The sequence below is a fragment of the Devosia sp. LC5 genome (assembly GCF_000735585.1).
Classification (GTDB): Bacteria; Pseudomonadota; Alphaproteobacteria; order Rhizobiales; family Devosiaceae; genus Devosia.
The window spans coordinates 57,351-113,805 of sequence record NZ_JNNO01000003.1; the positions used below are offsets into that span (position 1 = coordinate 57,351).

A 56,455-nucleotide genomic window follows, 5' to 3' on the forward strand; every position below is an offset into this window, starting at 1 on the left:
CCGAAGCCGCCTGTGGCACCGACCGCACTATCGACATTGCCGAGATGACCTGGCCCTCTGCGGCCGCCTTGGCTCATATCCACGCAAAAATTCTGGAAACCGGTTTCGAGTGCGATGTCGCCATCGTCACCGGCGATACGGTTCCCACCACCAGTTCCATGGTGACGCGCGGTTCGCCCGCAATTGCGCCCGAGCTGTGGACCAGCACCGTGCAAGACCAATGGGATTCGGCCCTGGCCGAAGGCTCGGTGACCAAGCTGGGCGATGCCATCACCGATGGCACGATCGAGGGCTGGTTCATTCCCCGTTATACCCAGGAAGCTCACCCCGAGATCGTCAGTGCCGAGACCGCGATTGCCAATCCCGGCGTCTTCCCCGATCCCGAGGATTCCAGCAAGGGCCGCCTCTATTCCTGCCCGCCGGGCTGGGGCTGCGAATTGGCCACCTCGGCCCTGTTCGACGCTTATGACATGAGTGGGAATTGGAACCTGTTCTCGCCCGGCTCGGGCGGCGCACTCGATGCCTCCATTGCCCGTGCCTTCACCCGCGAAGAGCCGATCCTGTTCTACTATTGGGGTCCAACCGCCATTCTCGGCAAGTATGACGCCGTGGCGCTCGACATGGGCGAGACCAAGCCCGAGGTTTATGCCTGCAACACCGATCCCGATTGCGACGAGCCGGCCGGCATCACCGCCTATCCGTCTTCGCCCGCAATCGTCGGGGCCGCAGCCTGGATCAGTGAAGAAGCGCCCAATGTGGCTGACTATCTCTCCAAGGTCGGCCTGACCAATGCCGAGATCAGCGAATTGCTGGTCTATGGCGACGAAAACCAGGCCGACGCTGCCGCCACCGCCGAAAACTTCCTCAAGACCAAGGAAGATGTCTGGAGCGCCTGGGTGCCTGCCGATGTCGCCGAAAAGGTGAAGGCGAGCCTCTAAGAGGCGAGCCACCAGCATCGATATGAATTCTGCGGCCGGACGTCAGTCCGGCCGTTTTCCGCGTGATCCCCAAGCGTGCCTCTCCGGCGCCCTTCGGGATCGTGCTGAACAAGTTTGCCCCTTTCGGGCCAGAAGAAAGTGACAAAAATTGTTTCCGCAACTGATTGATACCAAGCCCTTGCGCCGGGCTATCGACGATGGCCTCAATTGGGTCGTGCGCTATTGGGGCGACGGCTTCGAGGCCGCTGCCTATCCGCTGCTCATGCTGCTCAAGGCCATCGAGGACCTGCTGATCGCCACGCCATGGTGGCTCATCGTGGCCATTCTCACCGGCATTGCCTGGCTCGCCTCGCGCAGCTGGAAATTGCCCGCTATCGTGCTGTTCTCGCTGCTGTTTCTGGGTGTTATGGAACTGTGGGAGGACGCCATGACTACCATGGCCCTGATGCTCGCCGCCACCATCACCGCCATTGTCGTGTCGATCCCGGTCGGCGTCTCCATGTCGCGCTCCGCGCGGGTGCGCCAGCTCATCACGCCAGTGCTCGACCTGATGCAGACGCTGCCCAGCTTCGTCTACCTCATCCCCACGGTGATGATTTTCGGCCCCGGCAAAATCCCGGCGCTGATCGCCACCATCGTCTATGCCGCCCCGCCGCTGGTGCGGCTGACCGATCTGGGCCTGCGCTCGGTCGATCCGGCGGTGATGGAGGCCAGCCGCGCCTTTGGCACCAACCCGACCCAGCGCCTGTTCGGGGTGCAAATTCCCTTGGCGCTACCGACCATCCTGGCCGGCATCAACCAGACCACGATGATGGCGCTCTCCATGGTCGTCATTGCCTCGATGATCGGCGCTGGAGGCCTGGGCTATCAGGTCCTGCAGGGCATCGGCCGGCTCGAAGTCAGCCGCGGCCTTTTCGCCGGGCTCGGCATCGTCGCGCTCGCCATCGTCTTCGATCGTATCACCCAGTCTTTCGGCAAACAGCTTCAGGGCCGCATCGGCCTGGCGGAGGCCAAATAAGTGAACGCCATGACATCCATGCAAACGCAAACCACAACCGATCTGGCGATCGCCATGCGCGGCGTCACCAAGATTTTCGGCAGCGACCCGCAGGCCGCGCTCGCGCTGCTGCAGTCAGGCAAGTCCAAGGCCGAGGTGCAGGCGCAAACCGATCACGTCGTCGGCCTCGACAATGTCTCGCTCGATATCGAGCGTGGACAGATTTTTGTGGTCATGGGGCTATCGGGGTCGGGCAAATCCACCCTCATTCGCCATGTGAACCGCCTGATCGAGCCGACAGCGGGTGAAATCGTCGTCGAGGGTAACAGTGTGTTGGCATTAAGCCTCGACGAGCTACGCAAATACCGCCGCACCAAGGTGGCGATGGTGTTCCAGAAATTCGGTCTGCTACCGCACCGTTCGGTCATCGACAATGTCGCTTATGGCCTTGAAGTGCGCGGCGTCGGCCGCGAGGAACGGCTCGAAAAAGCCGCCAAATGGATCGCCACTGTGGGCCTCTCCGGCTACGAAAACAGCCGCACCCGCCAGCTCTCCGGCGGCCAGCAACAACGCGTCGGCCTCGCCCGGGCACTGGCCATGGATACCGATATCATCTTGATGGATGAGGCTTTTTCGGCGCTGGACCCCCTGATCCGCTCGGGCATGCAGGACCAGTTGATCGAGCTGCAACAAAGCCTGAACAAGACCATCCTGTTCATCACGCACGACTTCGACGAAGCCCTCAAAATCGGCAATCGCATTGCCGTTCTGAAAGATGGCGCGGTGCAACAGGTTGGAAAACCTGAGGAAATCGTCCTCAAGCCGGCCAATGCCCATATCGAGGAATTCGTGCGCGAAGTGAACAAGGCCCGCGCCATCTACGTCCGCTCCATCATGGAACGCGGCGACGTCGAGCCCTGCGAATACTCCGTCCCGATGAACGCAAGGTGCGAAGATGTGCTGCCGCTGTTCGCCGAGCATGAATGGGTCGGCGTGCTGAACGATGAGGGCCACCAGATCGGCCGGGTGACGGCCAAGCAGGTGATCATGGCGCTGGCCCGGCATAGCCCCGCTTGACTCAAAGATGACAAAAATACTCGACTTTGTTGTCGAAAACGGGCAATGGGTAACCATGGCGGCAGCGCAAGATGCTGCCGCCGCACTCGAGAGGGTCCCATGCCACATGATTCCGAAAAGCCCGATGCCGCCTTCACCGCCATCCGCGCGGCGCTGATGGCATCCTATTCCGGCACACTGGCAACAACCCGTCTATCACCCCTCGACGCGCTCGAATACCTGGCGGCCGCCATCGGCTCGATCTACCGCGAAGTGGCCAACGCCCATCTCGATCCCGATGGCTGCCCTTGCGGCTGGGAGCCCTGCGACGTGCTCGACATAGTTGCGCTACAGCAGGCAATTGCGGCAAATGCTGCCATTGCCGATGAGGCGGACCCGTTCGACCTGCGCATGCTGGCGCCGGCCGGCCACGGCTGAACCGCCGGACTGAATTGACCTGATCCATGCTGGCTCGTTTTTTCTCTTACTATGCCCCCTATAAGGGGCTGTTTGCGCTCGATTTCGGCTGCGCCATCGTTGCAGGCCTGCTCGAACTGGCCTTCCCCATGGCGGTGGCCTATTTCATCGACCAATTGCTGCCCCGCTCCGAATTCGGCTTCATCCTGATTGCCGGGGCCGCGTTGCTGGCCATCTATATTTTCAATGCCGTGCTGATGGGCGTGGTCAATTATTTCGGCCATATGCTGGGCATCAGCATTGAAACCGACATGCGCCGCCAGGTGTTCGACCACCTGCAAAAGCTCAGCTTCCGCTTCTTCGACAATAACAAGACCGGCCATTTGATCACCCATGTGACCAAGGATCTGGAAGATGTGGGCGAAGTGGCGCATCACGGCCCCGAAGACGTCTTCATCGCCGTCATGACTTTCCTCGGCGCCTTCGCCCTGATGTTCACGGTCAATTGGCAGCTGGCGCTGATCACCACGCTGATCGTGCCGGTCATGACCTGGCTGGTCAGCCGGTACGGCGCCAAGATGACGCAGAACTGGCGAACCCTGTTCCGGCAGGTCGGCGAGTTCAATACCCGTATCGAGGACTCGATCGGCGGCATCCGGGTGGTCAAGGCCTTCGCCAACGAACCACATGAGGCCAATCTCTTCGCTGGCAATAACAGCAATTACCGCAAGACCAAATTGCAGGCCTATGCCTTTATGACGGCCAGCATCACCATCACCTATCTCAGTACGCGCCTGGTGCAGCTTGTCGTCATGCTGGTTGGTGCGTGGCTGGTGGTGCAGGGCGATCTGACCAATGGCGGCTTTGTCAGCTTCCTGCTGCTGGTCAATGTGTTCATGCGCCCGGTCGACAAGATCACCGGTGTTCTGGAAAGCTATCCCAAGGGCATTGCCGGCTTCCGCCGATTCACCACGCTGATCGATACGGAACCGGATATTGCCGACCGGCCCAATGCCAAGGCCGTGCGCAGTCTTAGGGGCGACATTGTCTTTGCCGATGCCGGATTTTCCTACGAGCACGGCCGCAAGGTGCTCGACGGGCTTAACCTGACGATCAAGGCTGGGGAAACCGTGGCCGTGGTCGGCCCATCGGGCGCGGGCAAGACCACGCTCTGCTCGCTGCTGCCGCGTTTTTACGAGCTTGATAGCGGCTCGATCAGCATCGACGGCATGGATATTCGCGACATGACGCAGGCTTCCCTGCGCAGCCAGATCGGCATCGTGCAGCAGGATGTATTTCTGTTCGGCGGCACGATCCGCGAGAACATCGCCTATGGCCAGCTTGGTGCCTCCGACGAGGCGATCTGGGAAGCGGCTACGCGCGCCCGCTTCGATACCGTCATCAAGCGGCTTTCCGATGGGCTGGATACGATGGTAGGCGAACGCGGCGTCAAGCTGTCAGGCGGGCAGAAGCAGCGCGTGGCGATCGCGCGGATTTTCCTCAAGAACCCGCCGATCCTGATCCTGGATGAGGCGACCTCGGCGCTCGATACGGCAACTGAAGTGGCCATCCAGCAATCGCTTGCCGAACTATCCAGGGGCCGCACGACGCTGGTGATCGCCCACCGGCTGGCGACGATCCAGCATGCGGATCGGATTGTGGTGCTCGATGAGACCGGCATTGTCGAGCAGGGGGCGCATGCCGATCTGCTGGCCCGCAAGGGAGCTTACGCGCGGCTGCACGATGCGCAATTCGGGTACTTGCCGGGAGCGTGAGGGAGCGGATCCAATTCCCGCCCCGCACCAGCGAGCCCGAATTCCCAACAAATCCCGATGCACGCAAACGCCCGGTCCGTGGGCCATGCCCATACCTATGCGCCTGGCGGCCATCGGCTACGCGGCGGACCTGCCCTAAACCTGCCCCAAACTTTACCGACATATCACGACAACGCGAGCAACCCTTGCCGTCAACGGATCGTTAAGGGTTCGTCGCGGCTCACCGGGAGCCATGCGGTACCTGCATGGCGCCCATGCGTCAACTTTTCCGGCTATCCGGCGTTCGAATTAAGCCGGAAACCATGCAATACAACACCGAACGGGTAGTGTTTTCTTGAAGCGTCACATCAACAGTCTGCCGAATCGCCGCGATGTCCTTTTCGGGATAGGCGCAGTCGCCCTCTTGTCGACCACAGCGCTCAGCACCAAAGCCTTCGCACAGGCCGAACTGCCCGACCAATTTGCTTTCGATTTCGACTCCTTCAGCGCTCGCATGAAGGATTTGGCGGCCAGCCCATTCCAGCCGGTGACGTTCCAATTGCCCGAGGGGCTGCAGGGCCTCGATTATGACGCCCATATGCGCATCCAGTTCCGGCCCGACCACGGTGTGTGGGCCAAGGAAAACCTGGGTTATCAGGTGCAGGCCTTCCATATGGGCTGGCTGTTCAAGGAGCCGGTCAAGCTCTACGAGCTTATGGATGGCCAAGCCAAGCTCGTGACCTTCACGGCCGCCGATTTTGACTATCATGACGCCGAAACCGCAGCGCGTGTCGCCACCGTGGGCGAATTCCCCGGTGTCGCCGGCATACGTCTCAATTATCCGCTCAATATTGCCGACAAGTATGACGAGCTTGCGACATTCCTGGGCGCCAGCTATTTCCGGGCGCTGGGCCGCAACAATGTCTATGGCCAGAGCGCCCGCGGCATTGTGCTGAATTCCTGGCTGGATGTGCCAGAAGAGTTCCCGGTCTTTTCCGAATTCTACGTCGAAAAGCCCGCCTCGGCCGATGTGCCGATGACGCTTTACGCTGCCATGGAAGGCCCCAGCGTGACGGGCGCCTATCGTTTCGTGATCTCCCCGCCGCATGGTGAGCAGCAGGAAACCATCATGGACGTGACGGCGCGGCTCAATTTCCGCAGCGATGTCAAGGAGCTGGGCGTCGCCCCGCTGACCTCGATGTTCCTGTTCGGCGATGCCAATCGCGGTAGCTTCGACGATTACCGCCCCCAGGTGCACGACACCAATGGCCTGCTGATCGAGCGAGAAAATGGGGAAGTGATGTGGCGGGCGCTCAACAACGCGACGACGCTGGGCAATTCCTATCTTTGGGAAGCCAATCCCAAGGCATATGGCCTCTACCAGCGCGGCCGTGACTTCGAGACCTATCAGGATGCCGGCGCCCATTATGAACGCCGCCCTTCGCTGCGCGTGGAGCCTACCAATAGCTGGGGGCAGGGGCATGTGCGGCTGATCGAAATTCCGGCGCGCTTCGAAGCGGACGACAATATCGGCGCCTTCTGGGTACCGGAAGCCCCTGTAAAAGCTGGGGATGAACGGGAATTTAGTTATCGTCTTGTGTGGGGTGACCTTAATCCCGACAAGAATTCGAGTTTGGCTTACGTGGCCGAGACGCGTGCAGGGCAGGGTGGTGTATCCGGGGTGGAGAACGCCGCCAACCTGCGCAAATTCGTGGTCGACTTTGTCGGCGGTGAATTGTCGGGCCTTTCAGCTGAAACGCCGCCAGATGTGGTGGCAACGGTCGCGGGTGGCGTAGCGCAACATACTGCGCTCTCGCGCATTGATGCCAACGGTGCATGGCGTCTGGTCTTCGATGTGGAGACTGACGGCACGACACCGCTGGAACTGAGGGCCTATCTGGTGGGGTTAGGCCGTCAACTTACTGAAACCTGGCTCTACCAGTGGAGACCCACGGCATGAAACACTCGAGCGAATTTCTCTACGCCATCGCCCTACCCGATGCACCCCTAGCTATGCCCAAGCAGCACCTGGAGCGGCAAAAGTCGTTGATGGACGTTGTCCGCAACGCCTTTCTGGTCTTGTCCTGGCGCTGATGCGCCAGCTTTTTTGTCTGCAATTTTTGACTGATTGAGACCAATGACCCGGCCGATCCTGATACGGTCCCTAACGCTGCTGGTAGCCGTCACGCTCAGTGCAGCGGGGGGATATCTCTTTCTCCGTTTTACCGGGGAAGGGGGGCTGACGGCGCTCGATATCGTGCGCGCCATCCTCGTCACCTTCACCAGCTTCTGGCTGGTATGGGGCGCGGCGGCGGCTGTGCTGGGTGTATTTGCGCCGGCGCGAAAGCCCGATTTCGATCCCAGGGAAAAGCCCGAGGGGCTGACCGCCATTCTGGTGCCGATCTATAACGAAGATCCGGTTGCGACCTTTTCGCGTATCGCGGCGATGAACCGGAGCCTGGTGGCGCTGGATATCGCCGACCGCTTCCACATTGCCGTGCTGTCGGACACTACCGTGCTGGAGACGGCGGCGCAGGAAGTCGTGTGGTTCGAGCATCTGCTGCGCGAGCCGATGAGCGCAGGCCGCATTTTCTATCGCCGCCGCGAAAAGAATACCGGCCGCAAGGCCGGCAATATCGAGGATTTCATCGCCCGCTCGGGCGGCGCCTATGACTATGCGCTGATCCTGGATGCCGATAGCCTGATGGAAGGCGCAACCATTGGCGAGATGGCGCGCCGCATGGATGCAGATGACCAATTGGGCCTGCTGCAGACCGTACCGCAGGTGATCAATGCCGCAACGGTATTCGGCCGGTCCATGCAGTTTTCCGCCTGCTACATGTCGCCGTCCTTCGCGCGGGGCGCCGCCCTAATGCAGGGCAGTGAGGGCCCCTATTGGGGGCACAATGCCATCGTGCGCGTCTCGGCCTTTGCCGCTTCGTGCGGGCTGCCGGTGCTGTCGGGCAAGCCGCCTTATGGCGGGCATATCCTGAGCCATGACTATGTCGAGGCGGCTTTGCTGTCGCGCGCTGGCTGGAAGGTCAAGGTCGATCCCGAACTGGGGGGCTCCTTCGAGGAAGGTCCGGAAAACCTGATCGAATATGCCAAGCGCGACCGCCGCTGGTGCCAGGGCAATCTGCAGCACCGCCGGCTGATCGCGGCGCCGGGCCTCAAATTCTGGAGCCGGTTCACATTCGTGCAGGGCATCATGGCCTATATGGCCTCGCCTCTGTGGCTGACGCTGCTGTTCACCAGCGTGCTGGCCGCTCTGTTCCCCGACCAGCGCTCGGCCTTTACCGGATTCGGCGTGGAACATCCCGTGCCGATCTGGGCGCTGGGCCTGGGTGTCGCTGCGGTATTGGTGATGCCAAAGCTGATGATTCTGGTGCGCGGGGCCATCGATGGCCGCAATCGGCGGTTTGGCGGCACCCATATCGTGCTGCTCTCGATCATTACCGAAATTGCGTTTTCCACGGTGCTGGCGCCGGTCATGCTGATGCTGCAGAGCCGCGCGGTAATGCAGGTGCTGCTCGGCCTCGATGGCGGCTGGCCGCCGACGCGGCGCGGTCAGAACTGGATCAGCATCAACGACGCCTTCCAGGCCAGTTGGTGGATCGTACTGACAGGCGTGCTGGCGCTCGGCTCGACAGCAATCTTCGCGCCATCGGTGGCCCTGTGGCTGGCCCCGGCCGCCCTGCCGGCAATCTTTGCGCCGCTATTGATCTCGATGAGTTCGCACCCCTCGCCCGCCAAGCGGCCGCTCTATTTCCGCACCGATAGCGAAATTGCGCCGACGCCGGTGATGGCCGAGCACCAGGCCATTATGGCCGGCTGGACCATCCAGGGTAATCCAAGCGACGTCGCGGTCGCCAGGTCGGCCGAACATGTCGCTGCCTGAAGCCGTTCCCTTCCGCGCCGCTGGGCTGCTGGGTCCGAGCTGGGTGCGCGCGATCTGGGCGCCCATTGCGGGCGACAAAGCCGCGCCGCAGTCTGGCCGCGATGAGCGGCTGGACATGTTCCGTGGGCTGGCGCTGCTGATGATCTTCATCAACCACGTGCCCGGCACCTTCTACGAGGGCCTGACCAGCCGCAATTTCGGCTTTTCCGATGCGGCCGAGGCCTTCGTGTTCTTGTCCGGCATGGCCTCGGGCCTGGCCTATTCCAGCCGCTTCCGCACCGGCTCGCTCTGGGCGGCCACCGCCAAGGTGTGGGCACGGGCGCGCCAGCTCTATTTCGTTCACATCACCATCACCATCCTGAGCCTTGCCATCTTTGCGGCGGCCGCCAAATGGCTCGGGCTGGGCGAATTGCTGGCCAAGAACAATATCGCCCCGCTGTTTCAACAGCCGCTGAGCACGATGGTGGGCATTCCTTTGCTGACCCATCAATTGGGTTATCTGAATATCCTGCCGCTCTACATGACGCTGCTGCTGGTAACGCCGCTGCTGATCATGGTCGGGTTGCGCTGGCCCGTGCCACTGGCGCTGGCGTCGGTGCTGCTCTGGGCCATCGCCGGCGAGTTCCGCCTCAACTTCCCGAACTTTCCCAATGAGGGCGGCTGGTTTTTCAACCCGTTCTCCTGGCAGCTGGTTTTTGTACTTGGGCTGCTTTCAGGCATGGCGATGAAGGTGGGCAAGCGGTTCATTCCCTATCAGCCGGTACTGTTTGGCCTGGCCGCGGCCATCCTGGTGTTTACCCTGGTCTGGATGAAGGTGCCGCCCATCGGCAAGGCACTGAACGGCACCATGGGCTGGTTCGGCAGCATGGGTGCGCCATTCTACCTGATCTGGTTCGACAAGACCTTCCTGACGCTGCCGCGACTGCTGCATGCGCTGGCGCTATTCTACGTGCTGGGGCACCTGCCAGTCATGCGGACCATCGCCCAGTCGCGGATAGCGGCGCCGTTCCGGCTGATGGGGCGGCAGGGACTGGCCGTGTTCGCGGCCGGCACCGTGCTGAGCATGGCGCTGCAGGTGGTCAAGGCGCCGATGGATGCGCATCCGCTGTGGGATGGGCTGCTGCTCGGCGGGGGTATAGCGCTGCTGGTGGCGCTGGCCTGGGTTTTGACCAAGACGGCGGAGCTGTCGCGGGCGAAGGCGGCTTAGCTATAACCCGTCCCGACCGCGAAATCGGCGCTGATAATCCGGGTCGTAGAGCGCGCTTTCGCGGAAATCGTCGGCGCCCAGTGTGCGGCCGACAAAGATGATGGCTGTGCGCTCGACCGGGTCGGCGGCGAATTTGGCTTGGATCGTGCCCAAAATACCGCGAATGATCTTCTCATTGGGCCAGCTCGCATGGGCGACAATGGCCACGGGGCAATCGGCGCCATAAAGCGGCGTCAACTCCGCCACCACCCGATCCAGCGCATGAATGGCCAGATGAATGGCGAGCGTCGCCCCAGTGGCGCCGAAGGCGGCGAGCGTTTCGCCCTCGGGCATGGGCGAAGCGCGGCCGGAGACGCGGGTGAGCACCAGGCTCTGAGCTTGGGCGGGAATGGTGAGTTCGCGGCCCAGAGTGGCAGCAGCAGCGGCAAAGGCGGGCACGCCAGGAGTCAGCGTATAGGGAATGCCGAGACGGTCCAGCCGGCGCATCTGTTCAGCGACGGCGCTCCACACGGAAAGATCGCCCGAATGCAGCCGCGCCACGTCCTGCCCGGCGGCATGAGCGGCCCGGTATTCGGCTTCGATTTCATCGAGCGAGAGCGGCGCGGTGTCCACCAGGCGCGCGCCGGGTGCGCACCAGGCCAGCATCTCAGGCGGCACGATGGAGCCGGCATAGAGGCAAACCGGACAGCGGGCGAGCAGATCGCGGCCACGCACGGTGATGAGATCGGCCGCGCCGGGGCCGGCGCCGATGAAGTGGATGGTCATGGGGACACCTGGGTCAGCGCAAGCGGAGAGAACCCCTCACCCTGATCATTCTGCTGAACGCAGAATGATCTGTCCCTCTCCCTCAAGGGGCGAGGGAGGGCCCGGTGCATGCAGTGGGCTCGGAGTCCCCCTTCTCCCCTTGAGGGAGAAGGTGCCCGAAGGGCGGATGAGGGGTATCGTCTCTTCAAAAGGGCCTTCATCCCTTCACCCAGGTCCATTGCGTGATCGGCATGGCGGGACGCCAGGCTGTCATGGAACCCACCGGACTGGGGCGGGCGATGTCGATGCGGGTGAGGTTGCCACCATGTTCGGCGTGGCGGGCGAGAAGCAGGGCCTCCATTTCAAGCGTCACCGCATTGGCAACGAGGCGACCGCCGGGGCGAAGGGTTGTGATAGCCGCATCGAGCACGCCGGGCTCGGAGCCGCCGCCGCCGATGAAGATGGCGTGGGGGGATTCGAGGCCGGCGAGCGCCGCAGGGGCCGTGCCCTCGACCAATTGCAGATCGGGGACACCGAAATTGGCGGCGTTGCGTCTGATGCGGGCGCAGCGCTCGGGATTGGCTTCTACCGCTATGGCTTTCATCAAGGGGTCGGCGAGGAGCCACTCGATGGCGATGGAGCCCGAACCGGCGCCGATATCCCACAGCAATTCGCCACGGCGCGGTGCGAGGGCGGAGAGGGTGAGGGCGCGGATTTCGCGCTTGGTGATCTGGCCATCATGCTCGAAGAGGGCGTCATCCAGCCCTGGCGTCAGCGGAAGGATGCGAGCGCCGGGCAGGGGGACGACGGTAACCGCGCAGATATTGAGCGGATCGATATCGCTCAGCGCAAAGTTCATGGCCACCTGCGAGCGGATGCGTTCGCGCGGGCCGCCCAGGGCTTCGAGCACGGTGACAATGGAAATGCCAAAACCGGCCTCGGTCAGCAATTTGGCGAGGGCCGCAGGGCCGTGCTCGTCGGAGGTCAGGGCGAGAATGCGGGCGGCGGGGTGCAGGTGCGGACGGATGAGGTCGAGCGGGCGACCGTGCAGCGACAGGCTCGTAATGTCCTGCAGCGCCCAGCCCAACCGTCCTGCTGCGAGACTGAAGGCGGACGGATGGGGATAGACGGCCATTTGCGAAGCGTCGAGGTGGCGCGCGAGGGTCGCGCCGACGCCGTAATGGAATGGATCGCCTGAGGCCAGCACGCAGACGGGGCGGCCGCGTTCGGCCAACACTGCTTCGACAGCGGCCGAAAACGGGCTGGGCCAAGGGCGGGTTTTGCCAGTGATGGCGGGGGCGGCGAGCTCAAGATGGCGGGCGCCGCCGAAGACGATCTCGGCCTTGGTGATGGCGTCACGAGCCGCCTGGCCTAGCCCGGCAAGGCCGTCTTCGCCAATGCCGACCACCGATAGCCAGCTCATTGCGGGCCCCCGGTGGAGCGGGGGGAATAGACGATTGGGGTGCGGCCGGGGCGCTCGATGACGCGGGTTTCGGGCGAGCCGATGATAACGCAGGTGGCCATATCAGCCTGTTCGGCCTTGGCTTCGGCCAGACTTGCTACGGTAATGACTTCATCGCTGCGGCCGGCGGCGCGGCCGAAAATTACCGGGGTCGACCAGGGGAGGACTTCGCGCAGGATGGCGAAGGCGGTGCCCAGCTGCCAGGGGCGGGCCTTGCTGATGGGATTGTAGAGCGCGATGACGAGACCCGCGCTCGCCACGGCGCGCAGGCGCTGCTCGATGACGGTCCAGGGCTTGAGATTGTCCGACAGCGAAATGGCGCAGAAATCGTGGCCGAGCGGCGCGCCGGCCTTGGCGGCGACGGCGAGCATGGCGGTGACGCCGGGGACGATATCGAGATCAAGATTGCGCCAGGCGGGCGGGCCTTCCTCGATGGCTTCGCAAATCGCGGCGGCCATGGCGAAAACACCGGGATCGCCGCCGGATACGACGCAGACGGAGTTGCCGGCGGCGGCGGCCTTGAGGGCGGCTTTCGCGCGGCTGAGTTCTTCACGATTATCCGAGGCGATGCGCTGCTGATCGGGGCGCAATTCGAGGCGGTCGAGATAGGGGCCGTAGCCGAAAAATTGCGAAGCACCGGCGATGGCGGCCAGAGCCTCGGGCGTGGTCTGGTCGGGATTGCCCGGGCCGGTGCCGACGACGGTGAGGCGTCCGCTCATGGGCGAGAGCTCCAGCCGGGAACCAGCACTAGGGCGAAATAGGGGGCGATATCATCGGCTTTGTCGATCAGCTTGATCGAGTGGCCATTGGCCATGGTGCCGCGCTCGACATAGACGGCGTCTTCGAGCTTGCCGGCCTCTTCGATGGCGCGGCGGATCTTTGGCAGGTTACGGCCCACCTTCATGATCACCGCGGCATCGGCTTCGACGAGGCGCCGGCTGAGTTCGACTTCGTCCAGCGTGCCGGGCAGGACCGAGAGCACGTCATCACCCTGCACCAAGGGCAGGCCGGCGCTGGACCAGCAGCCGGACATGGCGGTGATACCGGGAATGACCTCGGTGTCATAGCGATGGGCGAGGCGGACATGCAGATGCATGTAAGAGCCGTAAAACAACGGATCGCCCTCACTGAGCACGGCGACGGAGCGGCCTGCATCGAGATGGGCGGCGATGCGCTCGGCGGCTGTGGCGTAGAAGGCGTTGGTGGCAGCTTTGTAATCGGCGTGGCGGCGGTCGATCTCGGTGGTCACCGGATAATGCAGTGCTTCCTCGGCCTGGCCGGGGCGGATGTGATCGGCGACGATGGCGCGGGCATTGCTGGCATTGCCGGCCTTGGCGAAATAGGCAACCACATCGGCGGCCGCGATGGTGCGCACGGCCTTGAGTGTGAGCAATTCCGGATCGCCCGGACCGGTGCCGACGCCGATAAGCCTGCCGCTCATATGCCCGACCTCGCCAAAGCGTTGAGCGCGGCCGATGTCATGGCCGAACCGCCCAGGCGCCCGCGCACGATGGCATAGGGCACGCCATAGGAATTCCCGGCCAAAGCGGCCTTGGATTCGGCGGCGCCGACAAAGCCGACGGGCATGCCTAGTATCGCGGCGGGCTTGGGGGCGCCGTCGCGCAGCAATTCGAGCAGGTGGAAGAGCGCGGTGGGCGCATTGCCGATAGCGACAACAGAACCGGCGAGGCGTGGTAGCCAGAGCTGCAGCGCTGCGGCGGAGCGGGTGGTGCCCAGCTGGGCGGCGAGGTCAGGTGTTTGCGGATCGCGCAGGGTGCAGATGACCTCGTTTTGGGCGGGCAGGCGGGCGGCGGTGATGCCGCGGGCGACCATTTCGGCATCGCAAAAGATCGGCGCGCCATTGGCCAAGGCCGTGCGGGCGGCGGCGGCAAAGCCGGGGCCGAATTCGAAATGCTGCGCCGCCTCGACCATGCCGGCGGCGTGGAACATGCGGATGGCGATATCGGCCTCGTCGGGCGCGAAGGCGGACAGGTCGGCCTCGGCCCGGATGATGGCAAAGGACTGGGCGTAAATGGCCTCGCCATCCTTGATATAGTCGTAGTCTTTCATGCTCATTCCTGCCGGAACAGTCCGGCGATTGTCGAGGCGCCCAGCCGGGTGAGGCATGCGGCGCTGGTTTCACCGGGCAGGCGTTGCTGCACGAGGCGCGCAAACGCCGATTCCAGTCGGGCCGGGGCGATCTCGACTAGCGGCGTATCGCCCGCCAGCCCGTTTGATACAAGGGCGCAATTGGTCGCCGTGCCCACAAGGGTGAGCGAGGCGGCACGCGGATGGGCGCAGCCCTTGGCGCAACCCGAGACGTGGAGCGTCACCGAGCCGTCGAACAGGGCGGCGTGGCGCTCGGCCAGTTCGGCAGCAAGCGCACGGGCGGCGATCTGGCCGGAGGCGCAGCCGTCGCTGCCGATACAAGCGCTGATGGCGCGGCGAGGATCATCTGGGGTGGTGATGAAGCCGAGGGCAGCGGCTTCGCTGCGCCAGGTTTGGAGCTGCGCGGTATCGGGTGCCAGCGCAATGAGGGCGTGATGGGGCGCCAGAAGCAGTTCTGTGATGCCTAGGCCTCTGGCGGTGTTGGCGAGTTCGATAAGGGTTGAGCTGCTGACCGAGCCAAAGGGCAGGGCGATGCCGGTTGCGAAGCACGCGTCGAGAGTGAAGTCACCGATGGCGCTGGTGGCCGGGCGCCGGACAGCCGCGACATCATTTGCAAGAAGAGGGGCGAGAGCCGTTCGGATTGTCTCGGGGGCGAGATCGCGGCCACGGGCGGTTTCGCCACGATTGCTGATGAGCCCCAGGATGATGCGCGCAGCATCGACTGCGTCGGTGGTGGCGACGGTGCCAATGGGATTGGTGCCGACGCTCAGGTTCCAGTGATCAGTGTCGGCGGCAGTAAGGCGAATATCGGCGCCGAGGGCGTTGAGGTCGATCTGACCACTGCCGTCGACGACGACGGTGACTTTGGGGCTCAGCCCCGTGATGGGCAAGGCGCGGATGGTGGCGGCGAGGGGGCGAGGGTCGGCGTGCTCGAGTGGGTCCTGGCCGGCTAAAGGCGATGTTTCAACGACGAAACCGCGTTCGATGGCGGTGATGGCCCGGATGGCGCTGGCGAAAGCGGACGTGGTCTGGGGCATGAGGCCACGGACCTGGAGATTGCCGCGAGCGGTGATTTCGAGCTGGCCATTACCATATTGCGCGGCGGTTTTGGCGATGGCCTGCAATTGGCGAGGCGTCAGGCGGCCATTGGGAATGCGGAGGCGGGCGAGCAGCCCGTCTCCGGTCTGCATCGGCTCATCCAGGCTGGGGCATGCGCCACGACGTAGCGCGGGGGGCGCTTTTTGTGAGGCGGCGATGGAGAGGGCCTGGGACAAGTCGGGCTCGTATGTGGTGAGCGAAGATCTTTATACGATCTGGGACGGGTTATCACCCCTCCCGCTTGCGCAGCAGATAGGTATCCATGATCCAGCCATGCCGGGCGCGGGCGGCCTTACGGGTTTCGATGATCCTGTCGCGGACCTGCAGCAGCGGCCCCTCGATCAGGATTTCATCCGGCGTGCCGAGATAGGCGCCCCAGAAGATATCGAGATCTGGATTGTCCAGCGCGGCGAAGGCGGTTTGGCCGTCCAGCATGACCACGCTATCGCTACGCACCCCCTCGTCGCCGAGCTTGCGGCCGGTGGTGATGTGGACGGGTTCGCCAATGCGGTTCAGCGCTATGCCATGGGCGGCGGTGAGGGCCTGGATGGCCGTGATGCCCGGGATGATTTCGATTCTGAAGGCGGCGCTGTCGAGGCGGCCGATGATGCGGATCGTGCTGTCGTAAAGGCTGGGATCGCCCCAGACGAGGAAGGCGCAGGCGCCATTTTCGGGCACCTCGGCATGGATCAGGCGGGCAAAGATGGTGGCGAGGGCGTCGTGCCAATCATGCACGCCCGCGCCGTAATCGGGATTGGCGGCGTCGCGCTTGGGCACGCTGTATTCAACCCGGCGGCTGGCGGGGTTGGTGACATAGCGGTCGCAGATGTCCCGGCGCAGATCGGCAAGGTCGGCCTTGCCCGCGCCCTTGTCGGGAATGAACAGCACATCGGCGCGGTTGAGCGCATTGATGGCCTGGATGGTCAGATGCTCGGGATTACCCGCGCCGATGCCTACGATCAGGATTGTTTTCATCGCCGGATCACGTCCGCGTCTCTGGTTCCGTTTCGGCTAAAAACTCGCCCAGGCGATCAAGCCGCCGAACCCAGGTGGTGCGGCGGTCATTGATCCATTGCTCGGCGAGGCTAAGCGCCTCCGGCTCGATCTGGCAGGTGCGGACCCGGCCGACTTTTTGCGAGCTGACGAGGCCACTGGCTTCCAGCGCCTGCAGGTGTTGCACGACAGCGGGCAGCGACATGTCGAAGGGCTTGGCCAGTTCGCTGACCGAAGCGGGGCCGCGGCTGAGGCGATCGACCATGGCGCGCCGCGTCGGATCGGCCAGGGCCTGGAACATGAGATCGAGATTGGCTTGTTGGTTAAGCATGAAGTTAAGTAACAAATTGGCGGGCAGTTTGTCAATGCGATCGCATGGGCTTGACCTTCCCATTGGGTAAAGCCGCAGAACGATGCCATCCAATTGAAGGAGAATCCCGATGAAATCCCTGCTGCTTGTTTCCGCCCTGCTGATCGGTATCGCAACACCCGCCTTTGCGCAGGACCATTCCGGCCATGGCGCCATGGCGGCCGGCGATACGTCCGCGACCGAGGCCTATAAGGCTGCCAACATGGACATGCATGGCCAGATGGAGATTGACTATTCCGGCGATGCCGACGTGGACTTCATCCGGAACATGATTCCGCACCATCAGGGGGCAGTGGCGATGGCCAAGATCGTGCTGGAATACGGGAGCGATCCCAAGGTGAAGAAACTGGCCGAGGCGGTGATTGCCGCGCAGGAGAGCGAGATTGCCTGGATGAAGGAGTGGTTGGCGAAGCGGGGAGAGTAGGTCCGTGAAGGCCTTTCAATAGTAAAAGCGGAGGTCCCCGCTTTCGCGGGGACCTTCGTTGTGGGTTAGGCCGCTTCCGGCGTGTAGCCGGCCTCGCGAATGGCTTCTTCGCCCACGCTGCGATCACCGGTGAATTCGACCCGATGGCTGGCCAGATCGACCGAGATGGTCGCGCCGGGCAGGGCCTCTTCCAGGGCCCTGCGCACGGTGCCAACGCAATGGCCACAGGTCATGTCGTTGACGGTAAAGACAGTTTTTTCGTTCATTCTCAGTGTCCTTTTTTTGCAGGCATTCCGGCCAGATCGTCCAGGATCGGGCAATTGGGGCGGTCGTCGCCGGAACAGCAATGGGCCAGGTGCTTGAGGGTTTTGACCATGGATTGCAGCTCGGCGATCTTGGTTTCCAGCGCCCCGATATGAGCGGTGGCGATGTCTTTGACTTCGGCGCTGGCGCGGGATTTGTCCTGCCAGAGGCCGAGAAGCGTGGCCGTTTCCTCGACCGAAAAGCCCAGGGTCCGGGCGCGTTTGACGAAGCGCAGCGTGTGCACCTCGTCGGCGCCATAGACGCGGTAATTGCTTTCGGTACGGTTGGGTGGGCTGATCAGGCCGATGGATTCGTAATAGCGGATCATCTTGGCCGAAACGCCCGAGGCGCTGCTGGCTTGCCCGATATTCATGCGGTTTCTCCTTGCAGATGGGTGGGCTTCACCCCGCGCAGGCGCTGGGCATTGCCGACCACGAAGACGCTGGACAGCGCCATGGCGCCGGCCCCGATCATGGGGGAAAGCAGGATGCCGAAGCTCGGATAGAGCACCCCGGCGGCCACCGGGATCAGCAGCACATTGTAGCCAAAGGCCCAGAACAGGTTTTCCCAGATGTTCTTCATCGTGGCGCGGCTGACGGTCAGCGCATTGAGCACACCCTTGAGGTCGCCGCCGAGCAGGACGACGTCGGCGCTTTCGATGGCGGCATCCGTTCCGGTACCCACCGCAATGCCGATATCTGCCTCGGCCAGGGCCGGAGCGTCATTGATACCATCCCCGACATAAGCGATCTTGCCGAGCTGGCGCAGCGACTTGATGGCGGCAACCTTGTCGGCGGGCAGCACTTCGGCGCGGACTTCGTCAATGCCCAACTGGCGGGCAATGGCCTCGGCCGTGCGCTTGTTATCACCCGAGATCATCGCGGTCTTGACGCCCATGGCGTGCAGCGCGGCGATAACCGCCTTGCTGGTCGGCTTGATAGTGTCAGCGACCACGATTGCCGCGGCGAGCTTGTCGTCGATGGCGGCAAAGACCGGGGTCTTGCCTTCGTCGGCGAGCTTGTCGATGGCCGTGGTGAAGTCCGAGAAGTCCAGGTGGCTGAGGTGGCGCGGCGAGCCGATGGTGACGAGCCGCCCATCGACGCGGGCGCGGACGCCATTGCCGGCAATGGCTTCGAACTCGGTGACCGCACCCAGGGAAAGGCCCTGCTTTTCGGCAGCGGTGACAATGGCTTCGGCGATCGGGTGTTCCGACTTGGCCTCGACGGCAGCGATCAGAGCCAGCACTTCATCATGCTCGAAATCATCGTCGAGGATGAGATCGGTCAGCGTGGGCTTGCCTTGGGTCAGCGTGCCGGTCTTGTCGAAGGCGACGATCGCGACGTCACGCAATTGCTGCAGGGCTTCGCTCTTGCGGAACAATACGCCCAGCTCGGCAGCGCGGCCGGTGCCCACCATGATAGAGGTGGGGGTGGCCAGGCCCATGGCACAGGGGCAGGCAATGATCAGCACGGCAACGGCATTGACCAGGCCGAAGACATAGGCGGGCGTCGGGCCCCAGAGGGTCCAGACGGCAAAGGTCGCAATGGCCAGCGCGATGACGGCCGGAACGAACCACATGGTGATCTGGTCGACCACCTGCTGGATCGGCAGCTTGCCGCCCTGGGCTTCCTCGACCATGCGAATGATCTGGGCCAGCATGGTATCGCCGCCCACCTTGGTGGCCCGAAAGCTGAAGCTGCCATTGGTATTGAGCGTGCCGCCGATGACATTGGCGCCGACGGTCTTGGCGACGGGCAGGGGTTCGCCCGAGATCATGGATTCATTGATATTGCTGGCGCCTTCGACGATCTCGCCATCGACGGCAATCTTCTCGCCGGGGCGGACGACGACTATGTCACCTGCCTTGACCTGCTCGATGGGCAGCTCGATCACCTTGCCGTCGCGCTGCACGCGGGCGGTCTTGGCCTGCTCGCGCACCAGGCGCTGGATGGCCTCGCCGGTGCGGCCCTTGGCCAGGGCCTCAAGCCACCGGCCGACCAGGATCAGCGTGACGATGACTGCGGCAGCTTCGTAATAGACATATTGCGTCTGTGCCGGCAGTACTTGCGGGGCAAAGGTGACGACGACCGAATAGAGATAGGCCGCACCGGCACCCAGAGCGACCAGCGAATTCATCTCGGGCACGCCGCGCAGCAGCGCCGGGATGCCGATCTTGAAGAAGCGCCAGCCGGGCACGAACAGCACGATGGAGGTGGCGATGAAGTAACCCACATAGAGTACGTCCATCGACAGGACGGACATCAGCCACATGTGGAAGGGCATGTAGAGATGGCCCAGCATTTCCAGCACGAAGACTGGCAAGGTGAGGATTGCGGCGATGATCACGTCGCGGCGCAGCACAGCGGCGTCCTCGTCGTGATGCTGGTGGCCGGCGTGATTGTGGTGGTCGTGATGCTCGGGCGTCGGGCTGCCCTTGTAGCCGGCCTTGGCGATGGCGGCGACCAGCGCATCAGCTTCGGTCGGCTCGTGGAGCTTTACCGTGGCGCGCTCAGTGGCCAGGTTGACCGAGGCCGAGGCGACGGCAGGCACCTTGAGCAGGGCCTTCTCGACGCGAGCGACGCAGGACGCGCAGGTCATGCCTTCGATATCGATGGAAACGGGCTTTGTGTGGACGTGTTCATTCATGGCTTTTTACCTCGTCCCACAGCATATAAGGCTTCCCATCATGGGAAGGTCAAGGGGTGATATGAATGTCACGACGCGAGGGTGAAAAAGGCCCCTAAAGTCGGGCTTTTGACGTGTGGGACCGGGTTTGATGACCATCCAAGCCTTGCGCGAGCAGCATTGGCTGCATGGCTCGTTTCAGCGTGGTTATCAAAGCGTCAATTTGAAGGTCCCGTGAAAGACAGTCATTTTCATAAGAAATATCAATGGCTTAATGGCGAACGCCTGTGGATTATTAGGCATTTGCCTAAAATTCAACCTGACGCGAATATGAATGTTCTGCCCATTTTGTTTGCATCCAGTGCATAACGGATGTGCATAGAGTCCATCTTCTAATCACGACCTGCTGGGCATAGATAAGGGTCATCAAAACGAAGGGGAAACCAAAATGACCATCCGCCAGAAAATCGCACAGTTTGCTCAGTACCAGCGCACCCTGCGTGAGCTGAACGCTCTCGACAGCCGCCAGCTCAACGACCTGGGCATCACCAAGGGCGACATCAAGAACATCGCTCGCGGCACCTTCGGCAACTAAGCCGAACTGTCGAAATAGACTTGAGATGAAGGCGTCCAATCGGGCGCCTTTTGTCTTTTTAAAAGGGTGGTTTATTCCTCGCGGCGGACAATCAGTAGACCTCATCCTGAGCCCGTCGAAGGACGAGGTTGTGGCACCCAAGCCTCCACTCACCCGACCTCATGGTTCGACAGGCTCACCATGAGGTCTCAGCAATCAGCGGATCAAATCCGCCGCTTTCCCACCCAGTGCGGCGACCAGATCATCCGGTTTCATGCGGATCTGCAGGCCTCTTTGGCCGCCATTGAGGAAGATTTTGTCTTCCAGCGTCGCCAATTCCTCGATAGCGGTGGGCACCGGCTTTTTCTGCCCGAACGGGCTGATGCCGCCCACCTTGTAGCCCGTCAGGCGCTCCGCGTCGGCGGGCTTCATCATGTGCGCCGACTTGCCGCCAAAGGCTGCGGCGAGCTTTTTCATGTTCACTTCCTCGTCGGAGGGAACAACCACGCAGACCGGCTTGCCATCGACCTCGGCCATCAGGGTCTTGAGCACGATGGCGGGTGAAACGCCCATGGCCTCGGCCGCCTGCAACCCAACGCGGTCGGCGTCGGGGTCATAATCATAGGTGGCGGTGGTGAAGGGGATGCCGGCCTTGGTGAGGGCCAGCGTTGCGGGCGTGGTCTTGGACATAAGCGGGATTTTAGGCGGCGGCCGCCTGCTGGCAAGGGGGCTTACCGCCCCCGGCAGGAGATATTCTCTTCGACGAGGCCAATGTCCCGCCGCAGATGGGCGGAGGAATTGATCAGGTCGATCGTGGTTTGGCGGCGACGGCGGGTGAGGCGCGGCAGGGACAAGCGCGGCAGACGGAAAGCGGTGATGAGGGGCTTTGACAGGGCGATCATGGCTATGACCATCCTTATGGGGATGGCTCCGGTCTTGGTTTCCATGACCGTAATTTGGCTGGTCTAGCCTGCTATTTCCAACTAAAGCTCGATCTAGGTACATAAGGAGATTTGATCCATGAGTGTATTGCCGCCGCTGACCGCGATCCGGGCTTTCGAGGCTGTCGCCCGGCATTTGAGCTTCACCCGCGCGGCGGTCGAGTTGGGCATGACGCAGGCTGCGGTGAGCTACCAGATCAAGATTCTAGAGGAGCGCGTCGGCACCCCGCTGTTCCTGCGCCGGCCCCGGCAGATCGCGCTGGCCGAGGCCGGGGCGCGGCTGGCGCCCGAGGTCAGCGCGGCATTCGAAACGCTGCACGCGGCCTTCGCCCAGACGCAGGGACGGGTGGCGGGGACGCTCAGCATTTCATCGGTACCTACCTTTGCCAGTCATTTTCTCGTGCAGCATCTCGGCCTGTTCCAGGTTGAGCATCCCGAACTGGCGGTGCGGCTCGAAAGCTCGCCCCGGGTCATCGATTTTGCGGCCGAGGAATTCGACATCGCCATTCGTGGGGGCAAGTCTATCGCGCCCGGATTGACTGGGCATAAGTTATTGCCGGCCGACTTTTCGCCCATGCTGAGCCCCAGGCTGGCTGAGAGCATCGGGGGCGTTAAACGCCCGGAAGACCTACTGAAATTGCCGATGGTGGATGCCGACGACCCCTGGTTTGCGCTGTGGTTCGAGCAGGCGGGGGTGCTTGGCTATTCGCTGGACATGCGGCCGATCACCCGGCTGGGAGCGCAGAATCTGGAGGCTGCAGCGGCGATTGCCGGGCGGGGAGTGGCCATGCTGACGCCGGCATTCTATGCCGAGGATATTGCGGCGGGGCGGTTGATCCAGCCGTTTGATCTCTTGGCGAGCGATGGGCATGCCTATTATCTGGTTTATCCAGAGGCGCGGCGTAACGCCCCGAAAATCAAGGCTTTTCGCGATTGGCTGCTGCCATTGGCGGCGTCTCTGGGGAAATGAAAAGGGCCCGGCACTGCTGCCGGGCCCTTTGTTTTCAACGTGTTATGTCCTAGACGATGCCGCCTGAACCGCCTTCGACGGCGGGGCGGATTTCGGCGACTTTGGCGCGGTAGCCGGCGGCGCGGTAGGTGCCGAGCAGGTCGATGGCGCCGCCTTTTTCGAGGCGGGCCATGGCCAGAATAGGCTCAACATCACATCTGTAGGCAACGCGCAGTTCCTGCGTTGCGGCTAACGCATCGTTAGCATTTTGCGCAGCCTTGAGGCTGTCGCGGTCAACCAGTAGAGCCTGGGCATAGGCGCGCTGCACATCCGAGGCGGACAGCATCAGCGACTCGATCGGATCGGTCACGTTGTGCGACTGGTCAAGCATATGGGCGGGGTGGAAATCCGCATAGCGCGCTTCGGCATCGACCAGTTCGTTGAACACGAGGAACAGGCGATAGGGATCGATGGCGCCGGCGTCGAGATCGTCATCGCCATACTTGCTGTCATTGAAATGGAAGCCGCCGAGCTTGCCGAACTGGGCGAGGCGGGAGACGATCATCTCGATATTCACATTTGGCGCGTGGTGGCCGAGATCAACGAGGCAATAGGCCTTGTCGCCCAATTCCCTGGCGATGAGGTAATTGGTGCCCCAATCCTGCACGACGGTGGAGTAGAAGGCCGGCTCATACATCTTGTGTTCGGTGTAGATGCGCCAGTCATCGGGGAGGGCGGCATAGACCGCCTTCATCGAGTCGAGGTAATGCTCGAACTGGGTGGCGAAATTGGTCTGGCCGGGGAAGTTCGAGCCATCGCCGATCCACACGGTCAGGGCCTTGGAGCCGATGGTCTGGCCGATCTCGATACATTCCAGATTGTGCTCGATGGCCTGCTGGCGGGTCGCAGCGTCGGCGGAGGAAAGCGAGCCGAATTTGTAGGACTGCAACTGGCCCTTGGCATCGGAGAAGGTGTTGGAATTCATCGCGTCAAAGCCCAGGCTGAAGCGCGATGCGGCTTGCTTCAGGCGATTGGGATCGGCCTTGTCCCACGGGATATGCAGCGAGACGGTATTGGTGGCCTGGGTCAGCTGGGCGATGACGGCGCAGTCCTCAATCTTGTCGAAGATGTCGCGCGGCTCGCCCAGGCCCGGGAAGCGGGCAAAGCGGGTGCCGCCGGTGCCCACGCCCCAGGAGGGAACGGCGACGTTGAACTCGGCGACCTTGGCCTTGATAGTGTCGATATCAATGCCGCGCCGGTCGAGCCGCTCACCCAGGCTTTCGTAATCGGCATGCAGATCATCCACGCGATCGGCGTTTTCCGCTTCGATGATGGACGGGTCGATGATGTGATCGGTCATTGTGGTTCTCTCTCCCAAAGGCCCCCTCACCCGTCTCGGCCTCCGGCCGATCCACCCTCTCCCACAAGGGGCGAGGGGAGGCACCGCGTTCGGGAAGGCATTGCGCCAACCTTCTCCCCTCTGGGAGAAGGTGCCCGAAGGGCGGATGAGGGGGCTCTTCCCTTTTCTTACCGCGTGAATGACTGGGCGTTGCCCGCGTCGACATTGATGATGTTACCGGTAGACTTGGCCGAGGCGTCCGAGGCGAAGAAGTAGATGGCCTCGGCGATGTCCTCGGGGAAGACGCTTCGCTTGAGCATGGAGCGCTCGCGATACATTTCCTCGAGGCCATCCTTGTCGGTCTTGTAGGTCGAAGCGCGCTGCTCGAGCCATTCGCCGGCCCAGATCTTGGAGCCGCGCAGCACGGCGTCTGGGTTGACGGTGTTGACGCGGATCTGTTCGGCCGCGCCTTCAAGGGCAAGGCAGCGGGCGAGGTGGATTTCGGCGGCCTTGGCGGTGCAATAGGCCGAGGCGTTGGGGGATGCGGCAAGGCCGTTCTTGGACGCGACGAACACCACATTGCCGCCGATCTTCTGCTTGCGGAACAGGCGGAAGGCTTCGCGGGAGACGAGGAAATAACCCGTGGACAGGATGTCCATGTTCTTGTTCCAAAGCTCCAGCGTGGTTTCTTCGATCGGGGCCGAGGAGGCCAGGCCTGCATTGGACACCAGGATATCGAGGCCGCCGAATTCGACCACCGCATGGGCGAAGCCGGAGATGACGGCCTCTTCCTTGGTGACGTTGACGATGACGGGGCGGACGAAGTCAGCGCCGAACGCCTTGCCGAGCTCCTCCGTTGCTGCAGCCAAAGCGGTCTCGTCGATATCGGCGAGGACGACGCAGGCGCCTTCGCGGAGGAGACGGACTGCGGTGGCCCTGCCGATGCCGCCGGCGCCGCCGGTAACCAAAGCGATCTGGCCGGCAAGGGATTTCGGCTTGGGCATGCGGGCGAGCTTGGCTTCTTCAAGCAGCCAATATTCGATGTCGAAGGCTTCCTGCTCGGGCAGGCCGACATAGGTTGAAACGGTGGAGGCGCCGCGCATCACATTGATGGCGTTGACATAGAACTCGCCGGAAATGCGGGCAGTGGCCTTGTCCTTGGCGAAGGTGAACATGCCCACGCCCGGCATCAGATAGACCACGGCATTGGGATCGCGCATAGCGGGCGAATTGTCGTGTTTGCAGCGGTCGTAATAGGCCTGGTAGTCGATGCGATAGGCGGCGATGTCCTCGGGGATCTTGGCGATGACGGCATCCACATCGGGATTGGCCGGATCGAATTCGATCACCAGCGGACGGATCTTGGTGCGCAGGAAGTGGTCGGGGCAGGAGGTGCCGAGCGCGGCCAGTGGGCGGAGGTTTTTGGAATTGACGAATTCCAGCACGGCGGCGCTGTCGTCGAAATGACCCAGCTTGTGGCTGTCTTCCGAGATGAGGCCGCGAATTTTGGGCATCAGCTTGGCGGCGATGGCGCGGCGGTCAGCAGCGGGCAGGGACTTGACGGCGTCGCCGCCAAAAATGGCATTGCCTTCGGTCTGCTGCTCGAACCATTCGATGGCCTGATTGATGATGCCGATCGTGGTTTCGTAGCATTCCTTGGGCGTGTCGCCCCAGGTGAACAGGCCATGGGACTCAAGGATCAGGCCCTTGGCATTGGGGTTTTCTTCGCAGAATTTGCCGAGCCACAGGCCGAGTTCAAAGCCCGGCTTTTTCCAGGGCAGCCAGCCGATGGTGTCGCCGAAGATCTGCTTGGTCAGTTCCCTGGAATTGTTCGAGGCGGCGATAGCGATGATCGCGTCCGGGTGCATGTGATCAACGAACGGGCGGTTCACATAGGCATGCAGCGGAGTGTCGATCGAGGCGGCGCGGGGATTGAGATTGAAGGTGGCGTGGGGGAGGTAACCCACCATTTCGTCTTCAAATTCCACGCCGCGATAGAGATTCTTGAGGGCCCGCAGCTTGTCCATATAGAGGGTCGAAAAGCCATCGAGCTTGATCGAGGCGCTGTCGCCGCCCGAACCCTTGACCCAGAGGACTTCGACGTCCTGGCCGGTCAGCGGGTCTTTTTGCCAGATCTTGGAGGAGGTATTGCCACCGCCGTAATTGGTGACGCGCTTGTCCGATCCGAGCAGGTTGGAGCGGTAGACGAGACGCTCGGGCTCGCTCATCGAGGCGGCCTTGGCGTCATCCCAAAGGTTCGCAAGGCGCTTGGGCGCGGAAGTGGACATGATACTCCTCCCAGAGAGTTGGATAATGGAAAGTTGGCCGGACATGGCCATAGTTCCCGTCACGCTGTCAATCAGAAACGATCACTAGCAATCATATTTCGTTGATACTGATCGACCAATGCGAAATCATGATTGACACTGATTGGTTTTGATGAAACTCAAAGGATCAGGGAGAAAGCATTTGCACGAAACCGAGCGCCACAGGGTCATTCTGGCCGCCGTCCAGGCACGGCCCGTCGCGACCGTCGCCGAGCTGGTGGATATGACCGGCACGTCGGAAGCGACGATCCGCCGGGACATTGCGGCTTTGCATGTGCGGGGTGAGCTGCGCCGGGTGCGCGGCGGCGCCGAAGCGGTCAATCCGCCCGAGCAGGGTGGGTTGATGGGCCGGCCCTTCTCGGTGAACGAAACGATCAACATGACCGCCAAGCGCGCCATTGCCCGCGCGGCGGCCGAGTTGTGCCGGGATGGCGAGCCGATCATCATCAATGGCGGCACGACGACCTACCAGATGGTGCATCACCTGACGGCGCGCCGGCTTTCAGTATTCACCAATTCCTTCGCCATCGCCGAATTCCTGATCCAGAATTCCCGCAATTCCGTGGTTATTCCCGGCGGCACCATCTATCGCGAGCAGAATGTGATCCTGTCGCCCTTTGGCGGCGTGGTGGCATCCCATTTTTACGCCAAGCGCATGTTCATCGGCTGCCAGGGCATCGGCCAGCATGGCCTGATGGAAGCCGATCCGATGATCGTTCAATCCGAACTGGGCCTGATCGGCCAGGCGGACGAGCTGATCGTGCTGGCAGATTCATCCAAGTTTTCGGGCAGATCGAGCCTCATCCTGTGTGGGCTCGACCGGATAACCGCCGTCATCACCGATAGCGGCATCCGCGACGAAGACCGCCAAATGCTGGAAACGGCAGGAGTGCGGCTCATCGTCGTGGAAACGACTGCTCATGCCGGCCGCCAGATAACGGTCGCGTGAGATCCAAGGACCAAGACCAGAACGTCCCAGGGAGGGATTACCTATGAAACTCTTGAAGATTTTGGCGGCGACCACTGCAATTGCAGCGCTGTTCGCCAGCCCCGCTTTCGCCCAGACCCGCATTGCGCTGGTCGTCAAGTCGCTGGGTAACGGCTTCTTCGACGCCGCCAACAAGGGCGCCCAGGAAGCGGCCACCGAGCTGGGTGATATCGAAGTCATCTATACCGGCCCGACTGCTGCTACGGCCGAAGCCCAGATCGAAGTCGTCAACTCGCTGATTGCCCAGCAGGTCGATGCCATCGCCATCTCGGCCAATGACCCGGACGCTCTGGTGCCGGCATTGCAGCGCGCCATGCAGCGCGGCATCAAGGTGATCTCGTTTGACTCCGGCGTTGCCGAAGCCGGCCGCCAGATCCACCTCAACCCGTCCGACACCAATCTGATCGGCGAGACCATCATCAAGCTGGCAGCCGACTATCTGCCCGAAGGTGGCGACGTGGCGATCCTGTCGGCTGCGTCCACTGCGACCAACCAGAATGCCTGGATCGAAGCCGCCAAGGCCGTGCTGCCCGAGAAGTTCCCCAATATCAATCTGGTGGCAACCGTCTATGGCGACGATGACTCGGTGAAATCGACCGACGAAGCCAAGGGGCTGATCGCCTCCTATCCCGACCTCAAGGCCATCATCGCGCCCACCACGGTCGGTGTCGTGGCGGCAGCTCAGGTAGTGACCGACCAGAACCTGATCGGCAAGGTCAATGTGACCGGCCTGGCGCTGCCATCGGAGTTCAAGCAGTTCATCGACAATGGCGCCTCGCAGGCCGTGGCTTTGTGGAACCCGATCGACCTGGGTTACTCGGCCATCTATCTGGCCAATGAGCTGATCAAGGGCGAAGAAGCCAAGCCGGGTGCCGTGTTCTCGATCGGCCGCGTTGGCGAAATCACGCTGGACGACACCAACTCGGCCCCGATGGCCGCGCCGTTCCAGTTCGACAAGTCCAATATCGAAGAATTTTCGAAGATCTATTGATGACAGACCGGCCTGGCGGAGACGCCAGGCCGACCCCCTCCCTAGCCCTCCCCACAAGGGGGAGGGTGACTGCGGTGGTTGTGGCGCGATGGTGCCAACGCTCCGGGTTCACCCTCCCCCTTGTGGGGAGGGCTAGGGAGGGGGACTCTCTTTTAAGAGCACAAACCTCATGACCGACCCCATCCTCACTCTCGCCGGTATCACCAAGACCTTTCCCGGCGTGCGGGCGCTGCATAATGTGTCGCTGGAGCTTTATCCTGGTGAAGTGACCGCGCTGATCGGCGAAAACGGGGCGGGCAAGTCGACGCTGGTCAAGATCATGACCGGGATTTATCAGCCCGATGAAGGCCAGATCACGGTATCGGGCAAGGCGCTGAGCCTGCCCACGGCGCATTCGGCATTCGAGGCGGGCGTGACGGCGATCCATCAGGAAACCGTGCTGTTTGACGAGCTGACGGTGGCCGAAAACATCTATCTCGGCCATGCCCCGCGCAACCGTTTCGGCATGATCGACTGGAAGACCATGCGCGCGGAATCGCGCAAGACGCTGGAAGCAATGGCGGCCGGGATCGATCCCGATATCAAGCTCAAGGAATTGGGCATTGCCAAAAAGCACCTGGTCGCGGTGGCGCGGGCGCTGTCCATCGATGCACAGGTCGTGATCATGGATGAGCCGACCGCGGCGCTGAGCCAGAAGGAGATCGAGGAGCTGTACGTGCTGATCGATCTGCTGAAGGAGGACGGCAAGGCGATCCTGTTCATCAGCCACAAATTCGATGAAATCTATCGCATTGCCGACCGCTTCACCGTGTTCCGCGATGGCGAGCAGGTGGGCAAGGGGCTGATCAAGGACACCGGGCAAAGCGACATCGTCAAGCTGATGGTGGGGCGCTCGGTCGATCATATTTTTCCTGAGCGCAAGGCCGAGATTGGTCCCGTGGTGCTCGAAGCCAAGGGGCTGAGCCACCCCACCGAATTCGCCGATATTTCCTTTGCCGTGCGCAAGGGGGAAATCCTGGGCTTTTACGGGCTGGTGGGCGCGGGGCGCAGTGAGGTGATGCAGGCGGTATTCGGCATGACGCGGCCTTCGCATGGCGAACTGGTGCTCGATGGCGCGGTGATCAATCCGAAATCGCCGGCCGACGCGGTGGAGGCGGGCATTGTTTATGTGCCCGAGGAGCGCGGCAAGCAGGGCGTGATTACGGGCGAACCGATTTTCATGAATGTGTCGCTACCCTCGCTGCAAAAGACCTCGAAATCGGGTTTTTTGCGCATGGCCGAGGAATTCAAGCTGGCGCGGACCTATACCGAGCGGCTGGACCTGCGGGCGTCCTCGCTGAGCCAGAATGTGTCGACCCTGTCGGGCGGCAATCAGCAGAAGGTGGTGATCGCCAAATGGCTGGCCACGCTCCCCAAGGTGATCATTCTGGATGAACCCACCAAGGGCATCGATATCGGCTCCAAGGCTGCGGTGCATGGCTTTATGGCGGAACTAGTGGCGCAGGGGCTGAGCGTGATCATGGTGTCCTCGGAACTGCCCGAAGTGATGGGCATGAGCGACCGGATCGTGGTGATGCGCGAAGGGCGGATCGTGGACACATTGGACAATAAGGGGCTGGCCCCCGAAACGCTGGTGCGCCTGGCCGCCGGTATCGCCGAGGAAGCCGCAGCATGAAGTCGCTCGCCAAACACCGTGAAATCTGGCTGGGCCTGGCCATTGTCGCCGTCATCATCCTGGTGACGCTGCGCTTCCCGCGCTTTTCCCAGCCGGGTAATTTGCTGACCATTTTCAACGACACATCGATCCTGATGATGCTGGCGCTGGGGCAGATGGCGGTGATCCTGACCCGCTCGATCGATCTCAGCATGGCGGCCAATCTGGCGCTGACCGGGATGATCGCGGCCATGCTCAATGCGGCCTATCCCGCCATTCCCATTCCGCTGATCATGGCGCTTTGCGTGGTGATCGGGGGCCTGTTGGGCGCGTTCAATGGCGTACTGGTCTGGAAGCTCAATATTCCGCCAATCGTGGTGACGTTGGGCACACTGACCATTTTCCGCGGGCTGGTGTTTGTGATTTCGGGCGGTGCCTGGGTCAATGCGGCGCAGATGAGTCCCGATTTTATTGGGCTGCAGCGCGCCGTATTGCTGGGGCTGCCGGTACTCAGCTGGATCGCCATCGTCGTCGCCATCCTGTTTTTCCTGCTGATGACGCGCACGCCTTTGGGCCGGGCGCTCTATGCCATCGGGGTCAATCCGACGGCCGCGGTCTATACCGGCATCAATGTCGGGTTGACCAAATTCATGGCCTTCGTGCTGGCAGGCGCCGTCTCGGGCCTATGCGGCTATCTCTGGATTTCGCGCTATGTGATCGCCTCGGTGGAAGTGGCGAGCGGGTATGAGCTAACCATTGTGGCGGCCTGCGTGATCGGCGGGATTTCGATCGCCGGCGGCATCGGCACGGTGGCCGGGGCGCTGCTGGGGGCACTGTTCCTGGGCGTGATCAACAATGCCCTGCCGGTGATCAACATCTCCCCATTCTGGCAGATGGCGATTTCCGGCACGGCGATCCTTTTGGCGGTGATCCTCAATGCGCGAGGCGAACGGCGCAAGGGGCGCGTGATTTTGAAATCGGCGGAGGCCGCCCATGTCTGACGTAACAACCGGGCGCCAATTGCCCAACCGGCTCGATAATCCGCTGAAGTCGACACTGTTGAGCTGGGAGAGCCTGCTGGTTCTCGTGGCCGTGGTGATCTTTGTCTTCAATTCCTACTCGTCGCCCTACTTCCTCAATGAGTGGAGCCTGAGCGACATGACGTTCAACTTCACCGAGAAGGCGCTGATCGCGCTGGCCATGGCGCTGCTGATCATCTCGGGGGAGATCGATCTGTCGGTGGCCGCGATCATCGCGCTGGCCTCCACCATGATGGGGCTGGCGCTGCAATATGGCGCCGATACGCCCGTGCTGGTGGCGGTGGGTGTGGGCGTGGGATTGCTGTGCGGGGCGTTTAACGGCTTTCTGGTGACGGGGCTGAAACTGCCCTCCATCGTGGTCACCATCGGCACGATGAGCCTGTTCCGCGGCATTGCCTTCATCGTGCTGGGCGACAAGAGCTTTGGCAATTATCCGGCCAGCTTTGGCTGGTTCGGGCAGGGCTATGTGTGGTGGGTGATCTCGTTCGAACTGGTGCTGTTCCTCGTGTTTGCGGCGGTCTATTTCGTGCTGCTGCACCGCACCAATTTCGGCCGAAGGGTGTTTGCCATCGGCAATAATGATGTCGCCGCGCAATTTTCCGGCGTGCGGGTGGATCGCATCAAGTTCATCCTGTTTTGCCTGACCGGGCTGATGAGCGGCATTGCAGCGGTGCTGCTGACGGCGCGGCTGGGCTCCACCCGGCCATCGATCGCCGAGGGTTTCGAGCTTGAGGCCATCACCATGGTGGTGCTGGGCGGGGTGTCGATCCTGGGCGGCGCGGGCTCGATTGTCGGCGTGGTGCTGGCAGCGCTGATCATGGGGCTGGTGACCTTCGGGCTCGGATTGCTCAATGTGCCCGGTATCGTCATGTCGATCTTTATCGGCGGGCTGCTGATCACGGTGATCGCGCTGCCGATCCTGTTCAGAATGTGGAGGCAGCGCGCATGATTGCGGATGGCGGCTATGAAAAGCATGCGTTCAAGATGCTTTTGAATCCCGGCATGGCGGAGGAATACAAGAAACGCCATGACGAGATTTTCCCCGAACTGGTCGAGCTGCTGCATGAGGCCGGGGTGAAGGACTATTCGATCCATCTGGACGAAGAGACCAATATCCTGTTCGGCGTGCTGTGGCGGCGGGTGGACCATACGATGGGTGAGCTGCCGGGCACGGCGGTGATGCAGCGCTGGTGGGCGCATATGGCCGATGTAATGGCGACCAATGAGAAGAATGAGCCGGTGTCGGTGGATCTGGTGCCGATGTTCTGGATGAAGTAGGGCCGGGCGATGCCTTCCTTCTCCCCTTGAGGGAGAAGGTGCCCCGAAGGGGCGGATGAGAGGTCTCTTTCTGCGCTTCTGGCATGGGCAGGCTTGCGCCATTCGAGCATAGCTCTCATGGCCTTCTCCCCTCAAATCGCTCCACTGGAGCGATTTGCCCTACGGGACGGATCGAAGCCCCTCACCCTGTCATTTCTGCTGAACGCAGAAATGACGTCCCTCTCCCTCAAGGGGCGAGGGAGGTTCAGTGCCTTCCCTAGTGTTTCGCCAAATAGGCCGCCAGGCGCTCCAGCCGTTCAGCCCAGAGGCGTTTGCGGGCTTCCAGCAATTGTATCAAATAACGGGCCATGAGGTCACTCCAGTTAAGTGATCACTTTAGTATTGGCGTTGCGGCGCCGCAATGCTTAACGCTTCACTTAACGGTGTGGCGTCACGTCCGGGCATCGGCTTGCCATCTGGGCAGGCCCGGATCATGTTGGGCGCATGAACGAACTGGCAATGAGCATAAGCGGCCTTCCCATTACCCTCAGCGGCAAGCCGATGAGCTTTGCCGATATTGCCCGGATCGGGGCGCGCAAGGCGCGGCTGGTGGCTGATCCAGATGCCATGGCACGGGTGGCGGTGGCGCGCGAAATGGTCGAGCAGGCCATTGCGGCGGGGCAGCCGGTTTATGGCTCCACCACGGGCGTGGGGGCGATGAAGGATGTCGAATGGACGCCTGATCAGCTCGACGCCTTTAATCTGGGGCTGGTACGGGCCCATCACTTCGGCACGGGCGAGGCCTTTTCCAATCAGATCGTGCGCACCGCCATGGCCATTCGCGTCAATATGGCACTGACCGGACGGGTCGGCTGCACCACCGACCTGGTGGAGGCGTATCTGGCGCTGCTTTCGGCCGATGTGGTGCCGGTGGTGCGGCGCACCGGATCGATAGGCTGCGCCGATATTGGGCTGATGGGGCAGATCGGGGCAGTGCTGACCGGGGCGGGTGAGGCCACATTCGATGGCCATCGCCAGCCGGCGGAAACGGCGCTGAGTGCAGCGGGGCTTAAGCCCTTCCGGCTGGCGCCGCGGGATAGCCTGGCGTCGATTTCGACCAATGCGGTGGGCTATGCCGCAGCTGCCGCCGCTATCCGCGACGCTGCCGCCGCAGTGCGCGTGATGCTGGCGACAGGGCTGACCACGGCGGGGGCGCTGGGCGCCTCGCGCGACCCGTGGAAAGCGGTGGCCCATGTCGGCACCGAGCGCGAGGCGGGCATCGGGGCCTGGCTCTATTTCAACGCCAAGGGCTGGGACTGGCCCGACGCCACCCATATTCAGGACCCGCTCAGCCTGCGCATGATGAGCCAGGTATTTGCCACGGGTTATGAAACGCTGGTGGCCGCCGGGAAGATCCTGCTGGCCGCGACCGGCCGCACCGACGACAATCCGGTGGTGGCGGGCGGACAGGTGCTGACTTCGGGGGGCTCGCTGCCGCTCGATGTCACCGTGTTCCTGCAGACCGCGCAATTGGGACTGGCCCACATTGCGCGCAATTCATTCAATCGCTGCGTGCTGCTCGGCAATGGCGGGCGGCGCGGATTGCCGGTCAATCTGGTGGCGCCCGGCGCCATTGCTACTGGCTTTGGGCCGATCATCAAGCTGGCGGGGGAATTGTTTGCCCGCGTGCTGACCATGACCAATCCCATCTCGGCCAATTCCATGGTGGTGGCCGGGGGCCTTGAGGATGAGGCCGCGTTCCTGCCGCTGGTGGTCGAGCGGTTCGAGCGGCAGGTGCTGGCCTTGCGGCGGCTGGCGGCGCTCGAAGCTATGCTCGCGGCGCAGGCCATGGACTTGTCAGGCGACAATCCAGGCAATGTTCCGGGCATTATCTATTCGCTCGTGCGCCAGCATGCTGACACATACTGGCAGGATCGGCCGCTATCGGCCGAGGTCGAGGCCGTCGAAGATGCCTTGGCCTCCGACGAGTTGATGAACGAACTAATTTCTCACTCGGCGATTATGGAGTTGGACGAGTTTTTCGCGCTGGGCCCGGTTGCTTAGCATCTGCGGCCTCGCCCAATTCTGACAACAGGTTAGGTTAGGGACAGCCGGGTCCAACGCCCGGGGAAAATGGAGAAACCAATGCGCCTCAAATCCACGCTTTTCAGCGCCGCCGCTGCACTCGCCATTTCGGTGACCGCAGCCAATGCCCAGGTCGTCGTTTCCTCCAAGATCGACACCGAAGGCGGGGTGCTTGGCAACATCATCAAGCAGGTGCTTGAAGCCAATGACATTCCGGTCACCGACCGCATCCAGCTCGGCGGCACGCCCATCGTACGCGAGGCGATCACCGCCGGGGAAATCGACATCTATCCCGAATATACCGGTAATGCGGCCTTCTTCTTCGACAAGGCCGATGACCCGCTCTGGAACAATGCCGAAAGCGCCTATGCCGAGGCCGCCAAGCTCGATTACGACGCCAACAAGATCGTCTGGCTGACACCCTCGCCGGCCAACAATACCTGGGCTGTTGCCCTGCGCGCCGATGTGGCCGACGCCAATAATCTGGTGACATTCAGCGAATTCGGCGCTTGGGTTGCGGGCGGCGGCGAGGTCAAGCTGGCGGCATCGGCCGAGTTCGTGAATTCGCCGGCGGCTCTGCCGAAATTCCAGGAAGTCTATGGCTTCACGCTCACACCCGATCAGTTGGTGACGCTGTCGGGGGGCGATACGGCGGCGACCATTGCCGCGGCGGCCCAGCAGACCAATGGCGTCAATGCCGCCATGGTCTATGGCACGGATGGCGGCATCGCGCCCTCGGGTCTCAAAGTGCTTGAGGACGACAAGGGCGTGCAGCCGGTTTACCAGCCCGCCCCGATCATCCGCGAGGCTGTGCTGACCGAATATCCGCAGATCGAAGAGCTGCTCAAGCCGGTGTTTGCCGGGCTGACGCTCGAAGTGCTGCAGGACCTTAATGGCCGCGTGCAGGTGGGCGGCGAAGCGGCTTCGGGCGTGGCGACGGATTACCTGACCTCGGGTGGTTTTCTCGACTGACGGGGTGGGGGCTCGCATGCCCACTCTAGTGAGCCCCGATCTGCTTTCCTCCCCCTTGAGGGGCGGGATTGAGGGTTGGGGGTGCTGAACCCTCCAACGGCATCGAGCATGTTGGAACCGCAGCACCCCCACCCTAGCCCTCCCCTCAAGGGGGAGGGGATTGCATCGTGGCTTTCCGACTATCGCAAGCCCCTCCACATCGCGCAGAGTTGGAGCCAGCATGAGCATCGCCGCAACATCCTCGATAGCGAGCCGCCCCGCCTGGCTGGCGCTCGACAAGCTGGGCGTGCTGATTGCGTTGATCGCGGTGGCGGGGGCGGCTTTGCCGTTTGCCTTGTTCCGGGCCAATCGCATCGTGCTGGGTGAGCCGCGTTCACTGCTCGATGCCCTGCCGGCACTGCCATCTGGTGTGCTGATTTTTGCTCTATTGGCCGGTTTCATCGCTGCGCTGTTGCGCTTTCCGGCATTGGTCAAGTTGATCGCCGGATTTGCCGTGCTCGGCGTGCTGGCCGTTTTGATCGGTTGGTCGGGCAGCTATCTGACGCCGCCGGATAATACCTTTGCGCGGGTGTCGCCGGGGGCCGGGTTCTGGCTGCTGGCCTTTGCCTTTGCGCTGATGGTGGCCGATGCGCTGACGCGGCTGCGATTTGCACCATGGGTGCGGCTGACCATCCTGCTGGTGGTGGCGCTGGCGATTGGGGCACTGCTGCGGAGCGGGGCTTGGAATGATCTCTCCATGCTCAAGGAATATGCCACCCGCGCGCCGGCCTTCTGGGCCGAGGCGCGCACGCATCTGGCGCTGGCTTTTGGATCGGTGGCGATTGCCACCATCGTGGGCGTGCCGGTCGGCATTCTTTGCTACAAGGTCAAGCCGCTGCGCGCGGCAGTGCTCAATGTGCTCAATATTGTACAGACCATTCCATCCATTGCCCTGTTCGGCCTGCTGATCGCGCCTTTAGCCTGGGTGGCGGCCAATATTCCGGGGGCGTCGGCCATCGGCATTTCGGGCATTGGCGTGGCGCCGGCCATGGTGGCACTGTTCGCCTATTCGCTGCTGCCCATTGTCTCCAACACCGTAGTGGGCCTGCAAAGCGTGTCGCCTGCGGCGGTCGATGCGGCCAAGGGCATGGGGATGACCGCCTCGCAGCGCATGTTTGCGGTGGAATTGCCGCTGGCTTTTCCGGTGATCCTGACCGGCATTCGCATCGTGCTGGTGCAGAATATAGGGCTGGCCACCATTGCCGCGCTGATCGGGGGCGGGGGCTTTGGCGTCTTTGTGTTCCAGGGGATTGGACAGACGGCGATGGACCTGGTGCTGCTGGGAGCGGTGCCCACGGTGGCGCTGGCTTTTGCGGCGGCAGTGGTGCTCGACGCCCTGGTGGAAATGACGAGCCGTGGGGGTGGACGATGATCGCGACCCAAACCGTTATGTCCACTTGTGCTGTGCCTGCGGTTCTTTCTCCCCTGAGGGGCGAGGTGAGAAGAGGCCCGGATGGGGAGAACAGTTAGATGATCGAAATCGACGATATCACCAAGGTCTATGGCGAAACGGCGGTGGTCGATCGGGTCACCATGACCGTGGAGCCGCGCAGTATCTGCGTCATCGTGGGCACGTCCGGCTCGGGCAAGACCACGCTGATGCGGATGATCAACAAGCTGGTGACGCCAACCTCGGGGTCGATCCGCATCGATGGCGAGGATATCGGCACTGTGCCGGCCTATGAGCTGCGGCGGCGGATTGGCTATGCCATTCAGGGGCATGGGCTGTTTCCGCACCGTACAGTGGGGCAGAACGTCGCGACCGTGCCCAAGCTGCTCGGCTGGGACAAAAAGAAAACCGCGGCGCGGGTCGATGAATTGCTGAGCCTGTTCCAGCTCGATCCGGCCCAGTTTCGCGACCGGCTGCCCAATGAGCTTTCGGGCGGGCAGCAGCAGCGCGTGGGCGTGGCGCGGGCGCTGGCGGCCGAGCCCAATATCCTGCTGATGGACGAGCCCTATGGTGCGCTCGACCCGGTGATCCGCGCCAAGGCGCAGGAAGATTTGCTGGCCATCCAGCGCAAGTTTGGCACCACCATCGTGCTGGTGACCCATGACATGGAAGAGGCGATCCATCTGGGTGACAAGATAGCGGTGATGGACAGCGGCAAGCTGCTGCAATTTGCCAGGCCTGCCGAAATCATCGCCAATCCGGCGACGCCCTTCGTGGCCGAATTGATCGGCACCAGCGAGCGGCCATTCCGGCTGCTGTCGCTGGCCAAGGTGGCCGATCATATCGAGGCGGGGGAGGCGGCCGGCGAGCCGGTGGACGCCGGGGCCTCGCTGCGCGATGCCTATGCCGAATTGCTGTGGTCGGGCCGGCCCTCTCTTCCGGTGCGGCGGGATGGGCAGATTGTGGGGCAGGTGACGCTTGGCGCCCTCTCGAAGCTGGCGGCGCGACCGCAATGAAGACCGGGCTGCTGATCAGGCTTGTTGCGCTGCTGGTGCTGGTCCTGTTCCTCGTCCGGCCCGAGACCTTTGCCGGGTTTTTCGGGCTGTTCACCAAGAACAACCAGCCGGCCATCTACAATCAGGGCGGCCTGCTCGACCTGACGCTGAACCACCTCGCCATCGTGGCGGCGGCGACGCTAGCCTCGACCATTGTGGCGGTGGGGCTGGCAATCGTGGTGACGCGGCCGTTTGGCGCGGAGTTTTTGCCGCTGTCGCGTTCGCTCGCCAATATCGGGCAGACCTTTCCGCCGGTCGCCGTGCTGGCGCTGGCCGTGCCCTTGCTGGGCTTTGGCACTGCACCGACGCTGGTGGCGTTGTTTCTTTATGGATTGCTGCCGATTTTCGAGAATACGCTGACCGGGCTGACCAATCTGCCGCCGGCGGTGACCGATGCGGCCAAGGGCGTGGGCATGACCGGCTGGCAGCGGCTGATCAAGATCGAACTGCCGCTGGCGCTGCCGGTGATCCTGGCGGGAATCCGGCTATCGACGGTGATTTCGCTGGCGACCGCGACCATCGGCTCGACCGTGGCGGCGCGCACGCTGGGCGAGGTGATCATTGCGGGGCTGCTGTCGAACAATACCGCCTTTGTGTTGCAGGGCGGACTGATCGTGGGCGTGCTGGCGGTGTTGATCTATGACGCGCTCTCGGCGTTGGAGCGGCTGCTGATGGCGCGGACGGGGCAATTGGGGAGGGCGGCGGCGTGAGCTTTTTTGCCTCAACCAACTAACGCGTTTTTTGAAGGCGTAGCAAAAATGTCCGATTTCGATCTCGTTCTGTCCGGCACGGTCGTGCTGCCCACCACCATCATCGAGAATGGCTATGTGGCGGTGCGCGATGGGAAAATCGTGCATGTGGGAGAGGGTGTGGCGCCATCGGCGCATGAGCGGCATGAGCTGGGCAAGGCGCTGATCCTGCCGGGGGCGATCGACGCACAGACCCATTCCCTGAGCCAGAAGGACCAGGAAGATTTCATCTGGTCGACGCGTTCGGCGGCGGCGGGCGGGGTGACCACCATTGTCGACATGCCCTATGACGAGGGCAATCTGGTCAGTTCGGCCGAGGCGGTGCGCAGCAAGGTGGCGCATGCCAGCCCACAGGCGCGGGTGGATTTTGCGCTCTATGGCACGATCAGGCCGGAAGAGGGCACCAGCCGGATTGCCGAGCAGGTCGAGGCGGGGGTGGCCGCGTTCAAGTTTTCGACTTTTGGCACTGACCCGGTGCGGTTTCCGCGCATTCCGCCCGCATTGCTCGAAGAATGCTTTGCTGTCATCGCGCCGACCGGGCTGACGGCGGGTGTGCATAATGAGGATGACGAGGCGGTGCGCGCGGCCATGGCCAAGGTCAAGGCGCTGGGCATTACCGATTATCGTGCCCATGGCTTGAGCCGGCCGCCGCTGACCGAATTGCTGGCCTCGCTGCAGATTTATGAGACCGGGGCGCAGACCGGATGCCCGGCGCATGTGGTGCATTGCTCGCTGGGCCGGGGCTATGAGATTGCGCGCAGTTATCGCGACCAGGGGTTCGATGCCACCATTGAGTGCTGCATTCATTACCTGACGCTGGACGAGGAGCATGACGTTGCCCGGCTGGGCGGCAAGGCCAAGATCAATCCCCCGATCCGCCCGCGGGCAGAGGTGGAAAAGCTCTGGGAGCATGTGCGGGCAGGCAATGTCACGCTGGTCTCGACCGACCATGTGAGCTGGTCGGAAAACCGCAAGACCAATCCGGACATGCTGGCCAATGCCTCGGGCGTACCGGGATTGGAAGTGATGGTGCCGCTGTTCGTCAAGGGCGCATTGAAGCGCGATATTTCACTGACCTGGGTGGCGAAGTTGATGGCGGAGAACCCGGCGCGGCATTTCCGGCTGGGCAGCAAGGGCGCGCTGAGCGCGGGCAAGGATGCCGATATCGCGGTGCTGTTTGACCGGCCCAAGATTTATGATGCGGCCGAGAGCGGGCACAATGTGGTGGGCTGGTCGCCGTATAATGGCATCGAGCTGCCGTGGACGGTGGGGCTGACCTATCTGCGCGGGCGGCAGGTGTTTGATGGGGTGACGGTGGCTGAGCCTGGGGTCGGACGGTTTGTGCGGCCGGGGGTGAACTGATGGCTGCCCAGTCAGCTCAGGTTTTGGCTCCATCGTCCCCTCACCCGGCGCTGCGCGCCGACCTCTCCCCTGAGGGGCGAGGTGAGAAGGGGCATTTGCGATTACCCTTCGCAAGCGAGGGGCACTTCTCATGATCCCCAATTCCCCCATCCGTGCCGACCGGATCGCGGCCGATATCGATGCCCTTGCCGCCATCACCGAGCCCGATCGCCCTTGGACGCGGCGGGCGTTTACGCCGATGTTTCTGGAGGGGCGGGCATGGCTGGAACAGGCCATGCAGGGGGCCGGGGCGGTGAGCCAGGTCGACCATGCGGGGAACCTTGTGGGCGTGGTGCCGGGGAAACGCCCGGAACTGGGCTCGATCATGATCGGCAGCCATTCCGATACCGTGCCCGATGGCGGGCGGTTCGACGGCATTGCCGGGGTGGTGGCGGCGCTCGAAGTGGCGCGGGCGCTGCGGGACCGGGGCGTGGTACTCGATCATACGCTTGAAGTGGTGGATTTCCTGGCGGAGGAGGTCTCGGTTTTCGGCGTGTCCTGCATAGGCAGCCGGGGCATGAGCGGCACGCGGCCGGCCGAATGGCTGGCGCGCATGCATGACGGGGTGACGCTGGAGCGGACCATCGCGCAGGTGGGCGGTGTGCCACATGCGCTGGCACAGCGCGACGATATCAAGGCGTTTCTGGAACTGCATATCGAACAGGGGCCGGTGCTGCAGAACGAGCAGCTCGATGTGGGCGTGGTGACGGCGATTGCCGGGATTACGCGGATCGAGATTAGCGTTGAGGGGAGGGCTGACCATGCCGGAACGACGCCGATGTCCGCTCGCAAGGACGCACTGACCACGGCGGCCTGGATTGCGCTGGGGGTTGAGGAACTGGGCAAGGCGCTGGCGGCGGGCGATGCGCATTTTGCCGCTACGGTGGGCGAATTCGAGATGACACCCAATGCAGCCAATGTGGTGCCGGCGCGGGTGCGGATGCTGATTGATGCGCGGGCCGAATTGCGCGACGATATGGAGCGGTTCATTGATGAACTGGGCAAGGGCGTGGCGGGGATTGCCGAAAAGACCGGTGTGACCGTCGAGGCGCTGCGCATTGTGTCGGACAATCAACCGACGCCTTGCGATCCTGATCTGCTGACTGTGCTGGATGCCGCCTGCGAAAGTGCCGGCGCGCGGTATCGGCGGATGGCGTCGGGGGCGGGGCATGACACGGCGTGGATGGCGCGGATTACCAAGGCGGCGATGATTTTCGTGCCGTGCAAGGATGGCCGCAGTCATGCGCCGGACGAGTTCGCCACGACGGAAGACATCGCGCTTGGCGCCCAAGTGCTGCTGGACGCCGTGATCGCGCTCGACGCGCAATTGCAGGAGACAGGTAATGGGCCGGATTCTGACTGAAAAAGACGTCGAGGCGGCCGTAAAGGGCGGCTCTGTCTATGCGGCCGGCGGTGGCGGCTGGGCCGATCATGGCCGTATGCTGGGCTATGCGGCGGTCAGCGTCGGCAAGCCCGAACTGGTGAGCATTCACGAGCTGGATGCCAATGACTGGGTGGCGACGGCGGCGGCAATCGGCGCGCCGGCATCCACCACGCCATGGGAAATGCAGGGGGTGGATTACATCAAGGCGGTGTCCATGCTGCAGGACGCGCTGGGGGAAAAGCTCAGCGGGTTGATGATCGGACAGAATGGCAAATCCTCGACGCTGAATGGCTGGCTACCTTCGGCCGTGCTGGGCACCAAAGTGGTCGATGCGGTGGGCGATGTGCGAGCGCATCCGACCGGGGATATGGGCAGTATTGGCCTCGCCGGTTCGCCCGAGCCGATGATCCAGACGGCGGTGGGCGGCAATCGCAGCGAGAACCGCTATATCGAACTTGTAGTGAAGGGTGCGACGGCCAAGGTGTCGCCCATTTTGCGCACGGCCTCTGACATGTCGGGCGGGTTTATCGCTTCGTGCCGTAACCCGGTGCGGGCCAGCTATGTGAAAAAGCACGCGGCCTTGGGCGGCATTTCGCTGGCGCTGAAACTGGGCGAGGCGATCATCGCGGCCGAAGGCAAGGGCGGCAAAGCGGTGATCGACACCATCGCCAAGACCACTGGCGGCACTATTCTGGTCGAGGGCAAGATCATCAGAAAGGCGGTTCTCTACACCAAGGAGGCCTTCGATATCGGCGCGGTAACGCTATCGAATGGCTCGGTACTGCATGTGATGAACGAATATATGGCGGTGGATGGGCGCGACGGCGGGCGCATCGCCACTTTCCCCGATGTGATCACGACGCTCTCCCCCGAGGGCGAACCGCTCAGCGTGGGGCAATTGCAGGAAGGCATGCAGATTTTCGTGCTGCATGTGCCCAAGAAGGTCATTCCGCTCAGTTCATCCGTGCTTGACCCCACGGTCTATCCATCGGTCGAGAAGGCCATGGGGATCGAGCTGGCGCGCTATGCGCTTGACGGGGCCAAGGGCTGAGCCATGCCACGCGATCCGGGGCTTGAAGAATTGGTGCGCGAGGATTTGGGCGACCGGCCGGGCCTGAGCGAAAAGCCGATGTTTGGCGGGCTGGCCTGGTTGCTCGATGGGCACCTGCTGTGCGGCGCGCGCGATGTGGGGCTGATGGTGCGGCTGGGCAAGGACAATGATGGATGGGCGCTGGAACTGGACGATGTCGCGCCGATGATCATGTCTGGCCGGCAGATGAGCGGCTGGGTGCGGGCGGGGCTCGATAGTTGCGCGGATGATGATTTGCGGCGGCGATTGCTGGAGGCGGCAGTGACGTTTGTGCGGACGCTGCCGCCGAAATTCTGATGGCGATGGCCCATCATGCGCGGTGTCATTCCCGCGAAAGCGGGAACCTCCGTTTTGCGAGGCCCGGAACAGTAAACAGGGGTTCCCGCTTTCGCGGGAATGACACTGTGGGGGATGACAAATGGCGTGGTCCCCACGGTATTTTGAAAGCAAGTTTGAGGTCTTGAAATGCCCACACCCAATCCCCGCCATCCCAATTTCCCCATTCCCGGCGGCCCCGAACTGCGCGCCAAGGGGTGGCGGCAGGAGGCGTTGCTGCGGCTGCTCGAGAATGTGCTGAGCGTGGGGGAGAACCCCGACGAGCTGGTGGTTTATGCGGCGCTCGGCAAGGCGGCGCGCAATTGGGCGAGCCATAAGGCGATTGTCGAAACGCTGTTGCGGATGGACGAGGACCAGACGCTAATTATTCAATCGGGCAAGCCGATCGGGCTCTTGAAAACCCATGCCAAGGCGCCGCTGGTGATCATGGCCAATTGCAACATTGTGGGGCAATGGGCCAAGGCCGAGGTGTTTTATGAGCTGGAAAAGAAGGGGCTGATCTGCTGGGGCGGGCTGACGGCGGGGGGCTGGCAATATATCGGCAGCCAGGGCGTCATCCAGGGCACCTATGAGATTTTCATGCGCATTGCCGAGAACCGTTTCGGCGGCGATCTGGCCGGAAGATTCATCCTGACGGCAGGGCTGGGCGGCATGGGCGGGGCGCAGCCATTGGCCGGGCGCATGGCGGGAGCGGCCATTCTCTGCGTGGATATCGATGCCGAGCGGGCGCGGAAGCGGCAGGCGATTGGCTATCTCGAAGAGATCGCGCCGGATCTGGATACGGCGCTGGCGATGATCGACAAGGCGGTGGCGGAGAAGCGGGCGACTTCGATCGGGCTGGTCGGCAATGCGGCCGAGATTTACCCCGAAATCAACAGGCGGGGCATCGTGCCCGATATCGTGACGGATCAGACCTCGGCGCATGACCTGGTCTATGGCTATGTGCCCAAGGGCATGTCGTTGGAGGAGGTCAGGCGGCTGCGGGTGGAGGGGCCGGGGCAGCTGATGGCGGCGAGCCGGGCCTCGATTGTCGATCATGTGCGGGCCATGCTGGCGTTCCAGGCCGCGGGGTCCGAAGTGTTCGACAATGGCAATCTGGTCCGCACTCATGCCAAGGCGGGCGGGGTGGAGAATGCCTTCGATATCAAGATTTTTACCGAGGCTTACCTGCGGCCGCTATTTGCGCGGGCCATCGGGCCATTCCGCTGGATGGCGCTGTCGGGCGATCCCAAGGATATCGCCAAGATCGACGACAAGCTGCTCGCGATGTTTCCCGACAACAGAATCGTGACCAATTGGATCGCGCTGGCGCGCCAGCACGTGCCGTTCGAGGGGCTGCCGGCGCGGATTGCCTGGCTGGGACATGGCGAGCGGACGGCTTTGGCCCGGGCGGTCAATGCCATGGTGGGGGATGGCACGCTGGCGGGGCCGGTGGCGTTCAGCCGGGATCATCTCGACGCCGGGGCGATGGCGCATCCCAATATCATGACCGAGCGGATGAAGGATGGCTCCGATGCTATCGCTGATTGGCCGCTGCTCGACGCGATGCTGTTGTGCTCGTCCATGGCCGATCTGGTCGTGGTGCATTCGGGCGGCGGGGGTTACGCGGGGTATATGACCTCGGCGGGGGTGACCGTGGTGGCCGATGGCACGTCGGCCGGCGATGAGCGGCTGGAGCATGCGCTGACCAATGACACCGCGCTGGGCGTGATGCGCTATGCCGATGCGGGGTATGAGGAGAGCTTTGCCGAGATTGCGGAGAAGGGGATTGGGCATATTGCGGTGGGGTAGGCCCCCTCATCCGCCCTTCGGCACCTTCTCCCACGAGGGGAGAAGGGGGCGGTGGGTGGGGAGGGAGGCGTGCTCAAGCTCTGGCTTTTTGGGCCCAGGTGGCGATTTCGGCGGCCGCCTCAGTGGCGGACAGGCCTGTTACGTCGAGCCGCAGCAGGTTGACCTCGTCCATCCCTGCCAGGGGCTGGGCCCCAGAATGGTTTCGGCGAGCCATGTCCGCATCGCGTGGCTTTCGCTTTGCATCCCGCCCCTCGGCCTCAATGCGGCGGATGTTCTCGTCTAGATCGCAGTGAACGTGAACGACGAGCAGTGGCGGCCGCTCGTGACCAAGCCGCACGATCCGCTGCCATTCCGCGTTGCCCCAATCGCTGCTGCCGGCGAGTACTGTTGTGAGTACGACCGGGACTTCCGGTGGCAGTGCCAGGATCAGGTCATGCGCGATGGCTTCGATCCTCTCGACCGTCGCCATGAATTCTGGCGATTTGAACTCGGTAAGGGCGAAGGAGACGTTGTAGACACTGTGAATGTCGAGCAGCCGGCCGGAAATCATCGCAATGAGTTCCCGGCCGATAGTGAGCTTTCCTACGCCCGGATACCCGTTCAGGACGATGATCATGGCGTGATCGCCTCACACCTCGTTCCGCCAACTGAACTGCGGGGAATAGCCCAGCAGCCGCTTGGCCTTTTCGATGCTGAGCAAGGTGCTGTTGGTGGCGATATTGCCCTTTTGCTCCACATTGGGGAACACTTCGGCCAGGAGCGATATGTTGGAGCGGCTCATCACCGTGTCGGCATTGGCGATGATGAAGGCTTCAAAGCCGGTGAAATCGGCCTGGATGGAGCGGCGGACGGCCTGGGCGCCGTCGCGGGCGTCGATATAGCCCCATAGGTTCCATTTGCGGCTGCGCGGATCGGCGTCGAATTTGGGGAAGGCTTTGTAGTCTTCCGGATACATGACGTTGGAGAAGCGCAGGCCCACCATGCGCAGGGACGGATCCCAGCGGCAATATTGGGCGGCCATGGTTTCGTCGAGCAGCTTGCCCAGCGAATAGGCGCTTTCCGGGCGCGGGAAATATTCCTCGTCGACCGGCGCATAGGGCGGGGGATTGTCGAAGGGCAGGCCCAGCACGGTTTCGCTGGAGGCAAAGACCACGTTCTTGATGCCGGCCAGGCGGCAGGCTTCGAACACATTATAGCTGGTGGTGACGTTGTTGGCGAAGGTGCGGGCATTGGCGGCCAGGCCCGGCGCGGGAATCGCGGCCAGATGCACGACCGCGTCGAAGGGCCCCTTGCGCTCGTCTACCCCGCCCAGAATCGCGGCGGCGACTTCGCCGAAATTGGTGAGGTCGATCCGCACGGTGGGGCAGATCGGCTCGGACAGCGCCTGCTGGTCGATATTGAGCACCTCGTAGCCATGCGCCACCAGATCGCGCAGCACGGCGCGGCCTAATTTGCCGCTGCCGCCGGTTACCAGAACCTTGGTCATTGATTGCTCTCCTCTTTTGTTGCCGCCAATCTTTGTTGCCGCCAAGTCTGGCATGCCGCGCCTGCGCCGCCAAGATGAACACTTTCTGAATGGCTGACTCAGACGCGGTTCAAGCCGGTGGCGGCATAGTCCTCGACAACAAGACAATTCTGTCGAGGGACGACGAGAGATGAACAGGAATCAGGAAAAGGTTTTGGTCGCCGCACTCTGTGGCCTGGTGATCACCGCAGCGGGCGCCTTTGCCGTGCAGCCTGCCATGGCGGCCGGCTACCAGGTCGATCAATTGGCCAAGGTAAGCGGCGTGGCCCATTGGGATCAGCTCAATGTGCGCAAATGGCCCGCTTCCTATTCCCAGCAGGTCGGCGCTTTTGAGCCCGGCAGCCATGTCTGGGTGGAGCGCTGCATCAAGGCCAAGGCTGGCGCCGATTGGTGCCTGGTCGATTCCCAGGACACGCGCGGCTGGGTGAATTCGAAATTCCTCACCGTGGTCCACGACTGGGACATCTGATTTTCCAAAGTTTTCGTGCCTGCCTCCATCCCATGCTCTGTTGACTTTTCCGGTCCTGCGCTGTTCTGAGAACAGCCTGGACCGGAGTTTTTTTGATGGACGCTAATCCCATTCTTGCCGAGACCGTGCGTGGTAACTGGGTCGAGAACCGGTTCCGCGGCGCTTATGCGATCGTCGATGCCAATGGCAAAGTCATTGCCTCGGCCGGCGATATCGAGCGGGCGATCTTTCCGCGCTCGGCTATCAAATCCATGCAGGCGCTGCCGATCTTTGCGCGCCATGCCGAGAAAAAATTCCACCATAGCGAGGAAGAACTGGCGCTGGCCTGCGCGTCCCATCATGGCGAGGATGACCATGTGGCGACGGCCAGCGGGCTATTGAGCCGGATCGGGCTTTCCGTTGCTGATCTGGAATGCGGTGCACATGCACCGACCAATCCGGCAGCGCGCGATGCTTTGCGGGCCAAGGGATCTGAGCCTAGTGCGCTGCACAATAATTGCTCGGGCAAGCATTCAGGCATGCTGAGCGTGGCTTTGGCCATGGGGGTGCCGACCGCCGGCTATGTCGGGCGCGAGCATGCCGTGCAGAAGGCGGTGCGAGCGGCGGTCGAGGCGGTGATCGGGGAAGAACTGACCGAGGATAAGTGCGGCACGGATGGCTGTTCCATCCCCACTTTTGCGGCGCCGCTACGCGCTTTTGCCCATGGTTTTGCGCGCATGGCGACGGGGGAGGGGCTATCGCCCGAACTTGGCCTGGCGGCGCGGCGCCTATTCGATGCGGCGACGGCGCATCCGCATCTGGTGGCTGGGACGGGGCATGCCGATACGCTGATCATGGCGGCATTCAAGGGCCGCGTGATGCAGAAGATCGGGGCCGAAGGGGTGCAATGCGGCGCCATTCGTGACAAGGGCTGGGGCTATGCCATCAAGTGTGATGACGGCAATCCGGCGGCGTCGCAGGCCATGCTGGCGGGGCTGCTGCTGAAATTTGCCGGGCCGGATGCGGAGGAGCGCGCGGTGCTGGAGAAGTTTGCCGGACAGGTGATCAAAAGCGTGCGCGGGGCCGACGTTGGGGTGTTGCGGACGTTGGTTTAGGGGTGTTCCAACAGTTTTTGTGGTTTCATCTGATTTGTGTTGGAACCTGTCGTGCTCTTGGGTAATGTGGTTCCAACACTTAACTGTGCATATCGAGAAAACTGTTGGAACTGCCAGCACTACAGGAACTGAATAACGATCAGCGGCGTGAGCTCGTTAACACGCAACAGCGGTTCATGGCATGGCAGGATGCCAGTAAGCGATTGCTGGCAACGCGCGGGTCGATGGTTTGGCAGACCAAAAAAGGTGCCGACTATCTCATGCGCAGTTACTACGAAAAATCGGGCGCGCGGAAACAGAAAAGCCTGGGCGTTCGATCCGAGGCCACTGAAACGCTGAAGGCAGAGTTCGAGCGGGGGCGGGAAGAGGCCAAAGCAAGATTCAAGATCATTGACTCGGTCATGGACCGGCAGGCTGCGATCAATAGGGCAGTATTGCTTGGCCGTGTACCCCTGACCAGCGCCCGAATTATACGGGCTTTGGATGACGCGGGAGCGCTGGGCGCCGGTATCCGCGTAGTCGGTACCAATGCCATTTATGCCTATGAGGTGTCGGCCGGTGTCATGGTCGATGCCAGCATCACGATGACCGGGGATATTGACCTGCTATTTGACAGCCGCAGGGGCCTACGCCTTGTCGTTTCCGATGAGATATCGGAGCAATCACTGCTGCAGGTGCTGAACAATATCGACAAGAGTTTTGCACGAACCAGGCAATCCTACCGTGCCCAAAACGCTGATGGTTATCTGGTGGATCTGATCAAGCCCATGCGCAATCCGCCGTGGAAAAAGGATCGCGACAGTATCTCCGAGACGCCGGACGATCTGACGGCGTCTGAAATCGAGGGACTGGTTTGGCTCGAAAATGCGCCGTCCTTTGAGGCGATGGCCATCGATGAGCGAGGCTATCCGGTTCGAATTATCGCAGCTGACCCGCGGGTCTGGGCCATACACAAACGCTGGGTTTCCCTGCGCGTGGACCGCGACCCCATCAAAAAACGCCGTGATGCCGAACAGGCGGAAGTTATTGGGACGATTGTTGCAAAGTATCTACCGCATCTGCCGGTGCAGGCCGACGCGCTGCGTATGTTGCCCAAGGCTGTCGTGGACGACGCCATAGCCATTTTTGGTACGGCCTAGCTTCGCGGCGAATTCCCCACGCTCACATTGCCCACCGTGACATTGGCGAAACGGCCGGCATTGGTGATGAGGTCGGGTTCGACGATTTCGCGCCAGGCCATGCCGACGACGGTGTGGTCGCGGGCGTCGTAGATCATGTTGTTGGCGATGTGGACCGGGCCGGCGCCGTCGACAACACTCACAGCGATGCCGATATTGCTGGTGGACACCACATTGCCCGAAATCATCACATTGCGCAGGAAGGGACCATAGCCGGCAGAAATGGCAACGCCAGGCACGTTCTGGACGGTATTGCCGGTGACGGCGGCGTCGGCCTGGGCGGCGATGCCATAGGGGCGGGTGTCGGGATTGACCAGCGAGAGCGGGGTGATGTTGCGCACGATATTGCCGCTGCACACGGCCAATTGGCCCCCGCTATCCAGATTGGTCATGGAAATGCCGGCGGCGGCGCCATCGACGATATTGCTGGCGATGATCGAGCCGGAGAATTCGAACTCGGAGAAGATGGCAACCTCGCCCGAGTGCAGGCACATATTGCCCGAGACCTGGCTGTTATTGGTGGCGTTGAGGCGGATGGCGGAGAAGGCGCAATCGGCGATGTGATTATCCGCCACGATCACCTCGTCGGCCCGGAACACATTGATGCCATTGCCATTCTGGCCATTGCCGCCACCGCGCCAGTCCACCCTGGCGATGCGGTTGCCGGTGATGATGGAGCCATCGGCGCCAGAGGCGCTGCGCCAGATGCGGATGCCGGCATTGCCGCAATCGCTGATGGAATTGCCGGTGATCAGCAGGCCGCGGCTGTCCATGGCATGGATGGCGGCATCGGCATGGCGGGCGAAATTGCAATTGGTGACGGTGACGCCCGAATCGGTGATGCGCAGCGCGCTGGCGGGACTGTTCGCAAAGCTGCAGCGCTCGAGGGTGACGGCAAGGCTGCCGGTGATGTCGAGCAGCGCGTCGCCTTCGATTGTGCCGGCATTGCGGGCATCAAAGCCGATATGGCGCAGCACCAGGTTTGACACATTGCGGGCCTGAGCGATCCGGCCGCCATTCCAGGCCGTGAGCAGGGTTGCCCCCGGCACGCCTTCAATGCTGATCTGGCCGGGCAATTGCAGGTCGCGCACAAAAATCGCGCCGGCGGGCAGGACCAATGTAGCGCCCTGCGCGGCGGCGGCATCAAGCGCGGCCTGCATGGCCTTGCTCTGGTCATCCGGCAAAGCGGCGATGACACCGAAATCTTCGGCATTAAGAGGAGTGGCGGCGCGGGCTGCGGTGGCTGCAAGGCTCGCTATGCCGATGCCGGCCAGTGCCTGACGGCGGTTGAACAATGAAATCCCGGCCATGCGTTATCCTCCACTGAGCCCGCTCAAGGTACAGGAGGGCTCCTGCAAGCGCGAAGCGTTTCCCCAGTTATGATTATCGGCCCTTTGGCTTGTCCGCGTGCAGGGCGGGCGGCTATAAGGTTGAGCAACATGAAGGGGATGCGATATGCTGCTCGACGACAAGATTTACCTCGGCCAAAGCACGCATCCCGAATATCTGGCGCTCAAATACGGCAACCGGCATGGCCTGGTGACCGGCGCGACCGGCACCGGCAAGACGGTAACGCTGCAGGTGATGGCCGAGGGGTTTTCGGCAGCGGGCGTGCCGGTATTTGCCGCCGACATCAAGGGCGATCTCTCCGGCGTCGGCAAAATGGGCAAGGCGCAAGGCTGGCAGACCGAGCGGGCCGAACTCATCGGCTTTACCGACTTCAAGGATGATATTTTCCCGGTGATTTTCTGGGACCTGTTCGGCCGGCAGGGGCATCCGATCCGCGCCACCATTTCGGAAATGGGCGCGCTGCTGCTCAGCCGCATGCTGGAGCTGAACGACACCCAGGAAGGCGTGCTCAACATCGCCTTCAAGGTGGCTGACGATGAAGGGCTCTTGCTGCTCGATCTGAAGGATTTGCGGGCCCTGCTTGTCGATTTGCAGGAGCGGGCCAAGGAAATCTCGACGCGCTACGGCAATGTCTCGACCGCCTCGATCGGCGCCATCCAGCGCTCGCTATTGGTGCTGGAGCAGCAGGGCGCGGAAAATTTCTTCGGCGAGCGAGCGCTCGATATTGCCGATTTGATGCGCACCGACCGCGACGGGAAGGGCTTCATCTCGATCCTGGCGGCCGACGAATTGATGCGCGCGCCCCGCCTCTACGCCACGTTCCTGCTATGGATGCTGTCGGAATTGTTTGAGGAATTGCCCGAAGTGGGCGACCCGGACAAGCCCAAACTGGTGTTCTTTTTCGACGAGGCGCATCTGCTGTTTGACGACGCGCCAAAGGTGCTGGTCGACAAGGTGGAGCAGGTGGTGCGCCTGGTGCGCTCCAAGGGCGTCGGCGTTTATTTCGTGACGCAGAACCCGGTCGACATTCCCGAGACGGTGCTGGCGCAATTGTCCAATCGTGTGCAGCACGCCTTGCGCGCCTATACGCCGCGCGAGCAGAAGGCGGTGCGCGTGGCGGCCGACACGTTCCGGCCCAACCCCGATTTTTCGACGGCCGAAGTCATCACGCAATTGGGTATTGGCGAGGCGCTGGTGTCGGTGCTTGAGGCCAAGGGCGTACCCTCCATGGTGGGGCGCACGCTGATCCGGCCGCCTTCGGCGCAGGTGGGGCCGCTGCTGCCTGAGGAGCGCCGCGCGATCATCGCCAATTCGCCGGTGGCCGGGCTTTACGACACGGTGATCGACCGCGACTCTGCTTTTGAAGTGCTGGCCGCAAAGGCACGGGACAAGCAATTGGCCGAAGAGCGCCAGCAGGCCGAGGACGAGCGGGCCAAGGTGGAGCGCACCTATCAGGAGCCCAGGACCCGCCGCGCGACGACACGACAAACGCCGGCCGAGGCAGCGATGAATTCGCTGGCGCGCACCGTTGCCAATCGACTGGGGAACGCGCTGGTGCGCGGCATTCTCGGCGGCCTCAAGCGCGGCCGCTGATGATGAACGATATTGCTGCCGCGCCGGTTCTGGCGGTTTTTGCCTCGGACAAGGGGCCGGGCGATGCTGAACGCGCCAGCCTGATGAGCCAGACGGGCACCTATTTCGCCCGGCGGGGCGCGCGCATTATTTGCCTGGTCGAAAAAGGCGTCATCCCGGTGCCGCTGATCACGGCGGCCCGCGCGGCGGGCGGAACGGTGCAGTTGATTGCCGATGCCAGCATCGTCTTGCCATCGGCCTTGACCGGGGTGGCGATGGAGGTGATCGCCGAGCCGGCCGAACGCATCGGGCGGGTCGCGCAATTGGCGGATGCGCTGGTCGCGCTTCCGGGCTCGCTGGCCTCGGTATCGAACCTGTTCGGCGTATGGACGGCGGCGCGTGCGCTGGGGCGGAACTGCCCGGTGGTGATGCTCAACCGGCACAAGGCCTATGAGGTGATGCGCGGCTATGCGGCCGATGTGCTGTCGCCAGGGCTGCCGGGGCATGACCGGGTGGTGCAGTTCGCCGATTCGGTTGAGGATTTGTGGAGCCGGGTGAGCCGGCTGGTGGAGCGGTAGGGGCGCTCATCCGCCCTGAGGACTCTTCCCTTTTGTCCATCCACGGTGTCATTCCCGCGAAAGCGGGAACCTCTGTTTTTCGAAGCCAAGAAAGCAAACAGAGGTCCCCGCCTTCGCGGGGATGACATTGTGGTTTGGCCATGAAGTTCGGTCCACGCGGAAGAGCGGCCTCAGCCCTCAAGTCCCGGATGCTGGGGTTTGCGGCGATCGGGGAAGAGGGGGATGACGTTGTCGGTGGAGCGGCGGGTTGGTACCGGGCGGGGCACGACGGTGGCGATGCGGTTGCGCCGGTCGGGGCCACGATAGCCGCCCAGGATGCCTACGACGCTGCGATTGCGCAGGCGCGATTGCACGCGTTGCAACAAATGGCGCGGCGACATCGGCTTGATGATGACTTCGTCAATGCCGGCGCTGATGGCCTGGTGGCGCATGGGTGGGGTGATGGTGCGGGTCAGCGCGATGACGGGCACGTCGCGGGACACCAAGGCGGTGTTGAGCCGGATGGCCTCGACCATTTCATAGGCCGGGCGGCCTTCGCGGTCGAAATCGCAGACCAGGATATCGACCGGCGCCAGATGCATATAGGCGAGCAGAGCTGCCTCACTGTCGAATTGGCGGACCTTGAGGCGCGTGTCGCCGGCGACGACCATGCCCAGCAGCGAGGAGAGCGCAGTATTCGCAGCGATGATGGCGACGACTTTTACCGGCTCGGTCACGCAGTAAACCCCAAAGTTAACAATCCGTTAACATGCGGCAACGTGGAACGGTAGGGGCCGGTTCCAAAATGGGATAATTCGTAGGGGGAAATCCACAGGCATGAAAAAGCCCGCCGGCGCGGTGCGCGGGCGGGCTTTGGCTGCGAAGAGCCTTACTTGGCTTCTTCGAACATCAGCTCGACATGTTCCCAATTGACCAGGTTGTCGAACCAGGCCTCGAGATATTTCGGGCGGGCATTGCGGTAGTCGATGTAATAGGAGTGCTCCCACACATCGACGCCCAGCAGCGGGTGGCCACCATGGACCAGCGGGCTTTCGCCATTCGGGGTCTTGGTGACTTCGAGCTTGCCGTTCTTCAGCGCCAGCCATGCCCAGCCGGAGCCGAACTGGGTGGTGCCGGCGGCGATGAAATCGGCGCGGAACTTGTCAAAGCCGCCCAGGTCTTCGTCGATCTTGGCTGCGAGAGCGCCCGGCAGCTTGTTGCCGCCGCCATTGGGCTTCATCCAGTTCCAGAAATGCACGTGGTTGTAATGCTGGCCGGCATTGTTGAACAGGCCGGCATTCTTGCCATAGGCCTCCTTGACGATGTCCTCGAGCGGCAGGATTTCGAGACCCGAGCCTTCAAGCAGCTTTTCACCATTGGTGACATAGGCCTGATGGTGCTTGTCGTGGTGGAACTCAAGCGTTTCGGCCGACATGTAGGGGCCCAGTGCATCATAGGCATAGGGCAGGGGCGGCAGAGTAAACTTGGTGGACATGAAGGCCTCCGTTTTCTTTTGAGGGATTAGACGCTGAGGTAGGTTCGCGAGTTGTATAAGCCGATTATGACGCCACAACAATCAGTTGGCAGGGAAACTGCCTTCCAATCCAACCGCGTTCAGCGCAAAAGCATAGCACTCGGCGGTTTCCTTGAGACGGTCGAAGCGACCAGAAGCGCCGCCATGACCGGCGCCCATATTGGTCTTGAGGTATAATGGGGCATTGCCCGTCTTGGTTGCGCGCAGCTTCGCCACCCATTTGGCGGGCTCCCAATAAGTGACCCGCGGATCAGTCAGGCCCGCCAGTGCAAAAATCGGCGGATAGTCGTGGGCGGCGACCTGTTCATAGGGCGCATAGGCGGCGATGCGGGCGTAATCGGCCGCCGAAGCCAGCGGATTGCCCCATTCGGGCCATTCGGGCGGGGTGAGCGGCAGGGTTTCGTCGAGCATGGTATTGAGCACATCGACAAACGGCACCTGAGCGAGAATGCCGCCCCACAGATCTGGCCGCAGGTTTGCAATGGCACCCATCAGCATGCCGCCGGCCGAACCGCCCTGGGCGACGATGCGGCCCTTGGAAGTATAGCCCTTTTCGATCAGCATTTCGGCCGAGGCGATGAAATCGGTGAAGGTATTGGTCTTGTTTTCGCGGCGGCCGCCGACATACCAGCGATAACCCTTTTCCATGCCGCCGCGGATGTGGGCGGTGGCGTGGATAAAGCCGCGATCGACTAGCGACAGCGCCGAAATCGAGAAGGATGACGGCATGGACATGCCATAGGCGCCATAGCCGTAGAGCAAGGCGGGGGCCGAGCCATCGAGCCTGGTGCCCTTGCGATAGAGCACGGTAACCGGCACCTGCTCGCCATCGGGCGCCGTGGCGAAGAGGCGGCGGGTTTCGTAATCATCTGGGTTATGGCCGGAGGGCACTTCCTGCTCCTTGAGCAGGGTACGGGTGCCGGTTTCCAGATCCACATCGAAGGTGCGCGACGGCGTGGTGGGCGAGGCATAGGTGAGGCGGAACACCGAAGTGTCGAATTCGTAGCCGACCGACATGCCTAGCGAATAGGCCTCCTCGTCGAATTTGACGGTCTCTTCCTTGTCGCTGCGCAGGTCGCGCACGACGATGCGCGGCAGGCCTTCGTGGCGCTCGAGGCGCAGCAAATGGTTCTTGATCACGATCGTGTCGAGGATCAGCACACCCTGTTCATGGGGGATGAGATCGGTCCAGTTCTCGGCGCCGGGATTGTCGACGGGCGCGATGGCGACCTTGAAGTCTTCGGCACCAGCGGCATTGGTACGGATGTACAGCAGGCCATCGCGCTCTTCGAGATCATATTCCCGGTCAGTGAGGCGCGGGGCGACGAGGCGTGGTTCCCCGCCCAGTTCGGCGTCGATCAGCCAGCATTCGCTGGTCTGGTGATCATGGGCATCGATGACGATGAACTTGTCCGACTGCGTGCGGCCGACGCCGACGAAAAAGCCGGGGTCTTTTTCCTCGAAGATGATCGGGTCATTGGCCTGGTCGGTGCCGATTGTGTGGAGGCGCACGCGGTAGGGGCGGTGGTTGTCGTCATATTCGGTGTAGTAGAGCGCGCTGGAATCATTGGTCCAGACATAGGAGCCTGCGGTTTCCTTGATGATCTCGGCGCTGTCCACCCCGGTATCGAGATCGCGGATGACGATGTCATAATATTCCGAACCAGCGCGGTCGGCAGCCCACGCGAGATAGCGGTGCGAGTGATCATGCTCGGCGCCGGCAAAACCGAAATAGCCGTCCCCGGCTTCCACACTGCAATCGAGCAGAATGGTTTCTTCGCCGCCATCGCGGGGCGTGCGCACGATCAGCGGATATTGCTTGCCCTCGAGCATGCGCGAATTATAGGCGAAGGGGCCGTCAGGGGAGGCCATGCCGCTGTCATCTTCTTTGATGCGGCCGCGGATTTCCTTGTAGATCACCTCCTGCAGCGCGGCGGTCGGCTTGCCGAATTCGCTCTCGTAGAAGCTGTTTTCAGCGTCCAGGTAGGCGCGGATTTCGGAGTCCAGCGTCTCGGGCTTCTGCATCACTTCCTGCCAGTTGAGCGCCCGCAGCCAGTGATAGGGGTCGTCGCGGCGATCATTGTGATGGGTCACCAAGTGGGGCTTCTTGGCGGCGACGGGCGGCGTGATCTTGGTCATTGGCAGGTCCGATTGGAAGGCGGGCGGAGACTAATGAATTGTGACGCTGGCGGGTAGGGGGAGATGTAGGGGTGATTGCGGCGATTGCGAGGGGCCCCGCTTTCCCCAGAAGTCGGAGTCCGGTGAACCGGTTTAGCTTGTGGGGCCCGACTCATTCGTTAAGGTCTGGCTGGGCATTGCCAAAGATAGAATCGTGCGGAGGGCCGGGGCTTGGAATTGAACGCGGGCATAGCGCTGGTGGCGATAGCGCCATTTATTGCAGCCCTGCTGGCGCCGCTGGTGCAACGCTT

Annotated in this window: 55 protein-coding genes (2 of these 55 only partly in view); 34 read left to right on the forward strand and 21 right to left on the reverse strand. The window is 62.5% G+C overall.

Going from position 1 to position 56,455, the window contains the following annotated elements; all coding sequences use genetic code 11:
• From FF80_RS02580 to FF80_RS02615, 9 genes are all read left to right on the forward strand, one after another.
• Positions 1–938, forward strand: the 3' portion of a protein-coding gene (locus FF80_RS02580) for a glycine betaine ABC transporter substrate-binding protein (RefSeq protein WP_035097326.1). Its footprint begins 88 nt before the window's first position; only the last 938 of its 1,026 coding nucleotides appear in the window; the start codon falls outside the window, past its left edge; the stop codon is at positions 936–938.
• Positions 939–1,086: 148 nt separating this feature from the next.
• Positions 1,087–1,956 carry a proline/glycine betaine ABC transporter permease gene (locus FF80_RS02585; RefSeq protein ID WP_035097327.1) on the forward strand — a complete coding sequence of 290 codons (870 nt, stop codon included), beginning with the start codon at positions 1,087–1,089 and terminating at the stop codon, positions 1,954–1,956.
• A gap of 9 nt (positions 1,957–1,965) precedes the next feature.
• Positions 1,966–3,012, forward strand: coding sequence for a betaine/proline/choline family ABC transporter ATP-binding protein (locus FF80_RS02590; RefSeq protein WP_052153105.1), 1,047 nt, complete (start codon positions 1,966–1,968; stop codon positions 3,010–3,012).
• 99 nt (positions 3,013–3,111) lie between these two features.
• Positions 3,112–3,429 carry a hypothetical protein gene (locus FF80_RS02595; RefSeq protein WP_052153096.1) on the forward strand — a complete coding sequence of 106 codons (318 nt, stop codon included), beginning with the start codon at positions 3,112–3,114 and terminating at the stop codon, positions 3,427–3,429.
• Positions 3,430–3,455: 26 nt separating this feature from the next.
• On the forward strand, positions 3,456–5,183 hold the full coding sequence (locus FF80_RS02600; protein WP_035097329.1) for an ABC transporter ATP-binding protein: 1,728 nt from the start codon (positions 3,456–3,458) through the stop codon (positions 5,181–5,183).
• Positions 5,184–5,586: 403 nt separating this feature from the next.
• Positions 5,587–7,122 (forward strand): glucan biosynthesis protein G, encoded by a 1,536-nt coding sequence (locus FF80_RS02605; RefSeq protein WP_244445686.1) that lies wholly within the window; start codon positions 5,587–5,589, stop codon positions 7,120–7,122.
• Positions 7,119–7,256, forward strand: coding sequence for a hypothetical protein (locus FF80_RS21790; RefSeq protein WP_160172780.1), 138 nt, complete (start codon positions 7,119–7,121; stop codon positions 7,254–7,256). Before FF80_RS02605 ends, FF80_RS21790 begins: the two co-directional genes overlap by 4 nt.
• A gap of 43 nt (positions 7,257–7,299) precedes the next feature.
• Positions 7,300–9,060, forward strand: a complete 1,761-nt coding sequence (mdoH, locus tag FF80_RS02610) for a glucans biosynthesis glucosyltransferase MdoH (RefSeq protein WP_035097331.1) — start codon at positions 7,300–7,302, stop codon at positions 9,058–9,060.
• Positions 9,047–10,267 (forward strand): OpgC domain-containing protein, encoded by a 1,221-nt coding sequence (locus tag FF80_RS02615; RefSeq protein WP_052153097.1) that lies wholly within the window; start codon positions 9,047–9,049, stop codon positions 10,265–10,267. The genes mdoH and FF80_RS02615 overlap by 14 nt, the downstream gene beginning before the upstream one ends.
• Here FF80_RS02615 and cobM read toward each other — a convergent pair whose 3' ends face one another.
• The 8 genes from cobM to FF80_RS02655 form a co-directional block, all read right to left on the reverse strand.
• Positions 10,268–11,032, reverse strand: coding sequence for a precorrin-4 C(11)-methyltransferase (gene cobM / locus FF80_RS02620; protein ID WP_035097332.1), 765 nt, complete (start codon positions 11,030–11,032; stop codon positions 10,268–10,270). It abuts the gene before it with no gap.
• Positions 11,033–11,228: 196 nt separating this feature from the next.
• Positions 11,229–12,434 carry a bifunctional cobalt-precorrin-7 (C(5))-methyltransferase/cobalt-precorrin-6B (C(15))-methyltransferase gene (locus FF80_RS02625; RefSeq protein WP_035097333.1) on the reverse strand — a complete coding sequence of 402 codons (1,206 nt, stop codon included), beginning with the start codon at positions 12,432–12,434 and terminating at the stop codon, positions 11,229–11,231.
• Positions 12,431–13,192 (reverse strand): precorrin-3B C(17)-methyltransferase, encoded by a 762-nt coding sequence (locus FF80_RS02630; RefSeq protein WP_035097334.1) that lies wholly within the window; start codon positions 13,190–13,192, stop codon positions 12,431–12,433. The genes FF80_RS02625 and FF80_RS02630 overlap by 4 nt, the downstream gene beginning before the upstream one ends.
• Positions 13,189–13,914 (reverse strand): precorrin-2 C(20)-methyltransferase, encoded by a 726-nt coding sequence (locus FF80_RS02635; protein WP_035097336.1) that lies wholly within the window; start codon positions 13,912–13,914, stop codon positions 13,189–13,191. The genes FF80_RS02630 and FF80_RS02635 overlap by 4 nt, the downstream gene beginning before the upstream one ends.
• Positions 13,911–14,543 carry a precorrin-8X methylmutase gene (locus tag FF80_RS02640; protein ID WP_035097337.1) on the reverse strand — a complete coding sequence of 211 codons (633 nt, stop codon included), beginning with the start codon at positions 14,541–14,543 and terminating at the stop codon, positions 13,911–13,913. Before FF80_RS02640 ends, FF80_RS02635 begins: the two co-directional genes overlap by 4 nt.
• A gap of 2 nt (positions 14,544–14,545) precedes the next feature.
• Positions 14,546–15,856 carry a precorrin-3B synthase gene (gene cobG, locus FF80_RS02645; RefSeq protein WP_280113887.1) on the reverse strand — a complete coding sequence of 437 codons (1,311 nt, stop codon included), beginning with the start codon at positions 15,854–15,856 and terminating at the stop codon, positions 14,546–14,548.
• A 52-nt stretch (positions 15,857–15,908) separates the two neighbouring features.
• On the reverse strand, positions 15,909–16,655 hold the full coding sequence (gene cobF / locus FF80_RS02650; RefSeq protein ID WP_035097338.1) for a precorrin-6A synthase (deacetylating): 747 nt from the start codon (positions 16,653–16,655) through the stop codon (positions 15,909–15,911).
• 7 nt (positions 16,656–16,662) lie between these two features.
• Positions 16,663–17,004, reverse strand: coding sequence for a metalloregulator ArsR/SmtB family transcription factor (locus FF80_RS02655; RefSeq protein WP_035097339.1), 342 nt, complete (start codon positions 17,002–17,004; stop codon positions 16,663–16,665).
• 103 nt (positions 17,005–17,107) lie between these two features.
• Between FF80_RS02655 and FF80_RS02660 the strand changes: the two genes are divergently transcribed.
• Positions 17,108–17,467, forward strand: a complete 360-nt coding sequence (locus FF80_RS02660) for a DUF305 domain-containing protein (protein ID WP_035097340.1) — start codon at positions 17,108–17,110, stop codon at positions 17,465–17,467.
• 65 nt (positions 17,468–17,532) lie between these two features.
• Here FF80_RS02660 and FF80_RS02665 read toward each other — a convergent pair whose 3' ends face one another.
• From FF80_RS02665 to FF80_RS02675, 3 genes are read right to left on the reverse strand one after another with little or no spacing between them, the layout of a single operon-like run.
• Entirely contained in the window at positions 17,533–17,733 is a 201-nt protein-coding gene (locus FF80_RS02665) for a heavy-metal-associated domain-containing protein (protein ID WP_035097341.1), read from the reverse strand.
• Between the two features lie 2 nt (positions 17,734–17,735).
• Complete coding sequence (gene cueR / locus FF80_RS02670) at positions 17,736–18,143, reverse strand: Cu(I)-responsive transcriptional regulator (protein WP_035097342.1); 408 nt, start codon at positions 18,141–18,143, stop codon at positions 17,736–17,738.
• A complete protein-coding gene (locus FF80_RS02675; RefSeq protein ID WP_052153099.1) occupies positions 18,140–20,416 on the reverse strand; it encodes a heavy metal translocating P-type ATPase in 2,277 nt (758 codons plus the stop codon). Before FF80_RS02675 ends, cueR begins: the two co-directional genes overlap by 4 nt.
• A gap of 427 nt (positions 20,417–20,843) precedes the next feature.
• Between FF80_RS02675 and FF80_RS21225 the strand changes: the two genes are divergently transcribed.
• The gene (locus FF80_RS21225; RefSeq protein WP_081917193.1) at positions 20,844–20,990 is read left to right on the forward strand and encodes a DUF1127 domain-containing protein; all 147 of its coding nucleotides are present in this window, start codon (positions 20,844–20,846) and stop codon (positions 20,988–20,990) included.
• Positions 20,991–21,185: 195 nt separating this feature from the next.
• On the opposite strand, the gene ybaK is transcribed toward FF80_RS21225, so the two are convergent.
• Positions 21,186–21,659 carry a Cys-tRNA(Pro) deacylase gene (gene ybaK / locus FF80_RS02680; RefSeq protein WP_035097344.1) on the reverse strand — a complete coding sequence of 158 codons (474 nt, stop codon included), beginning with the start codon at positions 21,657–21,659 and terminating at the stop codon, positions 21,186–21,188.
• 41 nt (positions 21,660–21,700) lie between these two features.
• Entirely contained in the window at positions 21,701–21,871 is a 171-nt protein-coding gene (locus FF80_RS21795; RefSeq protein WP_160172781.1) for a hypothetical protein, read from the reverse strand.
• Between the two features lie 118 nt (positions 21,872–21,989).
• Between FF80_RS21795 and FF80_RS02690 the strand changes: the two genes are divergently transcribed.
• The gene (locus tag FF80_RS02690; protein WP_035097346.1) at positions 21,990–22,880 is read left to right on the forward strand and encodes a LysR substrate-binding domain-containing protein; all 891 of its coding nucleotides are present in this window, start codon (positions 21,990–21,992) and stop codon (positions 22,878–22,880) included.
• 49 nt (positions 22,881–22,929) lie between these two features.
• Here FF80_RS02690 and rhaI read toward each other — a convergent pair whose 3' ends face one another.
• Together rhaI and FF80_RS02700 are read right to left on the reverse strand one after the other, a co-directional pair.
• Positions 22,930–24,219, reverse strand: coding sequence for an L-rhamnose catabolism isomerase (gene rhaI / locus FF80_RS02695; protein WP_035097347.1), 1,290 nt, complete (start codon positions 24,217–24,219; stop codon positions 22,930–22,932).
• Between the two features lie 167 nt (positions 24,220–24,386).
• Positions 24,387–26,486, reverse strand: coding sequence for a bifunctional rhamnulose-1-phosphate aldolase/short-chain dehydrogenase (locus tag FF80_RS02700; RefSeq protein WP_035097348.1), 2,100 nt, complete (start codon positions 26,484–26,486; stop codon positions 24,387–24,389).
• 181 nt (positions 26,487–26,667) lie between these two features.
• Here FF80_RS02700 and FF80_RS02705 point away from each other — a divergent pair, with 181 nt between their 5' ends.
• The 16 genes from FF80_RS02705 (at position 26,668) to FF80_RS02780 (ending at position 44,747) form a co-directional block, all read left to right on the forward strand.
• Complete coding sequence (locus FF80_RS02705; RefSeq protein WP_035097349.1) at positions 26,668–27,474, forward strand: DeoR/GlpR family DNA-binding transcription regulator; 807 nt, start codon at positions 26,668–26,670, stop codon at positions 27,472–27,474.
• A gap of 43 nt (positions 27,475–27,517) precedes the next feature.
• Positions 27,518–28,504, forward strand: coding sequence for a rhamnose ABC transporter substrate-binding protein (gene rhaS / locus FF80_RS02710; RefSeq protein WP_035097350.1), 987 nt, complete (start codon positions 27,518–27,520; stop codon positions 28,502–28,504).
• A 169-nt stretch (positions 28,505–28,673) separates the two neighbouring features.
• Entirely contained in the window at positions 28,674–30,179 is a 1,506-nt protein-coding gene (locus FF80_RS02715) for a sugar ABC transporter ATP-binding protein (RefSeq protein WP_052153100.1), read from the forward strand.
• Entirely contained in the window at positions 30,176–31,159 is a 984-nt protein-coding gene (locus FF80_RS02720) for an ABC transporter permease (RefSeq protein WP_035097352.1), read from the forward strand. Before FF80_RS02715 ends, FF80_RS02720 begins: the two co-directional genes overlap by 4 nt.
• Positions 31,152–32,147, forward strand: coding sequence for an ABC transporter permease (locus FF80_RS02725; protein WP_035097353.1), 996 nt, complete (start codon positions 31,152–31,154; stop codon positions 32,145–32,147). The genes FF80_RS02720 and FF80_RS02725 overlap by 8 nt, the downstream gene beginning before the upstream one ends.
• Positions 32,144–32,476 (forward strand): L-rhamnose mutarotase, encoded by a 333-nt coding sequence (gene rhaM, locus FF80_RS02730; RefSeq protein WP_035097354.1) that lies wholly within the window; start codon positions 32,144–32,146, stop codon positions 32,474–32,476. Before FF80_RS02725 ends, rhaM begins: the two co-directional genes overlap by 4 nt.
• 483 nt (positions 32,477–32,959) lie before the next feature.
• A complete protein-coding gene (locus FF80_RS02735; RefSeq protein WP_244445687.1) occupies positions 32,960–34,519 on the forward strand; it encodes an aromatic amino acid lyase in 1,560 nt (519 codons plus the stop codon).
• 81 nt (positions 34,520–34,600) lie between these two features.
• Positions 34,601–35,512 carry an ABC transporter substrate-binding protein gene (locus tag FF80_RS02740; RefSeq protein WP_035097355.1) on the forward strand — a complete coding sequence of 304 codons (912 nt, stop codon included), beginning with the start codon at positions 34,601–34,603 and terminating at the stop codon, positions 35,510–35,512.
• A 220-nt stretch (positions 35,513–35,732) separates the two neighbouring features.
• On the forward strand, positions 35,733–36,923 hold the full coding sequence (locus FF80_RS02745; RefSeq protein WP_052153101.1) for an ABC transporter permease: 1,191 nt from the start codon (positions 35,733–35,735) through the stop codon (positions 36,921–36,923).
• A gap of 98 nt (positions 36,924–37,021) precedes the next feature.
• Positions 37,022–37,957 (forward strand): ABC transporter ATP-binding protein, encoded by a 936-nt coding sequence (locus FF80_RS02750; RefSeq protein WP_035097356.1) that lies wholly within the window; start codon positions 37,022–37,024, stop codon positions 37,955–37,957.
• Positions 37,954–38,706, forward strand: a complete 753-nt coding sequence (locus FF80_RS02755) for an ABC transporter permease (protein WP_035097357.1) — start codon at positions 37,954–37,956, stop codon at positions 38,704–38,706. The genes FF80_RS02750 and FF80_RS02755 overlap by 4 nt, the downstream gene beginning before the upstream one ends.
• 48 nt (positions 38,707–38,754) lie before the next feature.
• Complete coding sequence (locus FF80_RS02760; RefSeq protein WP_035097359.1) at positions 38,755–40,107, forward strand: amidohydrolase family protein; 1,353 nt, start codon at positions 38,755–38,757, stop codon at positions 40,105–40,107.
• A 130-nt stretch (positions 40,108–40,237) separates the two neighbouring features.
• The gene (locus FF80_RS02765; RefSeq protein WP_035097360.1) at positions 40,238–41,509 is read left to right on the forward strand and encodes a Zn-dependent hydrolase; all 1,272 of its coding nucleotides are present in this window, start codon (positions 40,238–40,240) and stop codon (positions 41,507–41,509) included.
• The gene (locus tag FF80_RS02770) at positions 41,490–42,581 is read left to right on the forward strand and encodes a DUF917 domain-containing protein (protein ID WP_035097361.1); all 1,092 of its coding nucleotides are present in this window, start codon (positions 41,490–41,492) and stop codon (positions 42,579–42,581) included. The genes FF80_RS02765 and FF80_RS02770 overlap by 20 nt, the downstream gene beginning before the upstream one ends.
• Before the next feature lie 3 nt (positions 42,582–42,584).
• Positions 42,585–42,917, forward strand: a complete 333-nt coding sequence (locus tag FF80_RS02775; RefSeq protein ID WP_035097362.1) for a TfoX/Sxy family protein — start codon at positions 42,585–42,587, stop codon at positions 42,915–42,917.
• 168 nt (positions 42,918–43,085) lie between these two features.
• The gene (locus FF80_RS02780; RefSeq protein WP_035097364.1) at positions 43,086–44,747 is read left to right on the forward strand and encodes a urocanate hydratase; all 1,662 of its coding nucleotides are present in this window, start codon (positions 43,086–43,088) and stop codon (positions 44,745–44,747) included.
• A gap of 73 nt (positions 44,748–44,820) precedes the next feature.
• On the opposite strand, the gene FF80_RS02785 is transcribed toward FF80_RS02780, so the two are convergent.
• Together FF80_RS02785 and FF80_RS02790 are read right to left on the reverse strand one after the other, a co-directional pair.
• Positions 44,821–45,363, reverse strand: a complete 543-nt coding sequence (locus tag FF80_RS02785; protein ID WP_035097365.1) for an AAA family ATPase — start codon at positions 45,361–45,363, stop codon at positions 44,821–44,823.
• A 12-nt stretch (positions 45,364–45,375) separates the two neighbouring features.
• Complete coding sequence (locus FF80_RS02790; protein WP_035097367.1) at positions 45,376–46,233, reverse strand: NAD(P)-dependent oxidoreductase; 858 nt, start codon at positions 46,231–46,233, stop codon at positions 45,376–45,378.
• 169 nt (positions 46,234–46,402) lie between these two features.
• On the opposite strand from FF80_RS02790, the gene FF80_RS02795 reads away from it, so the two are divergent.
• The 3 genes from FF80_RS02795 (at position 46,403) to FF80_RS02805 (ending at position 48,974) form a co-directional block, all read left to right on the forward strand.
• A complete protein-coding gene (locus tag FF80_RS02795; protein ID WP_152558235.1) occupies positions 46,403–46,741 on the forward strand; it encodes a hypothetical protein in 339 nt (112 codons plus the stop codon).
• 95 nt (positions 46,742–46,836) lie between these two features.
• A complete protein-coding gene (locus tag FF80_RS02800; RefSeq protein WP_035097370.1) occupies positions 46,837–47,835 on the forward strand; it encodes an asparaginase in 999 nt (332 codons plus the stop codon).
• Between the two features lie 104 nt (positions 47,836–47,939).
• A complete protein-coding gene (locus tag FF80_RS02805; RefSeq protein WP_244445688.1) occupies positions 47,940–48,974 on the forward strand; it encodes a nucleotidyltransferase domain-containing protein in 1,035 nt (344 codons plus the stop codon).
• Here FF80_RS02805 and FF80_RS02810 read toward each other — a convergent pair.
• Positions 48,971–50,323, reverse strand: a complete 1,353-nt coding sequence (locus FF80_RS02810) for a TIGR03808 family TAT-translocated repetitive protein (protein ID WP_035097371.1) — start codon at positions 50,321–50,323, stop codon at positions 48,971–48,973. The two genes, FF80_RS02805 and FF80_RS02810, sit on opposite strands and share 4 nt — an antisense overlap.
• A gap of 145 nt (positions 50,324–50,468) precedes the next feature.
• Between FF80_RS02810 and FF80_RS02815 the strand changes: the two genes are divergently transcribed.
• Together FF80_RS02815 and FF80_RS02820 are read left to right on the forward strand one after the other, a co-directional pair.
• The gene (locus FF80_RS02815) at positions 50,469–51,956 is read left to right on the forward strand and encodes a helicase HerA-like domain-containing protein (protein ID WP_035097372.1); all 1,488 of its coding nucleotides are present in this window, start codon (positions 50,469–50,471) and stop codon (positions 51,954–51,956) included.
• A complete protein-coding gene (locus FF80_RS02820; RefSeq protein WP_152558236.1) occupies positions 51,956–52,513 on the forward strand; it encodes a hypothetical protein in 558 nt (185 codons plus the stop codon). The genes FF80_RS02815 and FF80_RS02820 overlap by 1 nt, the downstream gene beginning before the upstream one ends.
• 170 nt (positions 52,514–52,683) lie before the next feature.
• Here the strand turns inward: FF80_RS02820 and FF80_RS02825 are convergent, their stop codons facing one another.
• From FF80_RS02825 to FF80_RS02835, 3 genes are all read right to left on the reverse strand, one after another.
• Entirely contained in the window at positions 52,684–53,229 is a 546-nt protein-coding gene (locus tag FF80_RS02825; RefSeq protein ID WP_035097375.1) for a response regulator, read from the reverse strand.
• 152 nt (positions 53,230–53,381) lie between these two features.
• Positions 53,382–53,987: a superoxide dismutase gene (locus FF80_RS02830; RefSeq protein ID WP_035097376.1), complete on the reverse strand. Its 606-nt coding sequence runs from the start codon at positions 53,985–53,987 to the stop codon at positions 53,382–53,384.
• An 81-nt stretch (positions 53,988–54,068) separates the two neighbouring features.
• Positions 54,069–56,165, reverse strand: a complete 2,097-nt coding sequence (locus FF80_RS02835; protein WP_035097377.1) for a S9 family peptidase — start codon at positions 56,163–56,165, stop codon at positions 54,069–54,071.
• A gap of 210 nt (positions 56,166–56,375) precedes the next feature.
• Between FF80_RS02835 and mbhE the strand changes: the two genes are divergently transcribed.
• Positions 56,376–56,455, forward strand: partial view of a hydrogen gas-evolving membrane-bound hydrogenase subunit E gene (gene mbhE / locus FF80_RS02840; RefSeq protein ID WP_244445689.1) — the start only. It continues 2,293 nt past the right edge of the window; the window shows 80 of its 2,373 coding nt (coding positions 1–80); its start codon is at positions 56,376–56,378; its stop codon lies beyond the right edge, outside the window.

Excerpts from the sequence above, each read along its gene's own strand:
- FF80_RS02590 (WP_052153105.1), top strand. The coding sequence starts at position 1,966 with ATGACATCCATGCAAACGCAAACCACAACCGATCTGGCGATCGCCATG.
- FF80_RS02595 (WP_052153096.1), top strand. The coding sequence starts at position 3,112 with ATGCCACATGATTCCGAAAAGCCCGATGCCGCCTTCACCGCCATCCGC.
- FF80_RS02600 (WP_035097329.1), top strand. The coding sequence starts at position 3,456 with ATGCTGGCTCGTTTTTTCTCTTACTATGCCCCCTATAAGGGGCTGTTT.
- FF80_RS21790 (WP_160172780.1), top strand. The coding sequence starts at position 7,119 with ATGAAACACTCGAGCGAATTTCTCTACGCCATCGCCCTACCCGATGCA.
- mdoH (WP_035097331.1), top strand. The coding sequence starts at position 7,300 with ATGACCCGGCCGATCCTGATACGGTCCCTAACGCTGCTGGTAGCCGTC.
- FF80_RS02615 (WP_052153097.1), top strand. The coding sequence starts at position 9,047 with ATGTCGCTGCCTGAAGCCGTTCCCTTCCGCGCCGCTGGGCTGCTGGGT.
- cobM (WP_035097332.1), bottom strand. The coding sequence starts at position 11,032 with ATGACCATCCACTTCATCGGCGCCGGCCCCGGCGCGGCCGATCTCATC.
- FF80_RS02625 (WP_035097333.1), bottom strand. The coding sequence starts at position 12,434 with ATGAGCTGGCTATCGGTGGTCGGCATTGGCGAAGACGGCCTTGCCGGG.
- FF80_RS02630 (WP_035097334.1), bottom strand. The coding sequence starts at position 13,192 with ATGAGCGGACGCCTCACCGTCGTCGGCACCGGCCCGGGCAATCCCGAC.
- FF80_RS02635 (WP_035097336.1), bottom strand. The coding sequence starts at position 13,914 with ATGAGCGGCAGGCTTATCGGCGTCGGCACCGGTCCGGGCGATCCGGAA.
- FF80_RS02640 (WP_035097337.1), bottom strand. The coding sequence starts at position 14,543 with ATGAAAGACTACGACTATATCAAGGATGGCGAGGCCATTTACGCCCAG.
- cobF (WP_035097338.1), bottom strand. The coding sequence starts at position 16,655 with ATGAAAACAATCCTGATCGTAGGCATCGGCGCGGGTAATCCCGAGCAT.
- FF80_RS02655 (WP_035097339.1), bottom strand. The coding sequence starts at position 17,004 with ATGCTTAACCAACAAGCCAATCTCGATCTCATGTTCCAGGCCCTGGCC.
- FF80_RS02665 (WP_035097341.1), bottom strand. The coding sequence starts at position 17,733 with ATGAACGAAAAAACTGTCTTTACCGTCAACGACATGACCTGTGGCCAT.
- cueR (WP_035097342.1), bottom strand. The coding sequence starts at position 18,143 with ATGAATATCGGGCAAGCCAGCAGCGCCTCGGGCGTTTCGGCCAAGATG.
- FF80_RS02675 (WP_052153099.1), bottom strand. The coding sequence starts at position 20,416 with ATGAATGAACACGTCCACACAAAGCCCGTTTCCATCGATATCGAAGGC.
- FF80_RS21225 (WP_081917193.1), top strand. The coding sequence starts at position 20,844 with ATGACCATCCGCCAGAAAATCGCACAGTTTGCTCAGTACCAGCGCACC.
- ybaK (WP_035097344.1), bottom strand. The coding sequence starts at position 21,659 with ATGTCCAAGACCACGCCCGCAACGCTGGCCCTCACCAAGGCCGGCATC.
- FF80_RS21795 (WP_160172781.1), bottom strand. The coding sequence starts at position 21,871 with ATGATCGCCCTGTCAAAGCCCCTCATCACCGCTTTCCGTCTGCCGCGC.
- FF80_RS02690 (WP_035097346.1), top strand. The coding sequence starts at position 21,990 with ATGAGTGTATTGCCGCCGCTGACCGCGATCCGGGCTTTCGAGGCTGTC.
- rhaI (WP_035097347.1), bottom strand. The coding sequence starts at position 24,219 with ATGACCGATCACATCATCGACCCGTCCATCATCGAAGCGGAAAACGCC.
- FF80_RS02700 (WP_035097348.1), bottom strand. The coding sequence starts at position 26,486 with ATGTCCACTTCCGCGCCCAAGCGCCTTGCGAACCTTTGGGATGACGCC.
- rhaS (WP_035097350.1), top strand. The coding sequence starts at position 27,518 with ATGAAACTCTTGAAGATTTTGGCGGCGACCACTGCAATTGCAGCGCTG.
- FF80_RS02715 (WP_052153100.1), top strand. The coding sequence starts at position 28,674 with ATGACCGACCCCATCCTCACTCTCGCCGGTATCACCAAGACCTTTCCC.
- FF80_RS02720 (WP_035097352.1), top strand. The coding sequence starts at position 30,176 with ATGAAGTCGCTCGCCAAACACCGTGAAATCTGGCTGGGCCTGGCCATT.
- FF80_RS02725 (WP_035097353.1), top strand. The coding sequence starts at position 31,152 with ATGTCTGACGTAACAACCGGGCGCCAATTGCCCAACCGGCTCGATAAT.
- rhaM (WP_035097354.1), top strand. The coding sequence starts at position 32,144 with ATGATTGCGGATGGCGGCTATGAAAAGCATGCGTTCAAGATGCTTTTG.
- FF80_RS02735 (WP_244445687.1), top strand. The coding sequence starts at position 32,960 with ATGAACGAACTGGCAATGAGCATAAGCGGCCTTCCCATTACCCTCAGC.
- FF80_RS02740 (WP_035097355.1), top strand. The coding sequence starts at position 34,601 with ATGCGCCTCAAATCCACGCTTTTCAGCGCCGCCGCTGCACTCGCCATT.
- FF80_RS02745 (WP_052153101.1), top strand. The coding sequence starts at position 35,733 with ATGAGCATCGCCGCAACATCCTCGATAGCGAGCCGCCCCGCCTGGCTG.
- FF80_RS02750 (WP_035097356.1), top strand. The coding sequence starts at position 37,022 with ATGATCGAAATCGACGATATCACCAAGGTCTATGGCGAAACGGCGGTG.
- FF80_RS02755 (WP_035097357.1), top strand. The coding sequence starts at position 37,954 with ATGAAGACCGGGCTGCTGATCAGGCTTGTTGCGCTGCTGGTGCTGGTC.
- FF80_RS02760 (WP_035097359.1), top strand. The coding sequence starts at position 38,755 with ATGTCCGATTTCGATCTCGTTCTGTCCGGCACGGTCGTGCTGCCCACC.
- FF80_RS02765 (WP_035097360.1), top strand. The coding sequence starts at position 40,238 with ATGATCCCCAATTCCCCCATCCGTGCCGACCGGATCGCGGCCGATATC.
- FF80_RS02770 (WP_035097361.1), top strand. The coding sequence starts at position 41,490 with ATGGGCCGGATTCTGACTGAAAAAGACGTCGAGGCGGCCGTAAAGGGC.
- FF80_RS02775 (WP_035097362.1), top strand. The coding sequence starts at position 42,585 with ATGCCACGCGATCCGGGGCTTGAAGAATTGGTGCGCGAGGATTTGGGC.
- FF80_RS02780 (WP_035097364.1), top strand. The coding sequence starts at position 43,086 with ATGCCCACACCCAATCCCCGCCATCCCAATTTCCCCATTCCCGGCGGC.
- FF80_RS02785 (WP_035097365.1), bottom strand. The coding sequence starts at position 45,363 with ATGATCATCGTCCTGAACGGGTATCCGGGCGTAGGAAAGCTCACTATC.
- FF80_RS02790 (WP_035097367.1), bottom strand. The coding sequence starts at position 46,233 with ATGACCAAGGTTCTGGTAACCGGCGGCAGCGGCAAATTAGGCCGCGCC.
- FF80_RS02795 (WP_152558235.1), top strand. The coding sequence starts at position 46,403 with ATGAACAGGAATCAGGAAAAGGTTTTGGTCGCCGCACTCTGTGGCCTG.
- FF80_RS02800 (WP_035097370.1), top strand. The coding sequence starts at position 46,837 with ATGGACGCTAATCCCATTCTTGCCGAGACCGTGCGTGGTAACTGGGTC.
- FF80_RS02810 (WP_035097371.1), bottom strand. The coding sequence starts at position 50,323 with ATGGCCGGGATTTCATTGTTCAACCGCCGTCAGGCACTGGCCGGCATC.
- FF80_RS02815 (WP_035097372.1), top strand. The coding sequence starts at position 50,469 with ATGCTGCTCGACGACAAGATTTACCTCGGCCAAAGCACGCATCCCGAA.
- FF80_RS02820 (WP_152558236.1), top strand. The coding sequence starts at position 51,956 with ATGATGAACGATATTGCTGCCGCGCCGGTTCTGGCGGTTTTTGCCTCG.
- FF80_RS02830 (WP_035097376.1), bottom strand. The coding sequence starts at position 53,987 with ATGTCCACCAAGTTTACTCTGCCGCCCCTGCCCTATGCCTATGATGCA.
- FF80_RS02835 (WP_035097377.1), bottom strand. The coding sequence starts at position 56,165 with ATGACCAAGATCACGCCGCCCGTCGCCGCCAAGAAGCCCCACTTGGTG.